The organism is Janthinobacterium sp. SUN206 (assembly GCF_030587305.1).
Taxonomy (GTDB): domain Bacteria; phylum Pseudomonadota; class Gammaproteobacteria; order Burkholderiales; family Burkholderiaceae_D; genus Janthinobacterium; species Janthinobacterium kumbetense.
In genome coordinates this window covers 401,096-457,395 of sequence record NZ_JAPWIB010000005.1, presented here as the reverse complement: position 1 = coordinate 457,395, position 56,300 = coordinate 401,096, and the positions used below count along the sequence as shown (strand labels likewise).

The 56,300-nt window shown below is 65.1% G+C and carries 52 protein-coding genes (2 of these 52 running past the window's edge); 28 read left to right on the top strand and 24 right to left on the bottom strand.

Annotated elements, in window-relative coordinates:
• The 6 genes from O3300_RS25385 to O3300_RS25360 all read right to left on the bottom strand — a co-directional run.
• A protein-coding gene (locus O3300_RS25385) for a TonB-dependent receptor (RefSeq protein WP_305054458.1) crosses the window boundary here: on the bottom strand, positions 1-1,976 show its 5' portion. The gene continues 487 nt to the left of window position 1, outside the view; 1,976 of the gene's 2,463 nt are visible here — the first part of the coding sequence; its start codon is at positions 1,974-1,976; its stop codon lies beyond the left edge, outside the window.
• A 107-nt stretch (positions 1,977-2,083) separates the two neighbouring features.
• On the bottom strand, positions 2,084-3,136 hold the full coding sequence (locus O3300_RS25380; RefSeq protein ID WP_305054457.1) for an ABC transporter ATP-binding protein: 1,053 nt from the start codon (positions 3,134-3,136) through the stop codon (positions 2,084-2,086).
• Between the two features lies 1 nt (position 3,137).
• Positions 3,138-4,511, bottom strand: coding sequence for a GH1 family beta-glucosidase (locus O3300_RS25375; protein ID WP_305054456.1), 1,374 nt, complete (start codon positions 4,509-4,511; stop codon positions 3,138-3,140).
• 28 nt (positions 4,512-4,539) lie between these two features.
• A complete protein-coding gene (locus O3300_RS25370; protein WP_305054455.1) occupies positions 4,540-5,358 on the bottom strand; it encodes a carbohydrate ABC transporter permease in 819 nt (272 codons plus the stop codon).
• Positions 5,355-6,344: a carbohydrate ABC transporter permease gene (locus tag O3300_RS25365; protein WP_305054454.1), complete on the bottom strand. Its 990-nt coding sequence runs from the start codon at positions 6,342-6,344 to the stop codon at positions 5,355-5,357. Before O3300_RS25365 ends, O3300_RS25370 begins: the two co-directional genes overlap by 4 nt.
• A 7-nt stretch (positions 6,345-6,351) precedes the next feature.
• Positions 6,352-7,641: an extracellular solute-binding protein gene (locus O3300_RS25360; RefSeq protein ID WP_305054453.1), complete on the bottom strand. Its 1,290-nt coding sequence runs from the start codon at positions 7,639-7,641 to the stop codon at positions 6,352-6,354.
• A 420-nt stretch (positions 7,642-8,061) separates the two neighbouring features.
• On the opposite strand from O3300_RS25360, the gene O3300_RS25355 reads away from it, so the two are divergent.
• The 5 genes from O3300_RS25355 to O3300_RS25335 all read left to right on the top strand — a co-directional run bounded on the left by O3300_RS25355 (position 8,062) and on the right by O3300_RS25335 (position 14,411).
• Complete coding sequence (locus O3300_RS25355) at positions 8,062-9,081, top strand: LacI family DNA-binding transcriptional regulator (RefSeq protein WP_099665108.1); 1,020 nt, start codon at positions 8,062-8,064, stop codon at positions 9,079-9,081.
• 212 nt (positions 9,082-9,293) lie between these two features.
• Positions 9,294-9,872 carry a superoxide dismutase gene (locus O3300_RS25350; RefSeq protein WP_099665109.1) on the top strand — a complete coding sequence of 193 codons (579 nt, stop codon included), beginning with the start codon at positions 9,294-9,296 and terminating at the stop codon, positions 9,870-9,872.
• A 120-nt stretch (positions 9,873-9,992) separates the two neighbouring features.
• A complete protein-coding gene (locus O3300_RS25345) occupies positions 9,993-12,965 on the top strand; it encodes a sensor histidine kinase (protein WP_305054452.1) in 2,973 nt (990 codons plus the stop codon).
• Between the two features lie 120 nt (positions 12,966-13,085).
• A complete protein-coding gene (locus tag O3300_RS25340) occupies positions 13,086-13,457 on the top strand; it encodes a lysozyme inhibitor LprI family protein (RefSeq protein ID WP_305054451.1) in 372 nt (123 codons plus the stop codon).
• Between the two features lie 78 nt (positions 13,458-13,535).
• Positions 13,536-14,411, top strand: coding sequence for a Kdo hydroxylase family protein (locus tag O3300_RS25335; protein ID WP_305054450.1), 876 nt, complete (start codon positions 13,536-13,538; stop codon positions 14,409-14,411).
• Positions 14,412-14,459: 48 nt separating this feature from the next.
• Here O3300_RS25335 and O3300_RS25330 read toward each other — a convergent pair whose 3' ends face one another.
• On the bottom strand, positions 14,460-16,040 hold the full coding sequence (locus tag O3300_RS25330) for a CYTH and CHAD domain-containing protein (RefSeq protein WP_305054449.1): 1,581 nt from the start codon (positions 16,038-16,040) through the stop codon (positions 14,460-14,462).
• Between the two features lie 121 nt (positions 16,041-16,161).
• On the opposite strand from O3300_RS25330, the gene mgrA reads away from it, so the two are divergent.
• Positions 16,162-17,202: an L-glyceraldehyde 3-phosphate reductase gene (gene mgrA / locus O3300_RS25325; RefSeq protein ID WP_305054448.1), complete on the top strand. Its 1,041-nt coding sequence runs from the start codon at positions 16,162-16,164 to the stop codon at positions 17,200-17,202.
• Between the two features lie 84 nt (positions 17,203-17,286).
• Positions 17,287-17,769 carry a hypothetical protein gene (locus O3300_RS25320; RefSeq protein ID WP_289900006.1) on the top strand — a complete coding sequence of 161 codons (483 nt, stop codon included), beginning with the start codon at positions 17,287-17,289 and terminating at the stop codon, positions 17,767-17,769.
• A gap of 13 nt (positions 17,770-17,782) precedes the next feature.
• Here O3300_RS25320 and O3300_RS25315 read toward each other — a convergent pair whose 3' ends face one another.
• The 3 genes from O3300_RS25315 to O3300_RS25305 form a co-directional block, all read right to left on the bottom strand.
• Positions 17,783-18,247, bottom strand: coding sequence for a DUF2244 domain-containing protein (locus O3300_RS25315; protein ID WP_099665116.1), 465 nt, complete (start codon positions 18,245-18,247; stop codon positions 17,783-17,785).
• A 74-nt stretch (positions 18,248-18,321) separates the two neighbouring features.
• Positions 18,322-18,639: a hypothetical protein gene (locus tag O3300_RS25310; RefSeq protein ID WP_077400845.1), complete on the bottom strand. Its 318-nt coding sequence runs from the start codon at positions 18,637-18,639 to the stop codon at positions 18,322-18,324.
• A 96-nt stretch (positions 18,640-18,735) separates the two neighbouring features.
• A complete protein-coding gene (locus tag O3300_RS25305; RefSeq protein ID WP_305054447.1) occupies positions 18,736-19,041 on the bottom strand; it encodes a hypothetical protein in 306 nt (101 codons plus the stop codon).
• Between the two features lie 284 nt (positions 19,042-19,325).
• On the opposite strand from O3300_RS25305, the gene O3300_RS25300 reads away from it, so the two are divergent.
• The 7 genes from O3300_RS25300 (at position 19,326) to O3300_RS25270 (ending at position 25,970) form a co-directional block, all read left to right on the top strand.
• Positions 19,326-19,643, top strand: coding sequence for a DUF4148 domain-containing protein (locus O3300_RS25300; RefSeq protein WP_180278609.1), 318 nt, complete (start codon positions 19,326-19,328; stop codon positions 19,641-19,643).
• A gap of 131 nt (positions 19,644-19,774) precedes the next feature.
• Positions 19,775-21,187: an efflux transporter outer membrane subunit gene (locus O3300_RS25295; RefSeq protein WP_305054446.1), complete on the top strand. Its 1,413-nt coding sequence runs from the start codon at positions 19,775-19,777 to the stop codon at positions 21,185-21,187.
• Between the two features lie 73 nt (positions 21,188-21,260).
• Entirely contained in the window at positions 21,261-21,767 is a 507-nt protein-coding gene (locus O3300_RS25290; protein ID WP_034782299.1) for a MarR family winged helix-turn-helix transcriptional regulator, read from the top strand.
• Positions 21,768-21,777: 10 nt separating this feature from the next.
• Complete coding sequence (locus tag O3300_RS25285) at positions 21,778-23,922, top strand: FUSC family protein (RefSeq protein ID WP_305054445.1); 2,145 nt, start codon at positions 21,778-21,780, stop codon at positions 23,920-23,922.
• Positions 23,912-24,112, top strand: coding sequence for a DUF1656 domain-containing protein (locus O3300_RS25280; protein ID WP_070224633.1), 201 nt, complete (start codon positions 23,912-23,914; stop codon positions 24,110-24,112). The genes O3300_RS25285 and O3300_RS25280 overlap by 11 nt, the downstream gene beginning before the upstream one ends.
• Before the next feature lie 38 nt (positions 24,113-24,150).
• Positions 24,151-25,056 (top strand): efflux RND transporter periplasmic adaptor subunit, encoded by a 906-nt coding sequence (locus O3300_RS25275; RefSeq protein ID WP_251349973.1) that lies wholly within the window; start codon positions 24,151-24,153, stop codon positions 25,054-25,056.
• Positions 25,053-25,970 (top strand): LysR substrate-binding domain-containing protein, encoded by a 918-nt coding sequence (locus O3300_RS25270; protein WP_099665122.1) that lies wholly within the window; start codon positions 25,053-25,055, stop codon positions 25,968-25,970. The genes O3300_RS25275 and O3300_RS25270 overlap by 4 nt, the downstream gene beginning before the upstream one ends.
• Positions 25,971-25,980: 10 nt before the next feature.
• Here O3300_RS25270 and O3300_RS25265 read toward each other — a convergent pair whose 3' ends face one another.
• The 5 genes from O3300_RS25265 to O3300_RS25245 form a co-directional block, all read right to left on the bottom strand.
• The gene (locus O3300_RS25265; protein WP_305054444.1) at positions 25,981-26,517 is read right to left on the bottom strand and encodes an ester cyclase; all 537 of its coding nucleotides are present in this window, start codon (positions 26,515-26,517) and stop codon (positions 25,981-25,983) included.
• A 121-nt stretch (positions 26,518-26,638) separates the two neighbouring features.
• Positions 26,639-27,385 (bottom strand): SDR family oxidoreductase, encoded by a 747-nt coding sequence (locus tag O3300_RS25260; RefSeq protein ID WP_305054443.1) that lies wholly within the window; start codon positions 27,383-27,385, stop codon positions 26,639-26,641.
• Positions 27,386-27,476: 91 nt separating this feature from the next.
• Complete coding sequence (locus O3300_RS25255; protein WP_305054442.1) at positions 27,477-27,701, bottom strand: hypothetical protein; 225 nt, start codon at positions 27,699-27,701, stop codon at positions 27,477-27,479.
• 14 nt (positions 27,702-27,715) lie between these two features.
• Positions 27,716-28,387 (bottom strand): thiol:disulfide interchange protein DsbA/DsbL, encoded by a 672-nt coding sequence (locus O3300_RS25250; RefSeq protein WP_099665126.1) that lies wholly within the window; start codon positions 28,385-28,387, stop codon positions 27,716-27,718.
• A 146-nt stretch (positions 28,388-28,533) separates the two neighbouring features.
• On the bottom strand, positions 28,534-30,069 hold the full coding sequence (locus O3300_RS25245) for a TonB-dependent receptor (protein ID WP_305054441.1): 1,536 nt from the start codon (positions 30,067-30,069) through the stop codon (positions 28,534-28,536).
• 245 nt (positions 30,070-30,314) lie between these two features.
• Here O3300_RS25245 and O3300_RS25240 point away from each other — a divergent pair, with 245 nt between their 5' ends.
• Together O3300_RS25240 and O3300_RS25235 are read left to right on the top strand one after the other, a co-directional pair.
• Positions 30,315-32,603 carry a M1 family metallopeptidase gene (locus O3300_RS25240; RefSeq protein ID WP_305054440.1) on the top strand — a complete coding sequence of 763 codons (2,289 nt, stop codon included), beginning with the start codon at positions 30,315-30,317 and terminating at the stop codon, positions 32,601-32,603.
• Complete coding sequence (locus O3300_RS25235) at positions 32,600-33,484, top strand: hypothetical protein (protein ID WP_289899995.1); 885 nt, start codon at positions 32,600-32,602, stop codon at positions 33,482-33,484. Before O3300_RS25240 ends, O3300_RS25235 begins: the two co-directional genes overlap by 4 nt.
• On the opposite strand, the gene O3300_RS25230 is transcribed toward O3300_RS25235, so the two are convergent.
• Positions 33,485-34,375: a LysR family transcriptional regulator gene (locus O3300_RS25230; protein WP_305054439.1), complete on the bottom strand. Its 891-nt coding sequence runs from the start codon at positions 34,373-34,375 to the stop codon at positions 33,485-33,487. It abuts the gene before it with no gap.
• A gap of 114 nt (positions 34,376-34,489) precedes the next feature.
• On the opposite strand from O3300_RS25230, the gene O3300_RS25225 reads away from it, so the two are divergent.
• Entirely contained in the window at positions 34,490-35,293 is an 804-nt protein-coding gene (locus O3300_RS25225; protein ID WP_305054438.1) for a class III extradiol ring-cleavage dioxygenase, read from the top strand.
• A 69-nt stretch (positions 35,294-35,362) separates the two neighbouring features.
• On the opposite strand, the gene ylqF is transcribed toward O3300_RS25225, so the two are convergent.
• Positions 35,363-36,310 carry a ribosome biogenesis GTPase YlqF gene (gene ylqF, locus O3300_RS25220; protein ID WP_083411975.1) on the bottom strand — a complete coding sequence of 316 codons (948 nt, stop codon included), beginning with the start codon at positions 36,308-36,310 and terminating at the stop codon, positions 35,363-35,365.
• 200 nt (positions 36,311-36,510) lie between these two features.
• Here ylqF and O3300_RS25215 point away from each other — a divergent pair, with 200 nt between their 5' ends.
• Together O3300_RS25215 and O3300_RS25210 are read left to right on the top strand one after the other, a co-directional pair.
• A complete protein-coding gene (locus O3300_RS25215; RefSeq protein WP_099665133.1) occupies positions 36,511-37,308 on the top strand; it encodes a hypothetical protein in 798 nt (265 codons plus the stop codon).
• 169 nt (positions 37,309-37,477) lie between these two features.
• Positions 37,478-37,864, top strand: a complete 387-nt coding sequence (locus O3300_RS25210) for a hypothetical protein (protein WP_305054437.1) — start codon at positions 37,478-37,480, stop codon at positions 37,862-37,864.
• 13 nt (positions 37,865-37,877) lie between these two features.
• Here O3300_RS25210 and O3300_RS25205 read toward each other — a convergent pair whose 3' ends face one another.
• Positions 37,878-38,804 carry a histone deacetylase family protein gene (locus O3300_RS25205; protein WP_305054436.1) on the bottom strand — a complete coding sequence of 309 codons (927 nt, stop codon included), beginning with the start codon at positions 38,802-38,804 and terminating at the stop codon, positions 37,878-37,880.
• A 244-nt stretch (positions 38,805-39,048) separates the two neighbouring features.
• Between O3300_RS25205 and O3300_RS25200 the strand changes: the two genes are divergently transcribed.
• The 5 genes from O3300_RS25200 (at position 39,049) to O3300_RS25180 (ending at position 44,931) form a co-directional block, all read left to right on the top strand.
• Positions 39,049-39,957: a MoxR family ATPase gene (locus O3300_RS25200; protein WP_251349961.1), complete on the top strand. Its 909-nt coding sequence runs from the start codon at positions 39,049-39,051 to the stop codon at positions 39,955-39,957.
• Between the two features lie 5 nt (positions 39,958-39,962).
• A complete protein-coding gene (locus O3300_RS25195) occupies positions 39,963-40,973 on the top strand; it encodes a DUF58 domain-containing protein (protein WP_305054435.1) in 1,011 nt (336 codons plus the stop codon).
• Positions 40,970-42,991: a DUF3488 and transglutaminase-like domain-containing protein gene (locus O3300_RS25190; RefSeq protein ID WP_305054434.1), complete on the top strand. Its 2,022-nt coding sequence runs from the start codon at positions 40,970-40,972 to the stop codon at positions 42,989-42,991. Before O3300_RS25195 ends, O3300_RS25190 begins: the two co-directional genes overlap by 4 nt.
• Positions 42,992-42,999: 8 nt before the next feature.
• Entirely contained in the window at positions 43,000-44,160 is a 1,161-nt protein-coding gene (gene mltB / locus O3300_RS25185) for a lytic murein transglycosylase B (protein ID WP_305054433.1), read from the top strand.
• Positions 44,161-44,598: 438 nt separating this feature from the next.
• A complete protein-coding gene (locus tag O3300_RS25180) occupies positions 44,599-44,931 on the top strand; it encodes a hypothetical protein (protein ID WP_034751784.1) in 333 nt (110 codons plus the stop codon).
• Between the two features lie 100 nt (positions 44,932-45,031).
• Here the strand turns inward: O3300_RS25180 and cysM are convergent, their stop codons facing one another.
• Complete coding sequence (gene cysM, locus O3300_RS25175; RefSeq protein ID WP_035825682.1) at positions 45,032-45,934, bottom strand: cysteine synthase CysM; 903 nt, start codon at positions 45,932-45,934, stop codon at positions 45,032-45,034.
• Positions 45,935-46,186: 252 nt separating this feature from the next.
• Here cysM and O3300_RS25170 point away from each other — a divergent pair, with 252 nt between their 5' ends.
• The 4 genes from O3300_RS25170 (at position 46,187) to O3300_RS25155 (ending at position 51,561) form a co-directional block, all read left to right on the top strand.
• Positions 46,187-47,956 carry an FAD-dependent oxidoreductase gene (locus O3300_RS25170; protein WP_305054432.1) on the top strand — a complete coding sequence of 590 codons (1,770 nt, stop codon included), beginning with the start codon at positions 46,187-46,189 and terminating at the stop codon, positions 47,954-47,956.
• A gap of 125 nt (positions 47,957-48,081) precedes the next feature.
• Positions 48,082-49,647: a phospholipase D family protein gene (locus tag O3300_RS25165; protein ID WP_305054431.1), complete on the top strand. Its 1,566-nt coding sequence runs from the start codon at positions 48,082-48,084 to the stop codon at positions 49,645-49,647.
• A 232-nt stretch (positions 49,648-49,879) separates the two neighbouring features.
• A complete protein-coding gene (locus O3300_RS25160) occupies positions 49,880-50,638 on the top strand; it encodes a PEPxxWA-CTERM sorting domain-containing protein (RefSeq protein ID WP_305054430.1) in 759 nt (252 codons plus the stop codon).
• A 77-nt stretch (positions 50,639-50,715) separates the two neighbouring features.
• Positions 50,716-51,561, top strand: a complete 846-nt coding sequence (locus O3300_RS25155; protein WP_305054429.1) for a sterol desaturase family protein — start codon at positions 50,716-50,718, stop codon at positions 51,559-51,561.
• An 86-nt stretch (positions 51,562-51,647) separates the two neighbouring features.
• On the opposite strand, the gene O3300_RS25150 is transcribed toward O3300_RS25155, so the two are convergent.
• The 5 genes from O3300_RS25150 to O3300_RS25130 all read right to left on the bottom strand — a co-directional run.
• Positions 51,648-52,358: a helix-hairpin-helix domain-containing protein gene (locus O3300_RS25150; RefSeq protein ID WP_305054428.1), complete on the bottom strand. Its 711-nt coding sequence runs from the start codon at positions 52,356-52,358 to the stop codon at positions 51,648-51,650.
• 164 nt (positions 52,359-52,522) lie between these two features.
• A complete protein-coding gene (gene rfaE1 / locus O3300_RS25145) occupies positions 52,523-53,476 on the bottom strand; it encodes a D-glycero-beta-D-manno-heptose-7-phosphate kinase (protein WP_305054427.1) in 954 nt (317 codons plus the stop codon).
• Complete coding sequence (locus O3300_RS25140) at positions 53,473-54,840, bottom strand: UDP-glucose/GDP-mannose dehydrogenase family protein (protein WP_099665144.1); 1,368 nt, start codon at positions 54,838-54,840, stop codon at positions 53,473-53,475. Before O3300_RS25140 ends, rfaE1 begins: the two co-directional genes overlap by 4 nt.
• Positions 54,841-54,942: 102 nt before the next feature.
• Complete coding sequence (gene lapB, locus O3300_RS25135) at positions 54,943-56,118, bottom strand: lipopolysaccharide assembly protein LapB (RefSeq protein WP_077400762.1); 1,176 nt, start codon at positions 56,116-56,118, stop codon at positions 54,943-54,945.
• Positions 56,119-56,164: 46 nt separating this feature from the next.
• Positions 56,165-56,300, bottom strand: partial view of a lipopolysaccharide assembly LapA domain-containing protein gene (locus O3300_RS25130; protein WP_077400759.1) — the final stretch only. The gene runs 167 nt beyond the window's last position; 136 of the gene's 303 nt are visible here — the last part of the coding sequence; its start codon lies beyond the right edge, outside the window; its stop codon occupies positions 56,165-56,167.

Here is a 56,300-nt window from a genome sequence, read left to right as displayed (position 1 = left end):
ACGGCTTTCAGCCAGGTAGCGTTGCCCGTCAGGCGGTCGACCTTCGTTGGCCGCCAGACCCATTCCGCTTCCAGGCCCTTGACGGTGGCGCCGGCCGCATTGAAGTTGGCCAGCACGCTGTTGACCACCTGCGACTCGAGCTTGTCCTTGTACTTCATCAGGAAGGCGTCAAGATTCAGGGTCAGTTCGCGGTTCAGCAAGTCCGACTTGAAGCCGATTTCATAGCTGGTCAGCTTTTCCGGCTTGGTGGTGGCGCCGCCGTCGCCGATGGCCGGCGAGTGAAAGCCCGTCGTCACGGAGCCGAACAGCAGGATATCCGGGCGCAGCTTGTACTCGATGCGGCCCAGCCAGGTGGCCTGGCCATACTTCAGGTCCGCCGTGTTGTCTCCCGGCGTATTGCCGCAGCTGGCGGCCGTGATGGCGCCGCCGGGGCCGATATTGTGCGTGTTGGCCAGGCCCGAACCGGGCGTGACCAGCTGGCGCAGCTGGTCGGCAGTAAGGACGGTGGTGCCCAGCGGCGTGTTGGCGGGCCAGTTCGGGCAAGCCCAGTTCTTGCCGCCGATATCGAATTTATGGTCTTTCGTATAGCGCGCGCCGGCCGTCAGCTTGATCTGGTCCGTCACTTGCTGACTGACCTGGCCGAATACGGCTTTCGATTTGAGCTGGCGGTCGCCCTGGATGAAGGACATGGCCGAGGCATACTGGCCCACGGTGGGCTGCACGAAAATCACGGCGCCGTTGGCGATATCCTGCTGCACGGCCGCCTGCGAAATCTGGCTGCGGTCGATATCGAAGCGCACCTTGTTCTTTTCATTGAACAGGAACAGGCCCGCCACCCACTGGAACGGCGCATCGTCGTCCGAGCGCGCCTGCAGCTCGTGCGAATAGCTGTCGAACTGCGCCCAGTCGGTACGGTTTTCCGACTTGAAGCCGGGGAACAGGCCCGCATCGGAATCGTTGCTGTTCTGGCGCTTGTAGCGGCTCCAGCTGCCCAGGTAAGTGAAGTCGAGCGCATCGGTCGGCTTGTAATTGAGCTTGCCCTTGTAGGTCAGGATCGACTGGTCCAGGGTGCCCGGCGTGTCGATCAGGGCCGAACGCAGCTTCTCTCCCGCTTTCGGCTCGGCCGCCAGGTAGACGTTGCCGGCGCCCTGGTCGAGGAAGTAATCGGCGATGAACGTGCCGCGCAGTTGCGGCGTGAACTTCCACAGCAGGGAGGCGCGCACGCCCATCTGGTCGCCGGCGCCATACTTGGCCGTGCCCGGCATGACGTTCGAGCCGCGGCGGAAGTCCACCGTGCCGTCATGGCTATCCTTGATGGCGGCGATGCGCAGCGCCACGTCGTCGGAAAACGGGATATTGAGCATGCCCTGCGTCTGCAGATGGCGCTTGTCGCCCACGGTGATGCCGGCCGAGCCCATGAACTTGGCCGTGCTCGGCGCAGCCGACACGAGATTGACGGCGCCGGCCGTCGAATTGCGGCCGTTCAGGGTGCCCTGCGGTCCGCGCGCCACCTCCACGTGGGAGAGGTCATACATCAGCGCCGTGGCGCCCTGCGGACGCGGCGAATACACGCCGTCGACATAGAAGGCGACGGCCGGGTCGCCCAGCTCCGTGTGGTTGGCCGAGCCGACGCCGCGCATGTAGACGTGCACGCCGCCGGAGTCGCCATGCTGCTCGACGACGAGGCTGGGCACCATGGTGGCCAGCGACGCCAGGTCCTTGACCTGGTTGTTTTGCAGGGTGTCCTGGTTGAAGGCGGTGACGGCCAGCGGCGTCTCCTGCACGAAGGTATTGCGGCGCGTGGCCGTGACGACGATGCGGTCCATCTGCTCGGCGGCCGGTTTTGCCGCATCGGTGGCTGCCGCAGTGCTGGCCACTTCCTGTGCCATGGCGGCGCCGCTGCCCAGCAAGATGAACTGGGCGAAGGTCGCATGCGCCAGACTGAGGGCGATGGTATTGCGTTTGAGCTGTTGCATTGTTGTTGTCTCCTGTACCGCTGGTTGAATGATGATCACATAGCTCTTTGGCTACTGCTGCACATTTTTTGGGTGTCAATCTGAAGTCATGTCGCCTCCGTGCGGGGTCAATGGGTAGCCACGGCGCGCCCGGCCGTGTCGAATAGAAAGGCATGGCCTTCTTCCGGCGCGAAGCCGATGGCGCTGCCCTGCGCCAGCGCGTGGCGCGCCTCGCCATGCAGCTTGATGGCCACCGCATGCGGGCCGCCACCGATGCGGTCGTCCAGCGTGGCGTGGATGATTTGCGCATCGCCCAGCTGCTCGATCAGGGTGACCGTGGCGCCGTAGCCTTCATTGCGCGGCACCAGCCGCAGGTGTTCGGGGCGTACGCCGACCAGCATGCCCACCTCGCCACCGAGCTGGCTGGCCAGCGCGGGAACGGCGGCGCACGGCAAAAAGTTCATGCGCAGGGCGCCGATGAAGCCGGCCACGAACTGGCTGGCCGGATGGCGGTACAGCTCCAGGGGCGCACCCACCTGCTCCAGGTGGCCGCCGTGGAAGACCGCCACGCGGTCACCGAGGGTCATGGCTTCGACCTGGTCGTGCGTGACGTAGATCATCGTGGTGCCCAGTTCCTGGTGCAGCTTGGCCAGTTCGATGCGCGTCTGCACGCGCAGCGAGGCATCGAGGTTCGACAGCGGCTCGTCGAACAGGAACACCTTGGGCTGGCGCACGATGGAGCGGCCGATGGCCACGCGCTGGCGCTCGCCGCCGGACAAGGCCTTGGGTTTGCGGTCGAGCAGATGCGTAATCTGCAAAATCTCGGCCACCTTGCCGACCGCCGCGCGCACCTCGGCTTCCCCCTTGCCCGCCAATTTGAGGGCAAAGCCCATGTTGTCGCGCGCCGTCATGTGCGGATACAAGGCGTAGCTCTGGAAGACCATGGCGATGCCCCGCTCTGCCGGTGCCACGTCATTGGCCAGCAAGTCGCCGATGCGCAGCTGGCCCGCGCTGATGTCTTCCAGTCCCGCGATCATGCGCAGCAGGGTCGACTTGCCGCAGCCGGACGGTCCGACGAAGACCATGAATTCGCCGTCATGGATATCGAGGTCCAGGCCCTTGACGATTTCCGGGCCGTCGCCGTAGGTCTTGCGGATGCCGCGCAGGGAGATGGCGGCCATGTCAGTGCTCCCCTGCCAGGACCGGTGCGTCGGCATGCGCGGCGCGCTGCGCGGCGATGAAGTCGCGGTACCACAGGGCGCTGTCCTTGAAGCTGCGCTGCTGCGTGGCGTAATCGACGTACAACATGCCGAAACGCTTGGCGTAGCCCGAATTCCACTCGAAGTTGTCCATCAGGCTCCAGTAGAAATAGCCGCGCACGTCGATGCCCTGCGCGATCACGGCGCGCAAGGCGTCCAGGTGCAGCCGCACGTATTCGATGCGCGCCTCATCGTGGATATTGCCGTCGACGGGCTTGTCGGCGACGGCCATGCCGTTTTCCGTGATGTAGACGGGCGGCAGCCGGTATTCGCGGTGCAGGCCCACGAGCAGTTCCGTCAAGCCTTGCGGATAGGTTTCCCAGCCCATGTCGTTGACGCCAAGCTTGCATTCGGGCTTGCGCGGCGGCGTCTCGGCGCTCATGAAAGCGCGAGTGTAGTAGTTCACGCCAAGGAAATCGATGGGCTGCTTGATATCTATGAAATCGTTTTCAAAGATGGACAAAGCGGAAGCGTCGGCGTGTTTCAGGGCCAGGGCCGGGTAGCGGCCCTTGAAGATGGCGTCCATATACCACTGCACCGATCGCGCATATTCCAGTTCGGCCAGTTCGCGGTCCTGGGCGCTGTCGGTGGCCGGCGTGGCCGTCCACTGATTGAGCACGATGCCCAGTTTCGCAGGCGGATTGACGGCGCGCATGGCTTGCATGGCCAGGCCGTGCGACAGCAGCAGATGGTGCGACACCTGCACGGCGGCGGCCGGATCGGCCATGCCGGGCGCGAACTGGCCCGTGCCGTGGCCCAGCACGGCCGTGCACCACGGTTCGTTATGGGTGGCGATGCTGGCGACCTTGTGGCCGAAGCGGCGCGCCACCTCGGCCGCATAGGCGGCGAAGTGGTAGCAGGTGGCGCGATTGAGCCAGCCGCCCTCGTCCTGCAAGGCTTGCGGCAAGTCCCAGTGGTACAGGGTCAGGTGGGCATCGAGGCCCTTGGCGGCCAGGGCGTCGAGCAGGCGCGCATAGAAGTCGAAGCCTGCCTCGTTCCAGGCGCCGGAACCCGTGGGCTGCACCCGCGACCAGGACATGGAAAAGCGGTAGGCGTTCACGCCCAGGTTGGCGATCAGCTCCACGTCCTCGGCATAGCGGTGATAGTGGTCGCAGGCCACGTCGCCATTGCTGCCGTCGATGATCTTGCCATCCGTGTGGCTGAAGGTATCCCAGATGGATGGGCCGCGGCCGTCGATGGTGGCGGCGCCCTCGATCTGGTAGGCGCTGGTGGCCACGCCCCAGGTGAAAGTGGCGGGAAAGTTGATATCAATGTCGTCGTTATGCATGGTGGTCATGTCAGTGTGAGTGGATTAAAAGAGAGTGCTAGCCTTTGACGGCGCCCTGGGTCAGGCCCTCGATCAGGCGCTTCGAGGCGACAAAGAACATCAGCAGCAGCGGCAGCACGGCAATGGCGGCGCCCGTCATCAGCGCGCCCCACTCCGTGTTGTTCGGCGCCTGCATGCTGCGCAGGGCCAGCGGGATCGTGTAGTTCTCGACCGAACGCATGACGACCAGCGGCGTGATGAAATTGTTCCACGAGTTGATGAAGGTGATCAAGCCCAGGGTCCCCATGGCGGGGCCGATCAGCGGCAGCACGACGCGCCAGTAGATGGCGAATTCGCCGCAGCCGTCGATGCGCGCCGCCTCGATCAGGTCCTTCGGGATGGCCGTGCCGATGTACTGGCGCATGAGGAAAATCCCCAGCGCGCCGGCCGCTCCCGGCACGTACAGGGCGCGCGGCTGGTCCAGCCATCCGAGGAAATCCATCAGCATGAAGGTGGGAATCATGTTCATGAAGGACGGGATGATCATCGACGCCATCACCAGCGTAAACAGGGGCCGCTTGAAGCGGAATTCGTACATGGCGAAGGCATAGCCGCCCAGCGAGCAAAAGAACAAAGTCAGCGCTGTGGTCATCAGGGCCACGTACAGGCTGATGCCGATATTGCGCCAGAACGGCAGGCGCTCCTGCAGCAATTCCAGGTTGTTGAGCAGGGCCGTGCCGAACCAGCGTGGCGGCGGCAGGCTGTAGATCTCGGCGCTCGTGTGCGTGGCGAAGACGAACATGAAGTAGAACGGCGCGACCATGATCAGGGCGCCGGTGGCCACCATGGCGTAGGCCGTCCAGCGGGTGGTTTTCATCGGACCTCCTTGCGTTCATTGCGGCTGAAGATGCGGTTGTTGACCCAGGTGGTGCTGGCGATGATGAGGAACAGCAGCCAGGAAATGGCCGACGCCGTGCCGAAGTCGCCCGAGGAAAACGCCGTCTTGTAGACGAAGATGGCCGTCGTCATCACGGACTGGCTCACGCCGCTCGATTCGGCCACCAGCACGAACGGTTCCTCGAACAGCTGCAGATTACCCATGATGGTCAAGGTGACGGCCAGGTAGATCATGGGGCGCAGCTGCGGCAGGGTGATGTACCAGAATTGCTGGCGTTTCGAGGCGCCGTCGATGGTGGCCGCTTCATACAAATCCTTCGGAATCACCTGCAGCGCGGACAGGTACAGCACCAGGTTCCAGCCCAGGTAGCGCCAGAAAATGACGAAGGCGACGGCCGGCTTGATGAACGGCGAGCTGCCCAGCCAGTCGATCGACTCCGCAGGGAACAAGCCACCGACCAGCGGCAGGCTGGCGCACCATCCGATCAATACATTGATCTGCCCATAGTCGCGCGAAAACAGGGTGTTGAACACCATGGCGATGGCCACGCTGGAGGTGATGAACGGTAAAAAATAAATGCCGATCACCAGGTTGCGCGAGCGCTTGAAGCTGTTGTGGATGAAGGCCGCCAGCGGAATGGCCACCAGGTGCTGCGGCACGCCCGAAGCCAGCGCCAGCCACACCGTATTGCCCAGCGAGCGCAAGAACCACGGGTCGCTCAAGGCGTACTTGTAGTTATCCAGCCCCACCCACTGCATGGCTTCCACGCCGCTGGCCGCTTCCCACTGGTTGAACGACAAATAGATGGAAAACAGCAGCGGGAACAGGCTGAAGACGGCGAACAGGATGAAGAAGGGGCTGATGAAGATGTACGGCGCCCACTTCTTCATGTTGAAGCGTTTCCTGGCGGGCCGCGCTGCAGCAGCAGCGGGCGCGCCGTCGGTACAAGGCATGGAGGTAGTCATGCTGCTCCTAGCGCCGCGCGCGGTGGGTGATCAGGGCCTTGGCGTCGGCCAGCGCCGTCTTGATATCCTTGTTTTGCGCCAGCACGCTTTCCAGTTCCATGTTGACGATGTCGCGCGCCACGGCGTCGAACTTGTCGACGCGGATGACGGGGATCTTCGCCGCCGTGTCGCGCGCCAGCAAGCGCGTCTTCTGGCCGCCGAAGTACGGCTGCGGCTCGTCCATCATGGGGTCCGCATAGGCTGCCTTCAGGGCCGGGAAGGCACCGATCTCTTTCAGCGAATGCAGCTGGATATCCTTGTTGACGGTCATGAACTTGATGAATTCCCAGGCTTGGGTTTTATTCGCCGCCTTTTTCGGGATGCCGTAGAAGGAGCCGCCGTACGACGCCAGCGCACCGGCCGGCAGGTTCGCCGCGCGCCACTGGCCTTTCGAATCGGGCGCCAGCCACTTGGCCAGGTGGCCGCTGAGCCAGGAACCCATCATCTGGCTGGCCACCTTGTCGCGTTTGAAACCTTCGGCCCACTCGCCAGTCCAGGCCACGGTGCGCGCATCGATGCCGGCTACCCGCGCCGCCTTGGCCAGCTCGAACGCCTTCACGAAGCGGGGCGAATCGACCAGCACCTGGCCCTTGTCGCCAAAGTAAATGCCTTCGCCATCTTTCAAATTGGCGCGGATGACGATGTCGGCCAGGTCGCTGGCGCCGGCCAGCAGGTAGGTGCCGGTGGCGGCCTTGAGCTTCTTGCCGGCGGCGATGTAGGATTCCCACGATTGCGTCAGGTCGGCTTCCTTGATGCCCGCCTTGTCCATCAGGTCCTTGCGGTAGAACAAGGTGCCCGGTCCCAGGTCGGCCGGCATGGCGCCCAGGGTGCCGCGCGAACTGGTGGCTTGCACGAAGGTGAACGGCACGAACTGGGCGCGGTACTGCCCTGCCCCGTAAGGCTGCTGCAAGAGGTCTTCCATGCCCTTCGATTCGGCGAAGCTGCCGACATAGCGGAAGTCGATGGCCATCACGTCGGGCAGGCGCGCACCGGCCGCCAGCGCCGTCGTCATCGAGTTATGGTGGTCGTCGATCTGCAGGCTGACCAGCTTGACCTTCACTTGCGGGTACAGTTTTTCCCACAGGGGCAAGGCCGTCTTGACGGCGCGATCCAGGTCGGGGAACGAGGCGACGGTGATCGTGGCGGGGGCCAGCGTGGGCAACGGCGCCGCCGGCGGGACGACTGCGGGCGCGGCGGCCACGCCACAGGCCAGGGTCAGCGCTGCCAGCGGTGCGGCGCCAAGGATGCATGACTTCATTATTTCATCTCCGATTATTGAGCGTCTTCTATCTTGAAAACGTTTTCACAACATGTGTCCATTTAACACCGCAAAGAAAATCAAGTCAACCGAAAAAGTTGTCATTTTTATTGAGGGAAGCGTGGCAAGCGGCATGCCGCGGCGCCTGTTCCCCTATGACAGAGGCGAAAATACGGGTTGTCTCGGCCGCTGTTGTTTTTTGTGAAAACGTTTTCAAGCAATGTACTATCAGCAGGCCCGCCCAGGTGCGCCGGCATCATCCGACGTGCACGGCCCAGAATCTGTCGGCTTGCGCCCTGCGGGCCAAGCTGCGCTGCGCCCGACCCGCTGCGCTATCAGATATGGCCATTTATGGTAATCTTTCGATGAAAAGGTTTTCAGAGCACTGAAAACCAGCCATCTTGATACCCAGGAATCACCTTGAACGATAGCGCCCACGCTGCTCCCCCTTCCACCCTGCTCGACGTGGCCCGCCAGGCCGGCGTGTCGCCCAGCACCGTCTCGCGCATCCTGAACGGCACGGCCAGGGTCTCCGACGACAAGCGCGACGCCGTGCTGGCGGCGATTGCGCAGATGAAATTCGCGCCCAACCAGATGGCGCAGGGCTTGAAGAAAGGCCGTTCGATGACCATCGGCATCGTGGTGCAGGATATTTCCAGTCCCTTCTTCGACGAAAGCCTGCGCGGCGTGGACGATGGCTTGAAGGACACGGGCTATGCCTCCGTCATCGTCAGCGGGCACTGGAATGCGCAGGAAGAGGCGGATCGCATCCGCCTGCTGCTGGCAAGAAAGGTTGACGGCATCATTTTGCTGTCGGGGCGCATCTCGGACGAGAGCGTGCTTGATTTCTCGCAGCAGCGGCCCATCGTCTCGACGGGCCGCCTGCTCGCCACGAAAAGCGCCATCGGCTTCAAGCTCGACAATGAATACGGCGCATACCTGGCCGTGCGCCACCTGGTGGAACTGGGCCACCGGCGCATCGCCTTCGTGGCCGGCCCCGCCAACAACACGGATGCGGCCGAACGCCTGACGGGCTACCAGCGCGCGCTGCGCGAAGCGGACATACCCATCGACCCGAAGCTGATGGTGGAAGGTGATTTCCACGAAGCAAGCGGGATGCTGGCCATGAACCATTTGTTCGATACGCAGCAGCAATTCAGCGCCGTCTTCGCCGCCAACGACCTGTCCGCCTACGGCGTGCGCCTGTGCCTCTACCGCAAGGGGATCCGCGTGCCCGACGATATCTCGCTCGTCGGCTTCGATGACTTGCCCGGCTCGTCCTACACGACGCCGCCGCTGACCACCATCCACCAGCCCCTGTACGACATCGGCCGCATCGCCACCGAAGCGCTGCTGGGGCTGATCAATGGCGAAGCCGTGCAAGCGGCCATTCCGCCTTTGGAACTGATCGTCAGGGAAACCACCCGACGCATCCGCTGAGGCTTGCGGCTGGGAACTTTTCCGCCCGATTTAGGCTGAACGAGAATCACTACGCAAACGGCATTCGTGACGCGTGCCGGAATCTGCAGCAATGGCGCATCCGCTTTACAATAGTGGCTCGTTCAGCAAGAATGCCTGCTTCAAGCAAGCTTGGCTCAACCCTCCGGCCGCAGGCTGGAAGACTCCGAACACTCACCACAAAGGGACATCACATGGAACATACTCTGCCACCACTGCCGTATGAAATGGACGCTCTGGCGCCGCATATTTCGAAAGAAACCCTGGAATACCACTATGCCAAGCATCACCAGGCGTATGTCACCAACTTGAACAACCTGATCAAGGGTACCGAGTTCGAGAACCTGTCGCTGGAAGACATCATCAAGAAATCGTCGGGCGGCATCTTCAACAATGCAGCGCAAGTATGGAACCACACCTTCTACTGGAACGGCATGAAGCCGGCCGGCGGCGGCGCGCCTGCGGGTGCCGTGGCTGACGCGATCAACGCCAAATGGTCGTCGTTCGACAAGTTCAAGGAAGAATTCACCAAGTCGTGCGTGGGCAACTTCGGTTCGGGCTGGACCTGGCTGGTGCAAAAAGCCGACGGCTCCGTCGACATCGTCAACACCTCGAACGCCGGCTGCCCGCTGACCACCGGCGACAAGCCGCTGCTGACCTGCGACGTGTGGGAACACGCCTACTACATCGACTACCGCAACCTGCGCGCCAAGTACGTGGAAACGTTCTGGGGCCTGGTCAACTGGGACTTCGTTGCCAAGAACTTCGCGTAAGCGATTCTTGTCAACGTAGGGCGAAAAGAAGCCTGCGCCACCCCGCGCAGGCTTTTTTTTGTCCGCAGCACGGCAAGGCGCTGCGCTACAATCAGCATCCCGCCACCCCACCCTGCCCCGATGTCCGCTCGCCTGCTGCGCCGCCTGTCGATTTTGCCCCTGCTGGCGCTGCACCTGCACGCATACGCGGCCTCCCCCTCTCCCCTGCTGTCCGACTACACGCATAATGCCTGGGGCGCCCTGCAAGGCGCGCCCGTCGACGTACTGAAATTCGCCCAGGGCCAGGATGGCTGGCTGTGGATCGCCACGGCCACCGGCTTGTACCGCTACGATGGCGTGCGCTTCGACCGCGTCGACAGCGTGTACGGCTACCGTCTGCCGTCGAGCAATGTGCTGGGCCTGGCCACGCCGCCGGATGGCGCCGTGTGGGTCGGCTACCGCCTGGGCGGCGTCACCGTCTTTCGCCAGGGTGGCGCGCGCACCTATGGCGAAGCCGATGGCTTGCCCACGGGCGCCGTATTTCACATCGAGGCAGCGCCCGACGGCAGCATCTGGGTCGGCACGCGCGATGGCGCGGCGCGCCTGGCGCCGGGCGCGGACCGCTTCGAAGCGCAAGCCGCCAACGTGGGCCTGCCCGACAAGCGCGTGTACCAGATCCTGTTCGGGCGCGATGGCACGCAGTGGATGGGGACCATGCATGGCGTGTTCTTCCGCAAGCCGGGCCAGACGCGCTTTTCCCATGCCTGGCCGCGCACCATGCTCACCAGTATGGATGAAGCACCCGATGGCGCCATCTGGGCCGTCGACAACCAGAGCAATTACTACCGCGTGCGCACCAGCGCGCCGCACGGCGATGCGCCCATCCGTCCCGACGCCACGGGCAACGGCATCCGCTTCGACCGCGCCGGCACCATGTGGCTGATGCAGCCCGATGGCCTTGAGCGCAAGTTCAACCCTTCCGGCCCCAGCCTGCCGGCCCAGCGCCTGACGCGCCAGAACGGCATCAGCGGCCCGCTGCCGCAATCGTCGTTCCAGGACCGCGAAGGCAATCTGTGGTTCGGCACGTCGACGGGCCTGGACCGGCTGCGGCCGAACCGCCTGCAGACCCTGCCCGTCGCCGTGCCCTTCGACCATCCCGGCATGCTGCCGGGACCCGATGGCGACGTGTGGATCGGCGACTATGTGGGCGACGTGCGCAGCTTTACCGCCGACGGGGTGAAAAAGGTGGAATTGAAAGGAGCGCTGGCGGCCAGCCACTGGGCGCCCGACGGCACGCTGTGGCTGGGCAACGAGCAGGAACTGCACCACCGCGCGCGCAACGGCGCCATGACGCGCGTGGTGCCGCCCGTACTGGGACTCGATCCGCAGGCGCTGCAGCAAGACCGCTCCGGCGCCCTGTGGGCCTCGTTTTCCGGCGGCGGCCTGTTTCGCCTGAGCGAAGGGGAATGGATCGCCAATGGCGGCCTGTCCGGCCTGCCGGCGGTGCTGACCACGGCCATGGCGATCGATGGCGCCGGCACCGTCTGGCTCGGCCATGCCGACAATACAGTCAGCCTGGTGGCCGATGGCCAGCGCGCGGGCGCCGTCAGGCGGCTCGGCGCACCCGAGGGCCTGCAGGTGGGCACGGTGCTGCAGCTGTACCGCGATGGCGACATGATGTGGGCCGGCGGCGAAAACGGCGTGGCCCTGTACCGCGCCGGCCGCTTCCACACCTTGCGCGGTGCGCAAGGCGCGGCGTTTCGCGGCGTGTCGGGCATCGTGCGCCTGCCGGACGGCGACCTGTGGCTGCATGGCGCGGACGGCATCGAGCATATCGCCGCCGCCAGCCTGGTCGCGTGGATGCGCGACGGCAGCGCCGTCGTCTCGGAACGCTTCGACGCGCTCGACGGCTTGCAGGGCCATGCCTCGCAGCTGCGCCCCGTGCCGTCGCTGATCCATGCGCCCGATGGCAAGCTGTGGTTCTCCACCTCGGCCACCATCGCCATGCTCGACCCGCTGCATATCCGCCGCAATCGCCTGCCGCCGCCCGTGCAAATCCACAGCTTGCTGGCCGATGGCGTGCGTTACACGCTGGACGACGGCAAGCCGCTGCACCTGCCGCAGGGCAGCCGGAACCTGCAGATCGGCTTCACGGCCCTGAGCCTGTCGATGCCGGAACGCGTGCGCCTGCGCTACCGGCTGGCGGGCGTGGACGCCGGCTGGCAGGAGGCGGTGGGGCGCCGCGAAGCGTACTACACCAACCTGGCGCCCAGCAGCTACCGCTTCGACGTCACGGCCGCCAACGAAGACGGCGTGTGGAACACGCAGGGGACAGGGCTCGACATCGTCATCGCGCCCGCCTTCGTGCAAACGCCATGGTTCGTGCTGCTGCTGGCGCTGGGCGCCGCGCTGCTGCTGTATGGCGGCTATGTGCTGCGCATCCGCCACCTGACGCGCAATATGCAGGAACGGCTGCAGGAACGCTTGCAGGAGCGCCTGGCCGAACGCTCGCGCATCGCCCGTTCGCTGCACGACACCCTGCTGCAAAGCGTGCAGGGCCTGATCCTGTCGTTCCATGCGCATGCGGACATGCTGCCCAAGGGCACGCGCGAACGGGCGCGCCTCGATGGCACGCTCAACCTGGCCGACCAGTTGCTGATCGAAGGCCGCGACCAGATCATGGACTTGCGCGCCTCGGCCGAACCCGACGAACTGCGGCTGGCGCTGCAGCAATTCGGCAAAGGCCTGGCCGAACACCGCGCGCACGCCTTCACGGTGCATGTCAGCGGCATCTGCCGGCGCCTGCAACCGCGCGTGCATGACGAAATCTACGCCATCGCGCGCGAAGCGCTGTTCAACGCCTCGCGCTATGCCGAGGCGGCAAACATCGTGCTGGAACTCGACTATGCGGAGCAGGCCTTCACCCTGCGCGTGCGCGACGACGGCTGCGGCCTCGATGACGCCGTGGCGCAAACGGGCCAGCGGCCCGGCCACTGGGGCCTGGTCGGCATGCGCGAGCGCGCCGCCGCCATCGATGCCAGCCTGCGCATCGACAGCCGCCCCGGCGCCGGCACGCAGATCGAAGTGAGCGTGCCGGGCCGCCTGGCATACTGACGGCACGGTGCCGGCGGGCGGGCTGGCAAGCGTCTGCGGCCTCGATGAAAAATGTTGTACGATACGCAAGAGCGCTGCTTGGCTCGCCTATCCCGCCACACCACTTCCTGAAAGCACTCCATGAAAAAATGCCTGCTCGCCCTGCTGCTCTGCGCCTCCGCTTCCGCCTTCGCCAACTCGGCCTGCGACACGCCGCGCAACGACTTCGACGGCCTGTATTGCCTCAACAAGGTGTACCAGGAAGCGGACAAGGAACTCAACGCCAACTACAAGAAACTCGCAGCACAGCTCGACGCCGGCGGCAAGCAAAAGCTGAAAGCGGGCCAGCTGGCGTGGATCAGCGCACGCAACCAGAACTGTTCGAAACGCGAATCCTCGGGCTTCTATGTGAACCTCGATTGCGCCACCCAGACCACCATCGAACGCGCGCAATTTTTGCAGGACCGCGTGCGCGAATGCGTGAGCGCCGGCTGCCAGAACAGCAAACTGTGAGCTGAAGCTGCGCCAGCGCAAACGCGAGCGGGCGGTAATCCCCCATACTGGCCACTCGGAGGTCTTTCCGTTTATGCCATGAGCAAACTCATCGATATTTCCCTGGATCAATGGGACGCCAGCGGCAGCGCCACGCAGCAGGCGGCGGCGCTGCAAGCCCTCGAAGACGGGCAAGTACTGCTGCTGCCCCGCCTGGGATTCTCGCTGCACCCGGAAGAGCATGGGCTGCTGAACGGCGCGGCGGGTAACGCCAGCGGCGCCAAGAACATCAGCTGGGAACCGGTACGCGGCGTGCGCGGCCAGGGCGACGCCTGCGATGCGGCCCTGCTGGCGGCGCTGATGCAGCGTTATGCGCGGCACACGCGCAGCTTGCTGGCCGGCTTGCTGCCCAGCTACCAGGCGCATCTGCAGCAAGGCAAGGGCAGCTTTCGCCCCGTGGAAATCGCCGGCAGGGTAACGTCCTGGCGCAAGGACGATACGCGCCTGCATATCGACAGTTTCCCCTCCTCGCCCACGCAGGGCCGGCGCATCCTGCGCGTCTTCACCAACATCCATCCGCGCGACGCGCCCCGCGTGTGGAAACTGGGCCCGCCCTTCGAGCAGGTGGCGCAGCATTTTTTACCCGTCGCGCAGCGTCCGCAACCCGTGCTGGCGGCCCTGCTGCAGTGGCTGCACGTCACCAAGTCGCGGCGCACAGCCTACGATCACTACATGCTGCAGCTGCACGACGCCATGAAGGCCGACCTGGCCTACCAGGCGCAGGTGGAACAGCACACGCATGCCTTCGCGCCGGGCCAGACGTGGATCATCTTCAGCGACGCCGTATCGCACGCGGCCCTGCGGGGACAGCATGCGCTGGAGCAAACCTGGCTGCTGCCCGTGCGCGCCATGGCCGCCCCCGACAAGTCGCCGCTGGCCATCCTCGAGCGCCAGTTGCAACGCCCGCTGGCCTAGCCTGGCCAGGCACTGCGCCCCGGCAAAGCCAGGCTCAGGCAAACCGGCTCAGGCAGGCAAACGGGCCGCCTTGAAGCGCCGCCAGGCCTTGTGCATGCGGCCATCGCTGCCCTGCGCCTGCGCGCGCGCCGCCAGGTAGCCGCGCACGAAGGCCGCGTGCTGCCGCAACCCGTCCTGGGCGGACTGGTCAGCCTGGCCAGTCTGAACATCGGGCAATTGCTGCAACAGCCGGTCAGCCACCTGCACATCGTTGAGCCAGCCCAGTTCATCCTGCAGCACCGACAGCCGCCCCACATATGGTTGCACGGCGCGCGCGGCAAACAGCGAGGCAAAAAATTCCGTCGCATAGCGCGTCTTCTTGGCCGCGATGCGCACCCGGTGGCGCTGCAGCGGCGTGGCATGCAGCAGGCGCTTGCCGCGCTTTACCAGGCGCCGCTGATCCTTGCGCAGGGTGGCGCGGGCAAACGGCGAGACGTGCGCGTCCAGGCGCCGCACCTGGCGCGCGGAACAGCTGTCGCGCCAGGCGCGCGCCTGCAGCCAGCGCTGCAAGCCCAGCATGCAAGCCGTGTAGCGCGCCGATGTGACGGCCTGGGCCGCTTGCGCATGCTTGAGGCGCGCCTGCGCGTGCGCCGCCTCTGCCAGCGCCGCCGCATCCGCCTGCGCCTCGCCATCGAGCTGCGCCAGGGTATTGCCAGCCAACACATCCCAGTCGCGCGCCTCGCCCAGCGCGCCGCCCAGCCAGTCGAGTTCGGCCTTCAAGGCGTCCGGCAGCGCCAGCAGGGACTTGAACATGCCCAGCGCCGAGCGCAGACGGCGCAGGCCCACGCGCATCTGGTGCACGCTTTCCACGTCCTCGCCCGCCGCCACGCCATCCTGGTTGCCGCTGACTTGCTCCAGGCAATTGCCGGCGATGGCCAGGAACACTTGCTCCACCGACATCGCCGCGTCCAGCGCCAGGGGCTGCGCCTTGACCGCCTGCAGAGGCTGTGACGCCGCGAGGCGGTAGCCGCGTTCCGCCTTGCTCATGTGGCCCAGCTGCAGCGGCACGTCCTGCAGCAGGGCCAGCGCCACGTCGAACAGGCTGGCCGCTTGCCCCTGCTTCAATTCCAGTTCGATCTCGCTGACGGGCACGCTGCGGACGGCGCCATTCGCCCCATCCGCACCGCTTTCGATGACACCCTGGTCCAGCACGCATTCGATCTCGTCGCCCTGCGGCGTGCGCAGCTGCCATACGGTGCGCTCCATGCGCGTGGTAAACACGGGCTGCAAGGCGTCGCGGACGGCGTCCTGGCGCAACAGCGCGCGGATGGGCTGCTTGCGGCCGATGGCCGAGTCCAGCGCAGCGAGGTCCGGTTGCGGCCCGGAAACTTCGCCCTCCCACTCGTGGCGGCTGTGCAAGCCGCTGTTGACGGTGCCACCGGCCTTCAGGGTTTGCACCCAGCGCCCGTCCACCTGGCGCACGCGCAAGCCCGCCTGGTGGCGGCACAGCTGCAAATCGGGCGTATCGACATAGATATCGTGCATCTGCAGCAGCTGCACCTCTCCTTGCGCCTGTTGCGCCAGCAACGGGTGCGCGCGCAGGCGCGCTACATCTTGCTGCGCCAGCAACAATTTCAATTCGATTTCCATGACCGCTCCTCGCGAGACTCCTGAACGCCCATTGTAAGGCGCGTCCAGCCACATACAAGGAGCACGCGCACCGACCTTGATTTTGCGCGAAAATAGGCGCTTCATTCAACCAGGAGATGCCATGACCTACCACGCCGCCGAAAACCGCTACGACACCATGCAATACCGCACGTGCGGGCGCAGCGGGCTGAAACTGCCGCTGTTGTCCCTGGGACTGTGGCACAATTTTGGCGACAGCAACAGCCTGGCCTCGCAGCGCGACATGCTGCGCACGGCCTTCGACCTGGGCATCACGCATTTCGACCTGGCAAACAACTACGGCCCGCCGTATGGCAGCGCGGAAAGCAATTTCGGCAAGCTGCTGCGCGACGATTTCTTACCGTACCGCGATGAACTGATCATTTCCACCAAGGCAGGCTGGGACATGTGGCCGGGCCCGTACGGCCAGGGCGGCGGCTCGCGCAAATACGTGCTGGCCAGCCTGGACCAGAGCTTGCAGCGCCTGGGCCTCGACTACGTGGACATCTTTTACTCGCACCGCTACGACGCCGACACGCCGCTGGAAGAAACCATGGGCGCGCTGGCCACCGCCGTGCAGCAGGGCAAGGCGCTGTACGTGGGCCTGTCGTCGTATTCGCCGCAAAAGACGGCTGAGGCGGCCAAACTGCTGAAAGAGTGGAAAGTGCCGTGTCTGATCCACCAGCCTGCCTACAATATGCTCAACCGCTGGATCGAGGAAGACGGCTTGCTCGATACCCTGCAGCAAGAAGGCATGGGCTGCATCACGTTCACGGCGCTGGCGCAGGGCTTGCTCAGCGACAAATACCTCGATGGCGTGCCGCAGGATGCCCGCGTCAACCGCCCCGGCGGCGGCTCGCTGCTGCAAAAACACCTGAGCGCGGAAAACCTGGCCCGCGTGCGCGCGCTGAACCAGATCGCCGCGCAGCGGGGGCAAACCCTGGCGCAGATGGCGCTGGCCTGGGTGCTGCGCGATCCGCGCGTCACCTCGACCCTGATCGGCGCCAGCAGCAGCGCGCAAATCCGCGAAAACGTGGCCGCGCTGCAGCAATTGTCGTTCACGGCCGACGAGCTGGCCGCCATCGACGTGCAGGCGCGCGAAGGCCATATCAATCTGTGGGAAGGTCCGTCGCGGGCCGTCTGAACACGCGCTCCCCGGTGCTTGTGAAGCCGGTGGTCTGGCGCTAGACTGCCGGCTTCACAACATCCCTGCCAACGACCAGACACCATGAAGACCATCACTGCCACGACCCTTTGCCTGCTGCTGTGCGCGGCCAACGCCGGCGCGGCCAATTATTGCGACGCGCCGTCGTGGTCGATTACGCATGGCAAGAGCTACGACGAGGTCATGCAGATCGCCACGAAGCGCGACAAGATCCGCGACGCCGAATGCAGCTTTACGGATGTGATCCTCAGGATCCAGAACGAGGAGGCGGGCATCAGCCGCTATCCGGGCATCCTGCTCATCGCCGACGAGCGCGATGAACGCTTCGTCGTCACCAGCCGCGTCGGCGCCTACACCATCTTCAGCTACCGCTACAACGACAAGCGCCTGCTGCAGTTTGCCATGAAGGATCACAGCTGGGAGGAAGGCGAAGCGTTCCAGGCCGGCGCCTACAAGATCACGGGCGCGAAGGAATTCAAGACGCTCACCGGCTTTCCCACCACCTTGCTGGTGGTACAAACGTTCCAGTTTTACGGCCCGAAGTAAAGGCCAGCTTCCCTCACGGTTCCAGCGGCGGCAGCCAGGCCAGCAACTCCTGCGCCACCTGCCGCCGCCGTTCCGGCGTGGCAAAGGCCCCCACCTCCACATGCGTGCTGCCGCAGCTGATGCATATCAGCTGGCGCGGCCCCTCCGGCACGACAATATGCGTGCACCAGGGACGAAAGCTGCTGCGCTGGCGCCGGCCGGCGCTCACCTGCTCGACGACCAGCACGCCGTCGCGCAGGGCCAGATGCTCGTAGTCGCGGGCATGGCGCAGGTAATACAGCAGGGAAATGGCCACCAAGACCAGTTCGGCAAATGAAAAGACGGGGATGTACCAGTAGCCGCGCAGCGCAAAGGCGGCGGCGATGGCGGTGGAAAACAGGCACAGCACACCATAGGCGCGCAGCAACTGGCGCACCGTCAAGGCACTGTGGCGCGTAAACAGCCATTGCGGCTGTTCCCGTGCAGTATCGCGTGGCATCTCGCCTCCCGCAACAGGAAGGGCGCCGGCGTCATCGCTGCAGCGGCGCGTCCTTCAGGATATGCTTGCGCCGCTCAGGCGCCCATCCGCACCAGCGCATGGCCCACGTGCTGCCACCAGTGATCGCGCGACTTGACCTGTTTCAGGCAAGACGTGTCGATTTCCGCGGGGAAGACGCGATCCTGGCACACCTTCGTTTCCAGCGCGTAACGCTGATTCTCCGCCGCCGCCAGGGCCACGACGAGCCAGAACGCCAGCGCCAGCAAGACCACCAGCGAACTCCAGGCCAGGTGATTGGTGTTACTTTTTTCGCCAAAAAACTCGCGCGGCCGCGTCTCGCGATACATCGACATCAAGTCTTTTTCTTTCTCTTCCGACATCTGCGTTTGCATCCTCTGACATCCTATCCTGTACCGGCCGGCTGGCCATGGCGGCGCGCACGCCGCCTTGCCTGCATTTTACGCCGATGGCGCAAGAGGGGCGGTAATTCATGGAGGCAATTCACTACCATCACCCTGCGCCGGCTGCACGGGCGCCACGCTTTCCACATGATCGACGTCGATGTCGCCGCCAGCAGGCGCCGTATTGCGCGGCTCCACGCCGGCCCGCTCGCCCGTGCCGGCCGCATCGCTGTCGTTCTCCAGCGCTTCCGCATCCTGACCCGGCACGCCCTGCATGTCGCTGCCGCTGTCGGAACTGTCGCTGGGACCGAGCGCCCCCTTGCCATGGCCGCTGCCCAGGACGCGGTCAGGCGTGACGGGCAAATTGTCCGGATCGAGTGTGCTGCTGCTCATGGCGGCCTCCCGTTCATAAAAAATCAGCTTACTCCGCTGGCCTGACCTGCGGCGCACGCCTGCACGGCATTTCCGTGGGAAAAATGCGGCGGCGCACAACTATTTTCAGAAATTACTTCACAAATGTACTATTCATTGCTATAGTTAATTCAAGTAAGCATCTTCTCATCCAGAAACTGCTTCATCGGCGGCACGGCGCCCACCAGCGCCATGCCGCCGAACCGACCGGTACGTGGCGAGCCGGCCCATCCACCCAGCCATCATGCACATATTGGAGTCTTATCATGCAAGCCAAATCACTCATCGCAGCATTGTTTGCCATCACCGCCGCCACGTCGGCTTTCGCCCAGAGCGCCGCGCCTGCCGCTGCCAGCCAGCAACTTACGCGCGCTGACGTCACGGCCGAATACATCCGTGCCCGCAACGCCGGCGAAATCGCCACCAGCGAAGTCGACTACCCGAAAACGCCGGCCACCGCCGCCAGCAAAGTGACGCGCGAAGAAGTCATGGCCGAGTTCTACGCCGCCCGCAAGGCTGGCCTGATCCCGCAAACGGAAGCGGACTTTGACGTCGCGCAAACGACCAAGCACGTCGTGAAATAAGAAACCAGTCAGCCGGTTTCAGTCAGTCAGTAACACACCTCAGTTGCGGCGCAGCACTCGGGCCACTCCCGAAGCTCACCGCGGCGAGCTGTCAGCAACACCCCCAACACGATCTTTCCCGGAGTCCCTGCATGTCCCTGCACCGCCGTTTGCTTGCCGCCAGCCTGATCCTTGCCTTGAGCGCTTGCGCAGACATGGGCCATATCGCGCCGCAATCGGCCATGCTCGACGCCAACAAGCTGCAGGCGAGCCAGGCCATGGATGCCGCCGCCAGCGCCGCCATACAATGGCCGCGCACGCAATGGTGGCAAGACTTGCACGACCCCCAATTGAACCGCCTGATGGAGCAGGCGCTGGCCGACAGCCCCACCCTGCGCGGAGCCCAGGCGCGCGTGCGCCAGGCCGAGGCGCTGGCCGGCGCGGCGGAAGACAAGACCCGCCCGCAGGCCGACGCGAATGTCTCCATCAACCGCGAACTGTATTCGCAGCACGGCAGCACGCCGGCGCCCCTGGCCGGCAATTACGCCTGGCGCAACCAGGCCACCGTCACGGCTTCGTACGACCTGGACCTGTGGGGCCGCAACCGCGCCGCCCTGTCCGCCGCGCTGGGCGACGTGCAGATGGCGTCGGCCGAATCGCAGATGGCCCGCCTGGCCCTGGAAACGGCGCTGGTGCGCACCTACATCCAGCTGTCGTATGAATTCCAGTTACAGGACGTGATCGAACGCAGCCTGGCGCAGCGCGCCCGCATCCTCGACATCACGCGCCAGCGCAAGCAAGCCGGCATCGGCACCGACATTGACGTAGCGCAAATAGAAACCACCTTGCCCGCCGGCCGGCGCCAGCTGGAACAGTCGGCTGAGTCGCTGGCCCTGCTGCGCAACCAGCTGGCGGCCCTGTCGGGCAAGGGCCCCGCAGCCGGTGCGGCGCTCACGCGTCCCGTGCTGCGCCTGGACCAGCCGCTGGCCATTCCCGCCGCCCTGCCGGCCGACCTGATCGGCCGCCGCCCCGACATCGCCGCCCAGCGCTGGCGCGTGGAAGCGGCGGCGCAGCGCATCGACGCCGCCAAGGCCGAGTTCTACCCGAACGTCAACCTGGTGGCCTTTGCCGGCTTCCAGGCCTTCGGTTTCAGCCACTTTCTCGATGCCAACTCGGACATCCGCGGCGCCTCGCCCGCGCTGAGCCTGCCCATCTTCGCCGGCGCCCGCCTGCGCGCGCAGCTGGGCAGCCAGACAGCCGTGTACGACGGCGCCGTGGAGCAATACAACGCCACCGTCATCAACGCCATGTCGGACGTGGCCAACGCCGTCACGAAGGCCCAGTCGCTGGCCAAACAGCACCAGCTGACCGTGCAGGCGCTGGCCACGGCGCAGCGCGCGCGCGACCTGGCGGAAAAGGCCTACAAGGCGGGCATGAGCGACGCCATCAACATGCTCAACACGCAAGTGGCGCTGCTGGCAGAAGAACAGCAGCAGGCGCAAAATGGGGCGCGCGAGCTCGATCTGTACGTTTCCTTGATGAATGCACTGGGAGGCGGCATCTGAGCTTGCAATCCTGGCATTGCCCTAGCCCAACAAGATACAATCGGAACTTTATTCACACATGAAGGAATATGACATGACCGCTTTTGACGCCACCTCCAAGCGGCTGCAAAACATCCGCACGCGCATGCCAGGCTTCCCCATGGAACTGATGCGCCTGTTGCGCATGACGTACCACATTCAAAAAGGCATGAAGGATCTGACCAATGCCGCGCTGAAAAAGCACGACCTGGTCGATGCCAGCTACATGGTGCTGGCCGTGCTGTACGGCACGGACGACGAAACCTCGAACGCCTGCACCCTGGGCATGGCGTGCCATGAAAAGCCGGCCAACCTGACGCGCGTGTGCAACGACCTGGAAACGCGCGGACTGATCCACCGCGGCACGCGCCCCGGCGACCGCCGCTCCGTGATGATCTCGCTGACGGACAAGGGCCGCGCCCTGATCGAAACGGCGCTGCCGGACGTGTACCAGGAAACCTCGGCCCTGTACGAAGGCTTCACGGACGAAGAGCTGCAAGTGCTCGACAAGCTGTACATGCGCCAGTTGCGCAACCTCAACAATCTCAACAACCAGAACTGATAGCCTATCGATGACGCCAGCCACAGCAACAAAACCTATATACGGCCCCCTGACCCGGGCGGCCCACTGGCTGGCGCTGGCGCTGCAGGACTGGCGCTCGACGGAAGGCGAACGCTGGATCTACGTCGGCAAGACCCTCATCGCCTCGTTCTGCGCGCTGTGGCTGGCCTACCGCCTAGGCCTCGATTCGCCCAGCACGGCGATGACCACCACCATCATCCTGGCCCTGCCCAGCAGCGGCATGGTGCTGGAAAAAAGCTTTTACCGCCTGTGCGGCACCCTGCTCGGATGCACGGCCGCGCTGACCCTGATCGGCCTGTTCCCGCAGCAACCCGTGCTGCTGTTCGCCGGCCTGGCCCTGTGGGTGGGACTGTGCACGAGCGGCTCGGCCCTGCACCGCAACGCCCAATCGTATGTGTACGTGCTGGCCGGCTACACGGCCTGCATGATCGTGCTGCCCGCCATCGAGCAGCCGATGCAGGTGTTCGCGCTGGCCGTCACGCGCGTGGCCGAGGTCAGCCTGGGCATCATCTGCTCGGCGGCCGTGTCCAGCGTGCTGCTGCCGCGCCACCAGGGCACGCAGGTGATGCGCACGGTGCAAGCGCGCTACGGCAAATTCCTCGCCTTTTGCCAGGACGTGCTGCAGCAAAAACTCACGCCGGCGCAGGTGGAACTGACGCATTTGCAGTTTGCCGCCGACGTGGCGGCGCTGGAGCTGGGCCGCTCGGCCGCCCTGTTCGAAGTCACCAGCAAAGTGAGCCACGTGCGCGCGCAAAACCGCAAGCTGCACGCCTTCAACGCTACCTTCATGACGGCGCTGACCACCTTCTATACCTTCCACCGCCTGTTCGACCGCCTGCAGCGCGACGACGAGACGCAAGTCATGCAGGCTTGCGCGCCCCTGTACGCCATCGTCGCCGAAGCGCTGCAAACGACGCCGTCGCAAGACTCGCTCGACACCATGCAGCAGCACCTGCAAACGGCGCTGGCGCAGGCCCGCGCGGACATCGACGGCGCCCCCATCGCGCATGCGCAGCGCATCGATTTCGACACCGTGTGCGAGCTGCTCGAGCGCTTCGCGCGCGACATGAGCCGCTTTCACGAAGTGTATTTCAGCCTGGCGCACGACACGCCGCTGGAAATCAGCACGCCGCAGGCCTATGCGCCGAAGACGCCGCCCGCGCTGGTGATCGCCAGCGGCGCGCGTGCGGCCATCAGCCTGGCCCTGCTGGCGCTGGGCGCCTACTTCCTCGCCTGGCCCTATGCCAGCACGGCGATGCTGATGGCGGCCGTGTTCTGCGCGCTGGCCTCGTCCTCGCCGCGCCCCATCCTGATGGTCCGGCAAGTGCTGGCGGGATTTTTGATCGCCATGCCGCTGTCGCTCGTCTGCGTGTACTTCGTGCTGGTGCACGGCGACGGCTTCCCCATGCTGGTACTCAGTTTTGCACCCTTCCTCGCCGTGGGCCTGTATCTGATGACGAATCCGGCCAAGCTGGGCGTGGGCCTGGGCGTGTCGACCTTCATCACGCAGATGGCGCCGACGAATCTGATGCATGTCGACGGCGCTGCTTTTCTCAACACGGGCATGGCGCTGATCGTCGGCCTGATGCTGGCCGCCCTCGTGTTTGCCGTGCTGCTGCCCGAACACACGATGGGCCACAAGGACCATATCGGCCGCGCCCTGTGGCGCGAAGCGCTGCATGCGTGCACGGCGCCGGCGCGGCGCGTGAAACACCGTTTCGACAACCGCGTGCGCGACCTGCTCAGCCAGCTCAACGCGGCGGCCGGCCCGGCGCCTGGCGAGGCCACGCGCGCCGTCGTGCGCCAGGCATTGACCCTGCTGGAAATCGGCCACTCGGTGATCGAATTGCGCGAACTGATCGCGACCGCCCGGCCAGGCGCCACGCGCCACGCGCTGCAGCAATGCGTCGACCACATCGCCGGTTGGCTGCGCACGCGCGGCGACACGGCACTGCAGGCGGCCCTGGCGGCCACCCTGCAGGCGGGCGCCGTGGTGCGCGCGGCGCAGAACGAAGCCGGCGTCACGCCCGAGCGCAGCGCGCGCCTGCAGACGGCGCTGGCCGACCTGCATTCGATCTACACCTCTTTACTCGACCACATGGCGCCTGGCGCCGGAGACCACCATGCCGCGTGAATTCGCCCTGTTCGGAATTCTGATTCCTACCCTGCTGCCCCTGTTCATCCTCAGCATCGGCCTGCAAACCCTGCTCGACCGCGTGCTGGGCTGGCTGGGCGTGTACCGCATGGTGTGGCACCCGTCGCTGGCGCGACTGTGCATCTTCATCGCCATCTTCGGCGCGCTGGCCTTATCGCTTTACAAATAAAAAAAACTGTTCAACCCAATCAAGGAAAGGCTGCCGACATGGTAAGCAAACTGACCCGCTATGCAATCACCCTGCTGCTATTGGCCGCAGCCCTGTGGATAGGCAAGACCGTCTGGGACCGCTACATGGAGTCGCCGTGGACGCGCGACGGCCGCATCAAGGCCGACATCGTCAACATCAGCGCCGACGTGGCCGGCACCGTCACGGACGTACTGGTGCGCGACAACCAGGTGGTGCAAAAGGGCGACGTGCTGTTCGTCGTCGACAAGGAACGCTACACGAGCGCGCTGGCGCAGGCCGACGCCGTGCTGGCAGCGCAAAAAACGGAGATGGGCCGCCGCGGCAAGGAGGCCCAGCGCCGCGCAGGCCTCGACGCCAGCATCATCTCGACGGAAAGCCGCGAAAGCGCGGCCTTTGCCGCCAGCTCGGCCTCGTCGCAAGTGCAGGCCGCCGTGGCCGCCCGCGCGCTGGCGCAATTGAACCTGGAGCGCACCACCGTGCGCGCCCCCGTCAGCGGCTACGTGACCAACCTGAACGTGCACAAGGGCGATTTCGCCGCCGTCGGCGCGGCCAAGCTGGCCGTCATCGACAGCGCCTCGTACTACGTCGTCGGCTACTTCGAAGAGACCAAGCTGGGCATGCTGGCGCAGGACGACAAGGCGGAAATGAATCTGATGAGCGGCGGCACCCTGCATGGCCACATCGAGAGCATCGCGCGCGGCATCACCGACCGCGACGCCGCCACGGGCCGCGAATTGCTGGCCGACGTCAATCCCACCTTCAACTGGGTGCGCCTGGCGCAGCGCGTGCCCGTGCGCATCCACATCGACGAGCAGCCGAAGGGGCAATTGCTGGTGGCCGGCACCACTTGCACCGTGGTGATCACGCCCCACTCGGCGCATTCCGCACCGGCGCCGAAGCCAGCGGCCGCGCACCCGGCATGAGCCGCGGCGGCGCCGGACGCCTGGCGGAAATCGCCCTGTTCCTCGACGCCGCGGCGCTGGGCAGCTTTTCCGCGGCCGGCCGCAAGCACGGCCTGTCGCCGGCCGCCGCCAGCGCCGCCATCGCGCGCCTGGAAACGGCGCTGGGCGTCACCCTGTTCGAGCGCACCACGCGCCAGCTGCGCCTGACGGAAGAAGGTGTGCACTACCGCCACTACAGCGAACAGGCGCTGGACTTGCTGGCGCAGGCGGAAGACGGCTTGCCTGCAGGCGGCGCTGCCGTGCGCGGCGTGGTGCGCATCTCGGCGCCGTCCGACATCGGCCGCCAGTTGCTGCTGCCCATGCTCGACCGCTTTGCCGCGCTGCACCCGCAGGTGCGCCATGCGCTGACCCTGACGGACGCCACGGCCAGGCTGGTGCAGGACGATATCGACCTGGCCATCCGCTACGGCGAGCTACCCGACAGCGACATGGTGGCGCGCCTGCTGCACCCGGGCCGGCGCGTCGTGTGCGTGGCGCCCGCGCTGGCCGCCAAAGTGGGCGTGCCGGCCACGCCGCGCGACCTGGCGCTGCTGCCGACGCTCGTGCTCACGGCGGGCGACGGCGCGCCGCAGGAGTGGCGCTACCGCGAGGACGGCAAGCGCCACAGCCTGCGCCCGCAAGGCGCCTGGCACAGCAACGATGGCGAAATCATCCGCCGCTGGGCTGTGGCCGGCCATGGCTATGCCTACAAATCCCTGCTCGACATCGGTGACGACCTGCGCGCGGGGCGCTTGCACACGGTGCTCGACGATTACTTTGCCGACAGCGTCCCCCTGAACCTGCTGTACCGGCGCAGCCGCTTCCAGCCGCCGCGCGTGGCCCTGCTGGCCGACTTCCTGCTGCAGCAATTCGCCGCCCTGCCGGCGCAGCGCTAGCGGGCCACGGTCAGGGCGCCAGCACGCCCAGCTGGCGCAGCAGGGTCAGATTGTCTTCCAGGTGCCAGTTGTCGCTGATGCGCCCCTGCGCATTCACCCGGTACAAATCGAACGCGTAAAAGTCGATGGCCTGGCCCTGCCCCTGCAAGGGGCCCTGCGGCGTGGGGAAGACGCCCGTGAAGCGGCCCGTGAAATGCAGGCGCAAGGAGACACGGTCGCCCGCCACCAGCATGTCTTCGATGGCCACCTGCAAATCCGGCACGGCCGCATGAAAGACTTGCGAGGCCTGCAGCGGACCGGCCAATCCCTGCGGACGCCCGGCGGGCAAGCTGCGGTCGGTGAAATCGTCGGCCAGCGCCAGGCGCGCCAGGGCCGGATCGCCGCTCTGCCAGAACGCGGCGTAGCGGCGCGCGGCCAGCACCACCTTGTCGGTGGCGGCGGCGCCGGACAGGTGGGCCGGCATGGGCAGGAGCGTGGCGGATTGGGCGGGCGCGGCGGCCAGCAGAGAAAGGGCCAGGATGGCGGGGGCAAGAACAGGTGCGGGCATAATGAATCCAGATGGGTTGATCGGCGTGCCTGCTGCATAGGGCACCCCGTCATTCTGGACTCGCTTGCCTTATTTGATAATTGGCCCCGCGCTTGAATCACTTGCTTGCAGTAGTTGAAAATCAGCGGCCGCCTGCCACGTCGAGGATGCTGCCCGTCACATACGTGGCGCCCGGCCCCAGCAGGTACAGGATGGCGTCGGCGATTTCTTCCGGCTGGCCGCCCCGCTGCATGGGCACGCCGGACGCCAGGCGCGCCACCCGTCCCGGTTCGCCGCCTGACGCGTGGATGTCCGTGTAGATGATGCCGGGGCGCACGCCGTTGACGCGGATGCCCTCGGCCGCCACTTCCTTCGCCAGGCCCAGGGTCAAGGTATCGACGGCGCCTTTCGAGGCCGCGTAATCGATGTATTCGCCCGGGGAACCGAGGCGCGCGGCTGCCGACGAGACGTTCACGATGCGCCCGCCCTGCCCGCCATTGGCCGTCGACATGCGCCGCACGGCTTGCTGGCAGCAGAGGAAATAACTGATCACATTGGTGCGCAGCACGCGTTCGAGGCGCTGCACGGAAATGTCGGCCAGCCGGCATTTCTGCTCCAGCACGCCCACATTGTTGACCAGCGCCGTCAAGGTCCCCAGGCGGGCGTCGACTTCGCCAAACAAGCGTTCCACGTCCGCTTCATCGCTGACGTCAGCCTGCACGGCGATGGCCTCGCCCCCGCCGGCAACGATACGCGCGCACAGCGCCTCGGCCGCCTGCGCATCGCGCACATAGTTGACGCAGACGGCATAGCCCTGGCGCGCCGCCAGCTGCGCCGTCGCCGCGCCGATGCCGCGGCTGCTGCCGGTAATCAAGATCACTTCCTTCATCGCCCCTCCTGAATTGTTGTGGCTGCTTGTGGCTGCATCATACGCGGACGAAAAAAAACCCGCGCATGGCGGGTTCTGTATGCAAAGACCTTCAGTTCCTGAAGTGCGTCATGGCGTACGTCAAGTGCTGCCACCAGTGCTCGCGCGACTGCACGGACGCCAGGCATTTTGCGTCGACCTCGTTCTTGAACGCGGGGTCCACGCACGCCTTGGTGGCCAGCGCATTGCGCTGGTTTTCCACATTGACGACGGCAATCGCCAGCCAGGCCACGAGGGCGAGGGCCAATACGCACAAGGTCCAGGGCAGCTGTTTCATGACGTTCTCCAGTATTACTTCTTCGCAGGCGCCGGGGCGCGCTCTTTCAGCACGCGCGCCACCAGTTCATCCATCACGCGCAGGGTCGCTGTCTGGGTCTGCGGCTCGGACTGCCCCGGACGCGACAGCTGCGCCGGCGACGTCACGAAGCGGCCATCGATGACGATGGTCGGCGCGCTGTCGATCTTGCTGGCGGTGATCAGCTGTTCATTGCGTTTCAGCTTGGTCTGCACGCCGAAGGAATTGAACATGTCCAGGTATTTCGCCTTGTCGATGCCGTTCTTGACCAGCAGGTCGAGGATGGCGTCATCGCGGTTCAGGCGGTTGCGCTCGACGTGGATGGCGCGGAAGATCTTGTCGTGGAACTGGTCCAGCTGGCCCATCGCTTCCAGCGTGGCGTAGGCGTGCGCCTGCGCATCTTTCGGGCCATTGAAGGCCAGGTGGATGCGGCGGAAGGCGATCTTGTCGCCCTGCTTCTTGACCCAGTCGTGCATCAGCGGATCGAGCGCGTAGCAATGCGGGCAGGAATACATGAAGTACTCCACCACTTCCACCTTCTTGCCCGTGTCCGTGCGCACTGGCGTCGGGAGCGTGGTAAAGCCGGTATCGGCCGCCATGGCGCCGCCGGTGGCCGCCACCAGGGTGACGGCGGCAAGCAGGGGACGCAAGAAACGCAGAAAACGCATAATAATCCTTCATCATAAGTGGTCGAGAACGGGGCGAGATTACCACTTTTTGCGCCGGGCGATGAGGCCCGGGCGGAAAAAAGCCATGTTTATCGCCCCGGTTTGCGCCAGCTTAAGCCGTATTTAAGCCCCGCTGCACCCGCGCCTCAAAAATGGTAGCGCGCCGACACGCGCAGCTGGCGCGCATCCTTGAGGTAAATGCTGGAACGGCAGCCGGGCGCATCGCCGTAATGGCGGCGGTTGGCCAGGTTGCTGCCGGCCAGCTCCAGCTCCCAGGCGCCCAGCTTGTGCGCGTAGCGCCCGTCCACGGTGGCAAACGCGGGCACCTGAGCCAGGCAGCTGCCGGCGAAATCGGGGCCATAGCGCAGCGCGCGCAGCCATTGCACGCCCACGTCGGCACTGGCGCCGCCCTGCCCCGTCCAGTACAGGCGCAGGCTGGCCAGGGTTTTCGGCACGAGGGCGATATCCGGGCCGTCATAGGCGTAATCGTCGTAGCGCGCATGCACTTGCCGCAGTTGCCCGTCGAGGCGCCAGTCGCGCACCAGCGCCATGCTGGCCTCGATGGCGATGCCGTCGCGGCGCGAGGGGTCGAGGTTGCCCGCAAAGCCCAGCTGGCCCAGGCTTTGGTCGAAAACGATCTGGTTGCTCAGGCGCTCGCTGAATACGCGCACGGAAGCGCTGCGCGCCGCGTCGCCGACGGTGGCGCCCACTTCCATTTCGCGCCGCAACTGGCCCGCCAGGGGGCGGTAGCCGGCGCGGGTATAGCCATCGTCGTCGATGCGGTAGCTGCGCGCGGCCTTGGCGTACACGCTCAGTTGCGGGCGCAATTGCAGGCTGCCCTGCAAATCCCAGGCATTCTGGTTTTCCCAGTCGCTGCCGCCGGCGGGCAGGTCGGCCGGATCGAGCTGGAACTGCTCATGCCGCAGCCCCAGCAGCAGGCGCGGCGCATACGGGCCGCCGAAGGCCAGCTCTTCGCGCAGCAGCAGCGCGCGCGAATACTGGCGGCGCTGCCCGTCGCCATCGCGGTCCGAGCGCCGCTGCCACTGCATCAGGTCCAGGCCCACTTCCGTATCCGTGCCCACGCCGCCCACCTTGCCGTAATGGCGCAGGCGGGGCGCCAGCTGCCGGCGGCGGCTGCTGTACCTCGATTCGCTGCTGCCGTCCTCGCCCGCATAGTGGGCCGTGGCGCGCTTTTCCCGCTGCGACAGTTCCACGCCCAGCTCGAAACTGCCCACATAGCGCTGCACGAAGGCGCTGGCGCGCCGCACCTCATAGCGGTACAGGTCTTCCGGGCGCGCCGCCAGCAAGGCCAGGAACGGCGCCTCGGGCGCGGGATAGCGGGTCTCCTGGTTCAGCTGGTCGGCGCTGAAGCCGAAGCGGCCCTGGCGCGCCTTCCATTCCGCGCCGCCGTTGATGCCGCGCTGGTGAAACACGCTGCCATCGCGGTAATTGCCATTGCGCAGCCCGTCCATAGCCACATCGAGCGTCATGCCGTCCTGCTCGCGCGACAGGGCGCCGCGCACGCTGTGCTGGCCGCCCTGCGCCAGCTCGGCGGACACGTCGCCATGCGTGACGCCGGCCGCGCCGGCATCCACGCCTTCCTGCGCGCACGCCGGCATGGCCAGGGCGCACAGCAGCAAGGCGCGCGTGGCGATGGTCAGGACGGGAGGGGCAGGCATCATGGCGGCAGGCTGGAGGCGTCACCGCGGCGCAGACGCGCGCTGGTGGAACGGAAGGATGGCAAAAGCGAATCATTATACGCACGGCGCACGGCGCCGCAAGCGCCAGCCCGGCGGTACTTTCCTTATGCCAATATTTTATTGGTGATTTGGCATTTTTGTAGGTATATTAAGGTGCGCCCGGCGATCCTGGGCGCAGCCGACTGCATTTAAAAATCAACAATAAGAAGTCACTGTGGGAGTCACGCATGGAAAGTCGTAGCACAACGCGCCGGGGGCCGCCAAGTCCCCGCGGCACGCGCCGCAGCATTGGTTTTTTCCCCATCTCGGGCAAGCTCAAAGCCCTTTCCATCACCGCCATGCTGCTGGCCGGCCTTGCTTTGCAGGCCGACCTGTTCGCCCAGCCGGGCCAAGGCAAGCCGGCCGGCGCGCCCGCGCCGCTGGCGCCATCCGCCGACGGCATCGCCCTGGCGTCGCCGCATGCGTCGGCCGTCAGCACGCCCAGCGCCAGCAATGCCTGGGGCGGTGCGCGCACGGGCGCGCAAGCGACCCTGTCGGACCGCGTCGTCGATTACCAGATCGAAGCGACGCTCGATCCCGTCAAGCACACGATAGACGGCCAGCAGAAACTGCGCTGGCGCAACCGCAGCGCGCAAGCCGTCAGAAGCGTGTACCTGCACCTGTACCTGAATGCCTTCGAAGGCGAACATTCGACCTTCTTCACCGAAAAGCGCAAGCTCGACACGGGCTTCCGCTCGGGCGTCGACACGCGCGACGGCGAGTGGGGCTACATCGAACTGCGCAGCATGACGCAGAACGGCGCCAAGGCGCCCTGGCATTTCGTCCAGCCGGACAACGGCCCGGCCACCGACCGCACGGTCGTGCGCGTCGATTTGCCGCAGGCCGTCGCGCCGGGCGCCGAGACGACGCTCGACATCCGCTTCTTCGACCAGTTGCCGCGCGTCATCGCGCGCACCGGCTATTTCGGCAGCTTCCACCTGGTGGGCCAGTGGTTCCCCAAGATCGCCGTGCTGGAACTGCCCGGCGAACGGGGCGCCACCGCGCCGCGCTGGAACGCGCATGAATTCCACCTCAATTCGGAGTTCTACGCCGATTTCGGCAACTACGACGTAAAGCTGACCGTGCCCAAGGAGTACACGGTGGGCGCCACGGGCGAACTGCAGGGCGCGCCGCAGGAAAAGAACGGCATGCTCACGCATCACTATGTGCAGGGCGACGTGCACGATTTCGCCTGGACGGCCGACAAGCGCAGCGCGCAGCCGTTGACGGGCAGCTGGAGCGGTCCTGGCAGCCCGCCGGTGGCCATCAAGGTGCTGTACCCGCCCGAATACGCGTCGAACGCGGCGCCCGCGCTGCAGGCGGCCAAGGATTCGCTCACGTATTTCTCGCGCACCCTGGGCCCGTATCCGTACAAGACGCTGACGGTGGTGATTCCGCCGTTTAACGCGGCCGAAGCAGGCGGCATGGAATACCCGACCTTCATCACGGCCTCGAGCTACGCCAACCTGCAGCCGAAGACCATTCCCGAATTCGGCCTCGATTTCGTCACCATCCATGAATTCGGCCATGGCTATTTCTATGGCATCCTGGCGTCGAACGAGTTCGAGGAACCCCTTCTCGACGAAGGCTTGAACGAATACTGGGACCAGCGCATGCTGCGCGCGCGCGGCCAGGATATTCACGCCACCACGCCCCTGCTCAAGCGCCTGGGCTTCGATCCCGTCTTCAAGGTCTTCGAATTCGAGCGCATGGCCGCGCCGCGCCAGGATGCGGCCGACCCGCTGGGCCAGAACGCGTGGAACCGCCTGCAGGGCGTGGGCCCCGTCTACAGCCGCACGGCCATCACCATGCGCGACCTGGAAGCGCGCATCGGCAGCGAAGCCATGGAACGGGGCTTCAAGGCCTATTACGAACAGTGGAAATTCCGCCACCCGAGCGTGGCCGACCTGCGCGAAACGCTGGCCGAGGCGACGGGCCAGCGCCGCATCGTGGAACAGGTCTTCGCGCAGCAGGTCTATGCCAGCGCAAATATCGACGACCGCATCGGCACCTTCACCAGCGAAGAGCAGACGCCGCTGGCCGGCATGGCGGTGGTGAACGGCAAGCGCGTGGAACATACGGCCGAAGCGCTGGAAAAAGAGGAGAAAAAGGTACGCGAGGCGTGGGACAAGGCGCATCCGGACGCCAAGCCCGGCACGGGACCGTATCCTTATCTCACCAGCGTGGTCTTGCGCCGCCGCGGCGCGCCCGTGCCGCAGGTGCTGCTGGTGAAATTCGCCGACGGCAGCTCCGAACGCGTGGTGTGGGATAACGAGCAGCTGTGGCAGCGCTACACTTGGAGCAAGCCCGTGAAGGCCGTCTCGGCCGAACTCGATCCCGACCGCGTGCACTACCTCGACGTCAACAAGCTCGATGACAGCCGCACCCTGAAAACCGACACCTCGGCCGCGCGGCGCTGGAGCTTCGACCTTGCCGCCGTCTTCCAATACCTCCTTTCCCTGATTGCCACCGTATGAGCGCCACTTCCACGACACGGGCCAGCGGCCTGACCCTGACCACGCGCGCCAGCCGCGCCGCCCTGCAATGGCGCTTGCTGCTGCTGTGGGCGGGCCTGCTACTGATCCCCGCCATCCTTGCCGTCATTCCCCTCTGGCGCACCTTGAGCGCCAGCCTCGATAACGCCGTGCATGCAGCGGCCCTGGCGCACAAGCTCGACCTGATGACCCTGGCCGACCTGGTGGCCAACACGGGACGCAACGGCGCCGCCATCAGCCAGGCCGCCATCACCGGCGTCGTGCTGGCCCTGCTGCTGTCGCCGCTGCTGAGCGGCCTGGTGGTGACGGCCGCGCGCGCGCCTGCGCCACCCGGCTTCGGCCCCCTGCTGACGGGTGCCTTCAGCGAATACGGCCGCATGCTGCGCATGTTGCTGTGGAGCATCGTGCCGCTGGGCGTGGCGCTGGCGATCGGCGCCGGCGCACTGAAACTGGCCGACAAGCACGCGGCGAAAGCCATCCTGGAAGCGGATGCCGACCTGGCCCGCCACCTGGCCTTGCTGCTTACGGGTTTGCTGTTCCTGCTGGCCTGCGCCACGCTCGACGCGGGCCGCGCGGCGCTGGCCGTCGACCGCCGCCGCACATCGGCCGTCAAGGCCTGGTGGCGGGGACTGGGCATGCTGCGCCGGCGTCCGCTGGCCAGCCTGGCCATCTACCTCGTCATCACCGTGCTGGGACTGGCGCTGTATGCGCTGCTGGGCGTGGCGCGCCTGAACCTGGCCGCGCCCGGCCCGCTGGCCATCGTGGCCGGCTTGCTGGTGACGCAGCTGGCGGCGCTGGTGCTGGCGTGGATGCGCAGCGCGCGCCTGTTCGCCTTGATCGACGTCAAGCGCTCGCTCGCGTAATCAAGCCCCCAGGCGCCCTTCATCGGCCAGGAAGTCGATGAAGGTGCGCACTTTCGACGACAGGTAGCGGCGGCTCGTGTACACGGCGTACACCTTGCCGCCCGCCAGCTTGAAATCGTCGAAGAGGCGCACCAGCCGCCCCGCCGCCAGGTCCGCATCCGTTTGCCACGACGGCAGCAGCGCGATGCCCATGCCGTCGAGCGCGGCCGCGTGCAGCAGGCTTTCGTTATTGCATTGCAGGACGGGCGAAAACTTCACCGTCTCGCGCCCCTGTGCCCCGTCGAAGGCCAGTTCATTGCCGTTCGCCAGCAAGGAATAGCTGATCATGGCGTGCTGCGCCAGGTCTTGCGGCAGGTGCGGGTGGCCCGCGCGCGCCAGATAGGCGGGCGCGGCCACCAGGTGGAATTCGATGCTGCCGATGGGCCGCGCGATCAGGGCCGGCGATGGGGCCTGGCTCACGCGCAGGGCCAGGTCGAAACCCTCTTCCACCAGGTTCACCACACGGCCGCTGAGGTCGATGTCGAAGGTCACTTCCGGAAAGCGCTCGCGGTAGGCGGCCAGGGTGCGCGTAAAGATGGCGTTGGCGAACCAGACGGGCGCGCTCAGGCGCAGCATGCCGCGCGGCACCACCGTCGTGCGGCCGACGGTCGCTTCCACCTCGTCAAGATTGTCGAGCATGTCGCGGCACTGTTCGAAATACACCTTGCCGATTTCCGTCAGGCTCAGGTGGCGGCTGCTGCGGTTCAGCAGGCGTGCGCCCAGGTGGCGCTCCAGGTGCATCACGTGTTTGCTGACCATGGCCGGCGACAGGTCCAGGCGCTCGCTGGCGCGCACAAAACTGTCCAGCTCCACCACGGCGCGAAACACGCGCATGCTGCGCAAGGTATCCATACCCATCCAATCATCAACAAAATGGAAATGATATATCAATAATAGCGATCTTGATCAACTGACTGCGCATGACTATCATGGTTCCATCGTTAGCCATTCCCCTCAGGAGCCGCCATGCAAGAGCACACCTTCCCCACGTATTTCCTGTCGCACGGCGGCGGCCCGTGGCCGTTCATGAAAGACCAGTTCGGCGGCCGCTACGACGTGCTGGAAGCGTCGCTGCAAGATATCCCGCGCCAGGTCGGCGCGCGTCCCAAGGCCGTGCTGGTCGTCACGGCGCACTGGGAAGGGCCGCAATTCCTCGTTTCGGCCAGCCCCCGTCCGGGCATGATCTACGACTATTCTGGCTTTCCGCCGCATACGTACCAGATCCAGTACCCGGCGCCGGGCGCGCCGGAACTGGCGGCGCAGGTGAAACAGTTGCTCGATGCGGCAGGCCATCCGGCGCGCCTGGACCACGAGCGGGGTTTCGACCACGGCACCTTCAGCGCCCTGTTCCCCATCTACCCGCAGGCGGACATGCCGCTGGTGCAACTGTCGCTGAAACACGGCTACGACCCGCTCACGCACGTCGAAGTGGGCCGCGCGCTGGCCAGCCTGCGCCGCCAGGGCGTGCTGATACTCGGCAGCGGCCTGTCCTATCACAACCTGCGCCAGTTCGGCCAGGCAGGCGCCGTCGCCTCGCACCAGTTCGACGCCTGGCTGCGCCAGGCCATGGCCCTGCCGCCAGAACAAAGGCTGGAGCAATTGCTGGCCTGGGACCAGGCGCCGGGCGCGCGCCAGGCCCATCCGCAGGAAGACCATCTGCTGCCGCTGATGGTGGCGCTGGGCGCGGCCGAGCGTGAAGCGGCGCACGTCGTGTACCACGAGGAGGATTTCTTTGGCGCGCTGGCCGTGACCAGCTTCAAATTCGGCTAATCGGCCAGCGCATGAAAAAAGCGCCGCGACATTGCTGTCGCGGCGCTTTTTTCATGGTGGAGCGGTAACTTACGTGCCGCGCTTGCCGCGCGCCGCATTCCTGGCCTTCTCGGCGGCGATTTCCGCCGCCTTGGCCGCTTTTTCCGCCATCTCGGCCGCGTGCTGGGCCAGCAGGGCCGCGCGCGTGTCCGGCGTTTCCAGCGAAATGCGTCCCAGGATGCCGCTGCGGTAGTCGAGCAGCAGGGTATGCGAGGCTTTCTCGAAATCGTAGTCGCCGCCCTTGATGCGGAAGCCGCGCTTGGCGGCGATGCCTTCGACCACGCCGATGGCGTCGACTTCATCGACCTTGGTGCCGTAGCGGGCCGCCAGCAAGTCCGGATAGCGCTTGAGCAATTCCTCGGCCAGGAACACGGCCACTTCCTCTTCGATCAGCGCGTTCGAGCCGATGGCGTGGCTGGCCGCCAGCATCAGGCCGTCGCTGGGGATGGCGATCTTCGGCCACAGCATGCCGGGCGTGTCGACCAAAATCGTGTTCTTGTCCAGGTACAACTTTTGCTGCATCTTGGTGACGGCCGGCTCGTCGCCCACCTTGGCCACGCGCTTTTTCAGCAGCGCGTTCATCAGGGTCGACTTGCCCACGTTGGGAATGCCCATGATCATGATGCGCAGCGGCTTCGTCGGCACGCCGCGGTGCGGCGCCAGCGATTTCGCCAGTTCCGGAATGCGCGCCACGTCGCCCGGCTTCTTGGTCGTCATCGCATACGCGGTCACGCCTTCCTGGGCGTTGAAATAGGCCACCCAGGCAGCCGTGGCGGCAGGATCGGCCAGGTCGGTCTTGTTGAGGATTTTCAGGCAAGGGCGCTGGCGGAACAGGCGCAGCTCGTCCACCATGGGATTGCAGCTGGCTGCCGGCAGGCGCGCGTCCACCACTTCAATCACCAGATCGGTGTTTTCCATGGTCTCGGCCGCTTTCTTGCGGGCCGCGTTCATGTGTCCTGGGTACCATTGTATCGCCATGCTCTTGCTTTCAAAATCGTTCGGTCAATCCGCTATTTTACGTGGTTGCCGCCACGACGTCCCATTTTCCGCCGCCAACGCCAGCCGTGCGACACGAACGAGACAATTGGTGATAATTTGGCAGTTACATGAATGATAAGATTCGCAGTCCGTCCAGCCTGGACGGTTTCCCATCGCAAGCTTAACCTGGCACGCAATCCATGCACTTTCCCCGCTTTTGCCTCCTCGCCTCCCTTTATGCCAGCCTGCTGCCCGCCATGGCCCAGGAACAAGCGGCGGCGCCGGGCGACGCGGCAAGCCAGGAAATGCAGCAGATTGTCGACGTGCAAAGCACGCGCGATCCCGACCTGCGCCCCTACCGCACCATGCTCAAGGGACTCGATGCGTATGCCGACCACCAGCGCCTGGCGCCGGGCGCGCCGCTGCGCTTCATGCTGATTCCCGCCACGCCGCAGGCCAGGCTCGATGGCGTGACCCTGCACTTGTCAGCCGACAACCTGTCCATCCCCGTGCCGCTGGCGGCGGACGGCGGCTTCACCTTGTCGCGCGACAAGACCGCCTACGATGCGAATGCCGACCTGGTCAGCAACAAGAAGCGCGACACCCTGCGCTGGCGCGCCGACATCCATACGCCGGGCTTGCCCCAGAACGTGCGCCGCCTGGGCGACCTGCGCCTGGAATGCGAAATCCGCTGGGCCGTCGAGCAGGATGAGTTGTCCTTTGTCCGGCGCAACCTGTTCCGCCTGGCAGGCGGGCCGTGCCACTCGTCGCTGATCCACGTGCCGTTTCCCGTGGTGCACAAGCTGCTTGCCGTGCAGGCGCGCTCGGGCGAGCGCACGCTGGACATCCGCGTCACGCAAGACCGGCAACGCTTCGTGCCGCCGCTGCATGACCTGAACTGGGACGACAATACCCTGCTGACCCTGACCTACGCCGACGACGGGAAAATGGCGGGAGCCGCCCCGGCAGCGCCCTCGCAGGCAGCGCAGCGCCAATAAGGCGCCGCCCGCGCAGCCAGGTCAAATATTTCCACGTGGATTCTTATATTTACTGAAAGAAATAAAGAAGTATGTTCTAATATCGCCTCTTAAATGAAAAGCAATTATTTTCCAGGCTGGCTAGCGCCGGGTGCAGGGAGATAGGCGATAGGGATGGCTCGATATGGTGATGGAACACACTGGCAAGGCGCCAGCGGCACACGTGGAATGCGAACGTGGCAGCGCGCGCCCGGCCAAGGCGGCGGCCAAGCGCGTGCCGCGCAATGGCAGCCTGTTGCAGTGGAAGAAGGAATGCCGGCAATTGCAGGGGCAAGTGGCGCAGCTGGAAGAGCGCCTGAAGCGCCAGAGCGCCGACAGCTATGGCTTGCAAGTGCTGTATGACCAATTGGTCAATGAAATCAAGCACCACCGCGACATGTTGCAGCTCAACAGTTTTGACGCGGATAAATCATCGCTCGTCTACACGCAAGCCTGGCGCCGCTTCATGGCTGGCGACGCGCTCGACTACCAGACGCACCGCCACACGAATTCCCGCAGCCGCCCCAGCCTGCTGTAGTTCAAGCTCCCCCTTACAGCTCCGCCAGCGCCTTCACGTGCGCGGCCACGCTGCGGCCCAGTGACGACAGGTTGTAGCCCCCTTCGAGGCAGCTGACGATGCGGCCCTTGCCATACTGATTGGCCACGGCCATCATTTGCTGCGTCATCCACGTGTAATCGGCCTCCACCAAGCCCATGCCGCCCACGTCGTCTTCGCGGTGGGCGTCGAAACCGGCGGAAATGAAAATCATCTGCGGCTGCTGCCGGTGCAGCGCGGGCAGCCAGTGGTCGAGCACTAGCTGGCGCACGGCGTCGCCTTTCGATCGGGCCGGCACGGGCACGTTGACGCGCGTGTCCGTGTACGATTCCACGTCGCTGTACGGATAGAAGGGGTGCTGGAAAAAGCTGACCATCAGGATGCGCGGATCGTGCGCCACGGATTCGGCCGTGCCATTGCCATGATGTACGTCAAAGTCGACGATGGCGACCCGTTCGAGCCCGCGCACGTCGAGCGCATGCTTGGCGGCGATGGCGACGTTATTGAACAGGCAAAAGCCCATGGGCTCGCTGGGCCGCGCGTGGTGGCCGGGCGGGCGGATCGCGCAAAAGGCGTTGCTGATCTCGCCGTCGATGACGGCGTCCGTGGCTGCCACGGCCGAGCCAGCGGCGGCCAGCGCCGCATCGTAGCTGTGCGCGTTGAGCAAGGTGTCGCCGTCGAGCGGGTAATAGTCGCCCGCGGGCGGCACGTTGTCGCGCACGAGGCCGATGGCCGTGGCGCTGTGGTTGCGCTCGATATCGGACAATTGCGCGCGCACGCCTTCGCGGTGCTCGACCAGGTCGCTGATGTGCGCCAGGATCAATTGATCGTTGATGGCCTGCAAGCGGGCCGGCGATTCGGGATGCCAGTCGCCCATTTCGTGGCGCTGGCAATCGGGATGGGTATAAATGGCTGTGCTCATGCGCTGTACTGGTTACCTCTGTCTCTGCTCTCTATCCATACCGGGAACGCGTGCCGGAATCACTGCAGAGCATTCCTGCCTGCCTGGCCCGTTCTCGCATAAAATCACTGGCTGGTCTGTGCCGCCCTTGCCGCCTTTGCTGTCACGCTAATCTACCACGAGCGCGCAGGCGGCGGGCGGCGCGGTTTGACCTGGCCAAAGCGATTGTAAATTAAATAATCCGTCTTACTGTGATAGAAATAGCATGTTTTCGAAAATACACCAGGCCGCACAGCAGATCGGCGAAGTTCTCGTCGGCAAACAGTTACAGATCCGCCAGACCCTCGCCTGCGTGCTGGCCGGCGGCCACCTGCTGATCGAGGACGTGCCCGGCGTGGGCAAGACGACCCTGGCGCATGCGCTGGCCATCTCGCTGGGCCTGCAATGGAAGCGCCAGCAATTTACCAGCGACCTGCTGCCCGCCGACGTGGCCGGCATGAGCGTGTATGACCGTGGCAGTGGCAGTTTCATCTTTCATCCAGGCCCCCTGTTTACCCAGGTGCTGCTGGCCGACGAGATCAACCGCGCCACGCCGAAGACGCAATCGGGCTTGCTGGAAGCGATGGAAGAGCGGCAAGTGACGCTCGATGGCGTCACGCGCGCGCTGCCGCAGCCGTTTTTCGTCATCGCCACGCAAAACTGCGCGCACCAGCTGGGCACCTTCCCCCTGCCCGAATCGCAGCTGGACCGTTTTCTCATGTGCGTCACCCTGGGCTACCCCGATGCGGCCGCCGAACGGGAACTGCTGCTGGGCGCAGACCGCCGCGCCATGCTGCAAACCTTGCCAGCCGTCATGAACGCGGAAGAATTGCTGCAGGCGCAAGCAGGCCTGCGCGCCATCCACGCCTCACCTGCCGTCGTCGACTACGTGCTGTCCCTCGTGCATGCCACCCGCGTGCCGGGCGTGTTTGCCGATGGCCTGAGTCCGCGCGCCGCGCTGGCCTTGCTGCAGGCGGCGCGCGCCTGGGCCGCCCTGGCCGGACGCGACCACGTCACGCCCGACGATGTGCAAGCCGTACTCATTCCCGTCTGCGCCCACCGCCTGCACGCCGCGCAAGGGGTCACGGACAGCCGCATGCTGCTGCAGCAATTGCTGCTGGCGACACCCGTCTGACAGCCGTGCGCCTGCGCACCATCCGCTGGCTGCCGGCGCGCCCCTGGCTGGGCGCGCAGCGCGTGCACATCCGTCCCTCGCGCGCGGGGCTGGCGTTTGCCGCGCTGCTGCTGGCGCTGTGGATCGCGGCCGTCAACTACCGCCTGGGCCTTGGCTACGCGCTGACCTGTTTCGCGGCCGCCTGCGCCATCGCCGACATGTTGTTTGCCAGCCGTAACCTGGCGGGCCTGGCGTTGGCCGCCACGCCGGGCAATCCCGTGTTCGCGGGCAGTCAGGCCACGTTCACCTTGCGCCTGATCAACCGCAGCGCCCGCCCGCGCCATGCGATCCACCTGGCCATGCGCGATTCGGCGGCGGCGCCCGGCCCGGTCGACATCGCCGCCCACGGGGAAACGGCCGTCACCATCGTCGTGGCGGCGCGGCAACGTGGATGGGTGATTGCCCCGCCGGTGCGCCTGTCCGGCAGTTTCCCGCTGGGCCTGTTTATCGCCTGGTGCCATTGGCAGCCCGAGGCGCGCGTGCTCGTGTATCCGCAACCCGAGCACAACGCGCCGCCGCTGCCCTTGCCGGCAGGCACGGTACAGCAGACACGGCAACAAACACGACCACGCACGTCCGATGGCGCCCTGGAACTGGCAGTGGAACTGGCGGGCGTGCGCGCCTACCAAGCGGGCGACCCCTTGCGGCGCCTGGCCTGGCGCCAGATCGCCCGCCATGACGGCGAGCATTTATTCAGCAAGCAATTCCAGCCAGCCGCCGACGCGCCAACGGGAGCCGTCCCTGACAGCATCGTGCTCGAGCACGCCGCCCTGCACGCGCTGGCGCCGGAAGCGCGGTTGTCGCGCCTGGCCGCCTGGGTGTTGCAGGCGGAACGCACGGGCCTGCCATACGGCTTGCGCCTGGGCACGCTGACCGTGGCGCCGGCCTTGGGCGCCCGCCAGCGCGACGCCTGCCTGCGCGCGCTGGCCCTGCACGATTTGCCGCACGATTTGCCACAGGATGAGGCCTTGGCATGAGGCAATGGCTAGCCAACTTGCCGCGCGACAAGGCCGACATCCTGCTGCTGTTGCTGGCCGCCGCCATGGTGCTGGCGCCGCACGCGCTGCACCTGCCCCCATGGCTGTCGGCCGCCGCCGCCGCGCCCCTGCTGTGGCGCGCCTTCATCACCGTACGGGGCCGGCGCCAGCCGCGGCTGGCCGTGCTCGCGCCGCTGGCCTTGCTCGGCATCGCCGCCGTCTATGTCAGCTACGGCACTGTGCTGGGACGCGATGCGGGCGTAGCCATGCTGGCCTTGCTGCTGGCCTTGAAATCGCTGGAAATGCATGGCCGGCGCGACATCTTCGTGTTCGTCTTCCTCAGTTTTTTCCTCCTGTTGGCGAACTTCTTTCATGCGCAAGGCATCGTCAGCGCCGCCTGGATGCTGGCCACCGTCATCGTCCTGCTGGCCGGCCTGCTGTCGTCCCAGTATGGCGCCGTGCAACCGCGCCTGGCGCACAGACTGGGCTTGCTGGGGCACATGCTGGCGCTGGCCCTTCCCCTGTCGGCCGTGATGTTTCTTGCCGTGCCACGCGTCGACGGCCCCCTGTGGGGCGCGGCACCAGAAGGCACGCAGGCGCGCACGGGCTTGTCCGACAGCATGCAGCCGGGCGCCATCGCCTCGCTGGCCCTGTCAAGCGACCCCGTCTTCACAGCCCGTTTCAGCACGCCGCTCCCGCCGCAAGACCAGCTGTATTGGCGCGGCGTGGTGCTGGGCGACTTCGACGGCACCACCTGGACGCGCAGGGGCGCTGGCCAGCGCACGCCTGCCGCCGACAGCCGGATAGACATCGCCCTGGAAGGCCAGCCCAGCCAATACGAAGTGACGTTGCAAGCGAGCGGCCAGCGGCGCATCTTCGCGCTCGACGTGCCGCGCAGCATCGAACGCTTGCCCGGCAATCCGTACGTCGTGTCGTCCGCGCTGGAAGTGCTGACCATACAGCCCATTACTTCGACCGTACGTTACCGCGTCAGTTCCCAACCCCGCTACCGCTTGCAGGCCAGCCTGTCTTTTGCCCAGCAGCAGCCCTGGCTAGCCTTGCCTGCCGGTAGCAATCCGCGCAGCGTGGCCTGGGCCCGCGCATTGCGCGGCCATGGCGCGCAGGCGCTGGCGCCCGCCGACGCCATCGCCGCCGTGCTCGAACACTTCCGCCGCGCCCCCTTCCGCTACACCCTGCAGCCGCCGCTGCTGGGCAAGCATGGCGTCGACGACTTCCTGTTTGTCACGCAAGCGGGCTTTTGCGAACATTACGCGGGCAGCTTTGTCGTGCTGATGCGCGCCATGGGGATTCCCGCGCGCGTCGTCACCGGTTACCAGGGCGGCCTGCATGGCGCGGCAGACAACAGCCTGAGCGTGCGCCAGTCCGACGCCCATGCGTGGAGCGAAGTGTGGCTGGCGGGCCGGGGCTGGGTGCGCGTCGATCCCACCAGCGCCGTCGCGCCCCTGCGCACGGAGCGCAACCTCGATGCCGCCCTGCCGCCGGCCCCGTCGCCGCTGACGGCATGGCGCGCCTTGGCCGGCCTCGACGGCGGCGCGCACGGAGCGCTGGCCGCGTGGCGCCAGCAATGGCAGCAAGCCGAGCAAGCCTGGAGCCACTGGGTGCTCGACACCACGCCACAACGCCGGCGCGCCATGCTCGATGGCTTGAAAAACCTGCCGGCAAAAAAGCTGGCAGCCGCTTGCGCCTTGCTGGCCCTGCTGTCCGCCCTGGCCGGCGCACTGGTCTGGTGGCGGCAGACGCGGCAAGGCGATCCGCTCGACGCCCTGTACGCGCAGTTTTGCCACCGGCAGGCGCGGCGCGACTACAGCCGTGCGCCGCATGAAGGCCCGCACGGTTATGCTGCCCGGTTGGCCGCAGGCAAGGCCACGCCCGAAGCGCACGCCGCCATCGCACAGTTTCTGGCAATCTATGCCGCGATGAAGTATGGTAATGCCAACCCAGACGAACAACTCCGCGCGCGGCGCAGCTTGCGCCGCCTGTTAACCCAATGCCGATGAGACGCTCCTTGTTACCGATCAAAACCTCCGCCCTGTCCCTGCTCCTCTCCCTTCCCCTGTGCCTGTCCACCGTGCACGCTGGCGAAAACAGCAATATTTCCGACGCCGACCGCGCCCGTGCCGTGCGCGCGGCCAAGGCCCAGCCCGTCAAGAAGGTTGCCGGCAAGCCGGCGGCGAAGAAAGTACCGGCGAAATTCGACTTCGAAGGTGAATTTGTCGACTATGCCAACTGGAAAGAAGTACGCGCCTTCCTCGACGACATGTCCGCCAAGCATGGCTTTAACCGCGCCGAACTCGATACCCTGATCGGCAAGGTGCGCTATGTCGAATCGACCGTGCAACTGATGAAGCCGGCCCCGCCGGGCAAGCCGAAGAACTGGCAAGCGTACAGCGCCCGCTTCATCGAGCCGGTGCGCATCAATGCGGGCGTGAAATTCTGGGAAGAAAATGCGGAAGCGCTGGCGCGTGCCGAACGCGAGTATGGTGTGCCGGCCGAAATCATCGTCGGCATCATCGGCGTGGAAACGGTGTATGGACGCAACACGGGCCGCTTCCGCGTGCTCGACGCGCTGACCACCCTGGCGTTTTCCTATCCGGAAAGCCCGACCCGCGCCGCGCGCATGGAGTTTTTCAAGGGGGAACTGGAAAACGCGCTGCTGTATGCGCGCAAGGATGGCATCGATCCCTTGACCCTGCTCGGCTCGTATGCGGGCGCCATCGGCCTGCCCCAGTTCATGCCTAGCAGCATCATGAAATATGCGGTGGACTTCGATGGCGATAGTCACATCGACCTGCGCAATTCCACGGCCGACGCCATCGGCAGCGTCGCGCATTTCCTCGTCGAGCACGGCTGGCGGCGCGACGATCCGGCCATCAGCACCTATCCCGTCACCGTCTCTGCCAGCCGCGCCTGGGAAAAATTCATCGGCCAGGGCTTGCAAGCCAAGTACCGGCTGGCGGAATTGCAGGAGGCCGGCGTGAGCGCCGCCCCGTCCACGCCGCAGAACATGTTGTTCGGCCTGATCGATCTGCAAAATGGTTCAGAAGCAACTGAGTATCACTTGGCAACCAATAACTTCTTTGCTATAACTCAGTACAACAGAAGTTATTTTTATGCCATGTCAGTGATCGACTTGGGCAAGGCCATCAGTCAAGTGCGCGCACGCTAACTGAAAGTCGGTGTAAAGTTATAATATTACTTGTAAGAAAGCGTAAGGGATGTTGAAGCGACCAGAAAACAAGTCTATGGTAGGGCCGATAACATGTGCCAGCCTTGCTCGCCAGCCTTTGTGCGGCACGGAATACGGAAATGGTTTTATACTTAACTTTTGTCAAAGTACAATTTTTGTTCTATCATAGAGCATAATAAAGAATAAATAGGTGTTGCAACAAGACAACACCTATTTTGTACAAAGCAAGATTACTGGGCTTTCCGGCCTGAAATTGAATCCTGTTGTACAATTGTGTATATATTACGAAAAACTGTATCCCGGATCGTACCGTGTGTGAATTCGTTCCTTTTAGTAAAGAATGAACATGAACGCAGCAAGAGCGAGCTCCGAGTGTTTTTTACTTTGCAGTGCAACTACAGAAGGAACAATAACATCATGACAAACCAAGTCGGCATTGATATGAACAGCGATTCGGACTCCGACGATCTGCTTCAATACAACCCAAACAGATTGCTCGATACCCTGATCGAAAACCTGCGCCTGAAAAACGACGCAGCCCTGTCCCGCGCGCTGGAAGTAGCGCCACCAGTCATCAGCAAAATCCGCCACCACCGCCTGCCGGTCGGCGCATCGCTGCTGATCCGCATGCACGAAGTCAGCGACCTGAGCATCCGCGACCTGCGTTACCTGATGGGTGACCGTCGCAACAAATTCCGCATCAGCGACAAGCAATTCAAGCCAAAAGAAGGCGAAACGCCACAAGGCTGATCCTGCCAGTTGCGCAGGTTTTCCCTCCCCGCCATGGGGAGGGGGTATTTCCAGCAGTTCTCAGGCCGTTCTGGCCGATATTATTTTCCCGTATCAACTATCAAGCAGGAAACACGCCGGTCGACAGATAGCGGTCGCCACGGTCGCAGACGACGAACACGATCGTCGCGTTTTCCACCGTTTGCGAGATGCGCAGCGCGATTTCGCACGCGCCGGCGGCCGAGATGCCGCAGAACAAGCCCTCTTCCGCCGCCAGGCTGCGCGCCATGCGTTCGGCCACGCCCTGGCTCACGTATTCCACCTGGTCCACGCGCGACTTGTCATAGATTTTCGGCAAGTATGCTTCCGGCCACTTGCGGATGCCGGGAATCTGCGAACCTTCCTCGGGCTGGGCGCCGATGATCTGGATGGCGGGATTCTGCTCTTTCAAATAGCGCGACACGCCCATGATGGTGCCCGTCGTGCCCATGGCGCTGACGAAATGCGTGACCTGGCCATTGGTATCGCGCCAGATTTCCGGCCCCGTGCTTTCATAGTGGGCGCGCGAATTGTCTTCGTTGGCGAACTGGTCGAGGATCACGCCACGGCCATCCTTCTGCATCTGCTCGGCCAGGTCGCGCGCATATTCCATGCCGCCCGTCTTCGGCGTCAACAGGATGTCGGCGCCGTAGGCGGCCATGCTCTGGCGGCGCTCCACGCTGAGATTGTCCGGCATCAGGAGCAGCATCTTGTAGCCGCGCAAGGCGGCGGCCATGGCCAGCGCGATGCCCGTATTGCCGCTGGTCGCCTCGATCAGGGTATCGCCCGGCTTGATGACGCCGCGCTCTTCTGCGCGCTTGAGCATGGACATGGCGGCGCGATCCTTCACGGAGCCGGCCGGATTATTGCCCTCCAGCTTGCCAAGGATGACGTTGTTGCGCGCAAGCGCATCGGCACCCGGCAAGCGCGTCAGCTGCACCAGCGGGGTATTGCCTATCGTATCTTCAAGTGTCTTGTAAGCCATCGTGTCTGTTTGAGTAGATTCAACAAAGACCCATTCTAATATGAGATGCTGGGCGGCGTATCGCTCATCGGCGCCTGCATCCGGGCCAGAGCGCGCGTCCGGATGCGCCGCCGCATGCCCCACGGCGCCTGCCGCGCTGCCGTTTCCGGGCGTGTACAAGGGTGATTGCGGCAGGCGCGCGCCGCATGCGCTAGACTCGCCACTGTTAGTTATTTTTGTTATTTGCTTATTCAGCCTCCGAACGGACTCGCCATGGCCAGCAACACACCCGAATTCATTCCCGAAACGACGCAGGACGATCCCGTCCAGTTTGCCACGCTCGACTTGCAGGGCCGCAGCCACCATATCTCGCCCGTCTTCACCCCGCTCGAACTGCAGCGCTTGCAGCGCTATGGCACGCGGCGGCGCTTTGCCGATGGCGATACGCTGTTCGAGGCGGGCAGCAGCAGCTTCGGCATGCTGGTGATATTGTCCGGGCGGGTCAGCATCAAGCGTCACGAAGTGCTGGGGCAGGCGTCGCAGCTGCGCGAAGTGGGCGTCGGCCACTTCATTGCCGAAGTGGCGCAATTGTCCGGCCGCCCCACCCTCGTCAACGGCAGCGCCGTGGGCGCCGTGGAATTGCTCGACATCAGCTCGGAATCCTTGCGCGCGCTGATCGTGGCCGAGGCGGAGATGGGTGAACGCATCGTGCGCGCCCTGATCCTGCGCCGCGTGGCGCTGATCGAATCGAATTCGGGCGGCCCCGTGCTGGTGGGGCCGCGCGGCAACGGCAATCTGTTCCACCTGCAAAGTTTTCTGTCTAGCAATGGCCATCCGCACACGGTGCTCGATCCGGCCACGGATGCGGCCGCCGCCGCGCTGGCCGGGCGTTACCAGCCCACGCCGCAGGAATGGCCGCTGGTGGTCTGTCCGGACGGCAAGATCATGAAGAATCCCGGCAATGCGGAACTGGGGCGCTGTCTGGGCATGCTGCCCGATTTGTCCGGCGACAAGATTTTTGACGTGCTGGTGGTGGGCGCCGGCCCGGCCGGCCTGGCCACGGCCGTGTATGCGGCGTCCGAAGGTCTCACCGTGCTGGCGCTGGAGCAGCGCGCGTATGGCGGCCAGGCAGGCGCCAGCGCGCGCATCGAAAATTACCTGGGTTTTCCCACCGGCATCTCTGGCCGCGCCTTGGCGGGGCGCGCCTATGTGCAGGCGCAAAAATTTGGCGTCGAAATCGCCACGCCGGCCAGCGCCGCCAACTTGCTGTGCGACACCTGGCCCCTGCGCGTCAACCTGTGCGACGGCACGCAGGTGCGGGCCCGCACGGTGGTGCTGTCGTGCGGCGCGCGCTATCGCCGCCCCTCGCTGGCGAACCTGAAAACGTATGAAGGACGGGGCGTGTATTACTGGGCTTCGCCCATCGAAGCCAAGCTGTGCCGGCAGGAAGAGATCATCCTGGTCGGTGGCGGCAATTCGGCCGGCCAGGCGGCCGTGTTTCTCTCCGGCCATGCCGCCAAGGTCCACATGGTGATCCGCGGCGAAGGGCTGGCGGCCAGCATGTCGAGCTATTTGATCGAGCGCATCGCCGCCACGCCCAACATCACCTTGCACACGCACACGGAAATCATCGCCCTCGAAGGCGACGACGATGGATTGACGGAGGTGCGCTGGCGCAACAACCGCACGGGCGAGGAAGCCGCTTGCGCCGTGCGCCGCGTGTTTCTCTTCGTCGGCGCCGATCCGAACACGGACTGGCTGCACGACTGCGCCGTGGCCGTCGATGAACAGGGCTTCATCCGCACGGGCTTCGACGTCACGCGCGCCGAATGCCGCGCGCACGGCCACACAGCGCATTTAGCCTACCCGCCGCCGGACTTGCCGGAGCGGGCCGCCCTGGAAACGAGCGTGCCGGGCGTGTTCGCCATCGGCGACGTGCGGGCCGGTTCCACCAAGCGCGTGGCCGCCGCCGTCGGCGAAGGGGCGGCCGTGGTGTCGCAGATTCACGGCTTCCTGGCGCGGCTGCCGGCTGGCTCCGCCTGAAAATCGTGCATTGTAGAAACTGCTACAATCGGCTGTTGCCATCCAGCTGAAAGAGTCCGCATGTCCCACACCGCCAAGCTTTCCTCGCGCCACAACATGCCCGCGGTCCGCTGACGGTGCGCCGCATGCTCGTCAAACTGTTGCTGCTGGCCACCTTGTTTACCGTGCTCAGCATCGCTGCCCTGTACAGCTACGGACGTTTCGCCGAGCGGTCGCTGGGTGCGCCAGGGATGGCCTTGCCCGTGGCGGCGGACGCCACCCTGCTCGACCGCGTGCTGGCGCCGCAACTGGCGCAACGCCCGGGCCACAGCGGCACGGCGCTGATTGACGACAACCTGGAAGCGTTCGCCCTGCGCGCCCTGAGCGCGCGCGAAGCGGGCCGCAGCATCGACCTGCAATACTACATCTGGCATAACGACGTCACGGGACGCCTGCTCGTGCGCGAACTGCTGCGCGCGGCCGACCGTGGCGTGCGCGTGCGCGTGTTGCTCGACGATATCAACGCGCGGGGCCAGGACGCCGCCATCCTGGCGCTCGACAGCCACCCGCTGATCGACGTGCGCATCTTCAATCCGGGCCGCAACCGCGACGGCATCTGGTTGCGCGCCATGGAAATGGCCTTGCGCGCCGTCAGCCTGAACCGGCGCATGCACAACAAGGCCTGGATCGTCGACGGCAGGGTCGCCCTCGTCGGCGGGCGCAATATCGGCGATGAATACTTTGATGCCGCAGAACAAGTCAATTTCCAGGATGCGGACTTGCTGCTGGTGGGCCCCGCCGTGCAGCAGACGAGCGACATCTTCGACCGTTTCTGGAACAGCCGCGCCGTCATTCCCATCAGCGCCTTGCACGCTGGCAAGAACATGGGCGCATCGGAGCTACAGACCGTGCGCGCCCGCCTCGACGCGCTGACCGGAGAACTGGGCGCCTCGCCCTACCTGCGCCAGCTGACCGATGCGGGCCAACTGCAAGCCCACCTCGATGGCCGCCTGCGCCTGCACTGGAGCACGCACGTGCAAGTATTGTCGGACCCGCCGGAAAAAGCCGCGCCCGTGGCCAGTTTGCAGCGCAGCGAGCACTGGCTCATGCACAACTTGCTGCCCCTGCTGACGGACGCGCGCGAGGAAGCGCTGCTGACCTCGCCATACTTCGTGCCCGGCGCGGAACTGACGCAGACTCTGGGTAAAAAAGTTGCCGCCGGCGTCCAGGTCCGGGTGCTGACCAACTCGCTGGCCGCCACCGACGTTGCCCTCGTGCATGCAGGCTATGCGCGCTACCGCCAGGCGCTGCTGGGCGGCGGCATCGAGCTGTATGAATTGAAGACCCTGCACCGCAAGCGCATCAGCCTGATGGGGTCGAGCCGCGCCAGCCTGCATACCAAGGCCGTCGTGGTGGATAGCCAGCGGGGTTTCGTCGGCTCCTTCAACCTCGATCCCCGCTCGGCCCAGCTGAATACGGAGATGGGCGTGCTGTTCGACGATGCCGCACTGGCGGCCGACATGCGCGCGCTGTTCCAGCATTCGACGGCCAGCGACACCAGCTACCGCGTATTCCTCGACAAGGGCGCCCTGCGCTGGTCCGACGCTACCGAGGAGCCCGCCAAGGTGTGGACGCACGATCCCGAAGCTGGCTTCTGGCGCCGCACGCTGGTGTCCGTGATGCGCTGGCTGCCGATCGAATCGCAGCTGTAGGTGTGCGCGGCATGCAAAAACTTTTTAATCCTGGCAAAATTGCCATCTAAAAATATTTGTTGTTTTCGAGACATGTTAGATGCCGTTTTGGCAAACGCTGCTATAATCGTTGCAACGGGACACCACCGCTGTCCCTGAAGTACCCTTCTCGCCCCTTCCGCGATTGAATAAACGTTGGCCAAAAGCTCGCCGACAGACTGCAACACTACCCTGTCACTTTTGGAGCTTTATCATGCGTAAAACATCTACCTTGCTGGTGCTGGCCGCCGCTTCCCTGTGCGTCACCACCGCCCAGGCCGCCACGACCAACCTGGTCAAGAATGGCGATTTCGAACTGACCAGCAACGGCACCTCGAAACAGCTGAACGAAGGCACGTACGCGCGCGCGGACCGCACCTACCTGAGCGACTGGTCCAGCAAAGGCTATAACTTCGTCTTGAACGGCAACAACATCGACGACACCAACGCCGCGACGGCGCTGGCCTTGTGGGGTCCGAATTCGTACAGCGGCCACGGCCCGCAAAACGGCCTGGGCGCCAGCCCTACGGGCGGCAACGTACTGGCGGCCGACTGGGATTACTTTCCCGGCCCCGTCACGCAGCAAGTCAGCGGCCTGATCCCCGGCCAGGCCTACACCCTGAGCTTTTCCTACGGCGCGGCCCAGCAAGTGGGCTTCCGTGGCGATAACCTGGTCAATTACTGGGATGTGTCGCTGGGCAACAGCAAACAGCAGACCGCATCCCTGGCCAACGTCAGCCAGGGTTTCACGGGCTGGCACCAGGCCAGCATGACCTTCACGGCCACGGACAGCAGCGAATTGCTGTCGTTCATGGCCAAGGGCAGCCCGTCCGGCGCGCCGCCATTCATGCTGCTCGACGGCGTCTCGCTGGTGTCGGCCGTGCCGGAACCGTCGACCTGGGGCATGCTGATCGGCGGCCTGGGCCTTCTGGGGTTCATGGCACGCCGCCGCAAGGCTGCTGTAGCAGTCTGAGCCGCCAGCGCGCGTGACAGAATCCGGACCAGCCCAGCCTTGTCCGGATTTTTTTGCTTCTTACCTGACGGAATGAAATGAGCCTGCTACACACCCTGCAAACCCACCTGCCCGGCATCGCCATCGATGTGCTGCGCCTGAGCCTGTGGCTGGTGCTGCTGGCCGTGATCTTCGTGCCGCTCGAGCGCTTGTTTGGCGAACGCCACGCGGGACGTTCCCGCACGGAACTGTTCAGCGACCTGGGCTTTTATTTCATCAGCAGCCTGCTGCCGGCCGCCTTGCTGGCCGCGCCGCTGGCCCTGCTCGCCGTCGCCGGCCAGCACCTGCTGCCGGACGCCATCCCCGCCACCATGTCTACCCTGCCCCTGTGGGGCAAGCTTCTGCTGGGCTTGCTGATCGGCGAAGTCGGCACTTACTGGGGGCATAGGCTCAGCCATGAAATTCCATGGCTGTGGCGCTACCATGCCGTGCACCACAGCACGGAACAGCTGTATTTCCTCGCCAATACGCGCACCCATCCCGTCGACATGGTCGTCACGCGCCTGTTCGGCCTGACGCCGCTGTATCTGCTGGGCCTGGCCGGCCCCGGCGCGGCAGGCAGCGCGGCGCCCGTGCTCTTGCTGCTGATCGGCACCGTCTGGGGTTTCTTCATCCACGCCAACCTGCGTTGGCGCTTCGGCCCGCTGGAATGGCTGGTGGCCACGCCCGCCTTCCACCACTGGCACCACAGCAAATTCGAACACATCAACCGCAACTATGCGTCGACCCTGCCCGTGCTGGACCGGGTGTTCGGCACCCATCACTTGCCGCGCACATGGCCCGATGCCTGCGGCATCGAGGCGCACATGCCGAAGACGCTGGCCGGGCAACTGGCTGCGCCATTCCGGCCCACCGGCAAGCGGGAAATTCCGGCCGCGGAATAAAAAAAACCCCGCGCGGCCGGTACCACGCGGGGTTTTCTTCTCGTGCTGCGCGGCACCACCACGCAACACGCTTTACAGCAACACGCTTACTTTTTCTCGGCTTCTGCCTTCTTCGCGTCGGCAGCAGCCAGTTTAGCTTCCTTCTTCGCAGCCGCTTCCGCAGCCTTGGCTTCTTTCTTGGCCGCCGTTGCCGCTTTCTTCGCGGCAGCGGCTTCCTTCTTCGTCTCGGCAGCCGTTTTCACAGGGGCGGCATCGGCCGCGGCAGCAGCGGGAGCCGGCGCGGCAGCAGGCACTGCCTTGGCGGCGGCGGCTTCCTTCTTGGCGGCAGCGGCGGCGGCCTTGGCTTCTTTCTTGGCTGCAGCAGCTTCCTTCTTCGCTTCAGCGGCCGACTTGGCTGGTGCCGCAGCGGTGTCGGTCGCAGCAGCTGGCTTCGGTGCGGCTTCTTTCGCTGCAACTTCCTTCACTGCAGCATCCTTTTTTGCCGGGGCAGCTTTCGCCGCCGGAGCGGGTGCCGCTGGCGCGCCGGACTTGGCCTGGCCATTCACTTGCAAGCCCGCTTCCGACAGTTTCACGGAACTTTTCGGGCCGATACCTTTTACGCGGCTTTCGAAATCGGCCCAATCCTTGAAGGCGCCGCCCTTGGCGCGTTCATCGACGATGGCTTTCGACGTGACGGGGCCGATGCCCTTGACGCTGTCGAGTGCCGCCTGGTCCGCCTTGTTAACATCGACCTGGGCAAAGGCAAAGCCCATCGTCGCGATCAGGGTGGCGATGGCCAGCAGTATTTTTTTGAACATGGGTATCTCTCCGTGATGTGGTTTCAAGATGACTCGAACGCAAGGGAGGAACAGCGCCTTAACGGCTTAACGGCTGTAGCGTGATACGGTTGACAAGATGGGACTGCGGAACTGCGGGAAAACCTGCGCCAGATCAAACGGTCCGGCGCAGGCGATACAACATATTACTGCGAAAACAGCTCGTCGCGGGTGACGGTGGCAGTGCCCAGCTTGCCGACGACGATGCCGCCGGCGCGGTTGGCCGTGCGCACGGCGTCGCCCAGGGCCATGCCGGCCCCCAGCATGGCTGCCATGGTGGCGATCACCGTGTCGCCGGCGCCCGAGACGTCGAACACTTCGCGCGCATCGGTCGGCATGTGCAGCACCTCATCGGCCGTGTACAAGCTCATGCCTTCTTCGGAACGGGTCAGCAGCAAGGCGTCCAGCCCCAGTTGCGCGCGCATCTGCTGCGCGCGCTCCGTGAGTTGCTCCTCCGTATTCCAGCTGCCGATCACGCGGCGCAGTTCGGACTTGTTCGGAGTGAGCACTGACGCACCTGAATAGCGGCTGAAATCATCGCCTTTCGGGTCGACCATGACGATCTTGCCGGCGGCCCGGGCCGCCTTGATCATCTCTGCCACGTTCACCAGGCTGCCCTTGGCGTAGTCGGACAGGATCACCACGTCATAATGGGGCAGCAGCGCGTTGAACTGCGCCAGCTTGTCGCGCAGCACCGTATCGCTGGGCGCATCCTCGAAGTCGATGCGCAGCATCTGCTGCTGGCGGCCGATCACGCGCAGCTTGATGATGGTGGAAATGGCTGCGTCGCGCTGCAGATAGCTGTGGATGCCGCCGCCTTCGAGCAGGCGCTCGACCTGGCTGCCGGCCTCGTCATTGCCCACCACGCCGAGCAAGCTCGTCTTCGCGCCCAGCGCGGCCGCGTTGCGCGCCACGTTGGCCGCACCGCCCAGGCGTTCCTCGCGCTTTTCGATGCGCACGATGGGCACGGGCGCTTCCGGCGAAATACGGCTGACGTCGCCGAACCAGTAGCGGTCCAGCATCACATCGCCCACCACCAGCAGGCGTACCTGGGCCAACGCGGCCGGCGCCGTCAAGGCGACCACCTCGTGGGCGCTCATGCGCGCGTCAGGATCGAGCGGCCGATCCCGTGGTATTCGATGCCATTCTCGGCCATGACGGCCGGCTCGAACAGGTTGCGCCCGTCAAAGACGACGGCCTGCTTCAGGCGCGCCTTGACCTGCTCGAAGTCGGGGCTGCGGAAGGCTTTCCATTCCGTCACGATGACCAGCGCATCGGCATCCTGCAGCGCATCCTTCGGGCTGTCGGCAAAGCGCACCTTGGCCAATTGCTCAGGCGTCAAGTCCAGTTGCAGCACGCGGCGCGCCTCGGCCATGGCGACGGGGTCATACACGGCCACCGTGGCGCCGCGCCCCAGCAAGTCGGCCAGCAGCACGCGGGCCGACGCTTCGCGCATGTCGTCCGTATTCGGCTTGAAGGCCAGGCCCCACACCGCAAAATGCCGGCCCGTCAAGTCCTCGCCGAAGCGAGCGACCACTTTGCGGCCCAGCACCTGCTTTTGCTGGTCGTTGACGGCTTCGACGGCGCGCAGGATCAGCAATTCCTGGCCGTGGCCGCGCGCCGTGCGCTCGAGCGCCTGCACGTCTTTCGGGAAGCAGGAACCGCCGTAGCCGCAACCGGCATACAGGAAGCTGTGGCCGATACGCGGGTCGGAACCGATGCCGTGGCGCACGGCTTCGATATCGACGCCCACCTTGTCGGCCAGGTTCGCCAGCTCATTCATGAACGAGATGCGCGTGGCCAGCATGGCGTTGGCCGCATATTTCGTGAATTCGGCCGAGCGCACGTCCATCCAGTAGGTGCGCTCGTGGTTGCGGTTGAACGGCGCGTACAGGCTTTTCAGCAATTCGCGCGCGCGTTCGCCGTCCGGCGTGGCGTCGACGCCGATGACGATGCGGTCAGGGCGCATGAAGTCTTCGACAGCCGCGCCTTCCTTGAGGAATTCCGGATTCGACGCCACCGAGAACGTGGCGGCCACGCCGCGCGCATCGAGTTCGCCCTGGATGGCGGCGCGCACTTTTTCGGCCGTGCCGACGGGCACGGTGGACTTGTCGACGATGACCTTGAAGTCCGTCATGTACTTGCCGATGCCGCGCGCGGCGGCCAGCACGTATTGCAGGTCGGCCGAACCGTCTTCATCGGGCGGCGTGCCGACGGCGATGAATTGCATCACGCCATGTGCGGCGGCAGCCTCGACGTCGGTGGAAAAGGTCATGCGCCCGGCGGCGCGGTTGCGCGCCACGACTTCTTCCAGGCCCGGTTCATGGATGGGGATGCCGCCGCTGTTGAGCAAGGCGACCTTCTGTACATCGAGGTCGAGGCAAAAGACGTCATTGCCCAGCTCCGCCAGGCAGGCGCCCGTCACGAGGCCCACATAGCCCGTGCCGATAATGGTGATTTTCATGGTTGTGCCGTATTTGTAATATGGGTTCTGACCTGCAAGTGCACAGCACAGGGTTCAGGGCAAGGCGCTGCAACGCAGCCATGAGCCCTGTGCTGGGCACGACTAATTCATGACGTTGAGTTCTTCCGTGCGTCGTGGCGGATAGGTTTCCCACTTGTTGCAGCCCGGGCAATGCCAATAGAACTGGCGCGCCTTGAAGCCGCAGTGGCTGCACTGGTAGCGGGCCAGCTTCTGCGTATAGCCGTGCACGAGGTTTTTCACCATCGACAGCTCCGACCAGATGGCGGCCGGCGCATCCATCATGCGCGCTTCCAGCAGTTTATCCAGGCCCAGCAGGGTCGGCGTGCGGCGCAGCTCGGCGCTGACCAGCTGTTTCGCCGCTTCCACGCCGTCGAGCTCGATGACGGCCTTGAAGACGACTTCGATCAGGTCGATCGACGACGCCTCTTCCAGGTAGGAGCGCAGCAGGTTGACGCCTTCCTGTGGACGGCCCAGCTTGGTATAACCGTCCATCAGACGCTGCGCCACCAGGGCCACATGCGGCACGCTTTGCTGCTCCACGCGGCGCCAGGTGGTCAGCGCGCCTTCCACGTCGCCGCGCGCCAGCAGCACGTCGCCCGTCAGGATGGTGGCGCGCACGCTCTTGCGGTCCGTCTGCAAGGCTTTTTCCAGCAGCGGCATGGCTTCGTCCGGCTTCATGTGCACCAGCGCGTCATGCGCCAGTTCGCAATAGAACTGGGCGATTTCCTTCTGGCGCGCGCCGGCGCCCGATTCCTGCAAGCCCACGGCCGCTTCGATGGCGCGTGGCCACTCCTTTTCGCGCTGGTAGATTTCCAGCAGCGCGCGGCGCGCCTGGGCCGCATATTGCGTGTCGACCAGGCTGTTGAAGGTTTCTTCGGCGCGGTCCAGCAGACCCGCCTTCAGGTAATCCATGCCCAGCTCATAGGCGGCATGGCCCTGCTGCTCCAGCGGCAAGTCCGGGCGCGCCAGCAAATTCTGGTGCACGCGGATGGCGCGCTCCGTCTCGCCGCGGCGGCGGAACAGGTTACCCAGGGCAAAGTGCATATCGGCCGATTCCGGGTCCAGCTTGACGACTTCGATGAAGGCATCGATGGCCTTGTCATGCTGCTCATTCAGCAGGAAATTCAAGCCCTTGAAGTAATTGCGCGGCAGGCTGCGCGATTCGGACACCAGTTGATGAATGTCAACACGCGCGGCAATCCAGCCCAGCGCGAAAAACACGGGGATACCCAAGAGCCACCAGAGTTCAAAATCCATGCGATTGTTTTTATTCGAGTAAGAGAGATAGGAGCGATGGCGCCGCTTACTGCGCGCTCACGCTGTCCGGTTGCGGCTGGACATTGCTGGCCACGCCAACGGTCTGCAGCGCGGCAATGGTGGTTTTTTGCTTGCTCGCTTCGCGGCGGTGACGGAACACGGTCGGCGTCAAGGCCAGTACG

What these genes read in the sequence shown, in the direction of transcription:
- O3300_RS25225 (WP_305054438.1), top strand. Translation starts at nt 34,490, where the DNA reads ATGCAAGAGCACACCTTCCCCACGTATTTCCTGTCGCACGGCGGCGGC.
- O3300_RS25205 (WP_305054436.1), bottom strand. Translation starts at nt 38,804, where the DNA reads ATGAGCACAGCCATTTATACCCATCCCGATTGCCAGCGCCACGAAATG.
- O3300_RS25305 (WP_305054447.1), bottom strand. Translation starts at nt 19,041, where the DNA reads ATGAGCAGCAGCACACTCGATCCGGACAATTTGCCCGTCACGCCTGAC.
- mgrA (WP_305054448.1), top strand. Translation starts at nt 16,162, where the DNA reads ATGACCTACCACGCCGCCGAAAACCGCTACGACACCATGCAATACCGC.
- O3300_RS25345 (WP_305054452.1), top strand. Translation starts at nt 9,993, where the DNA reads ATGTCCGCTCGCCTGCTGCGCCGCCTGTCGATTTTGCCCCTGCTGGCG.
- O3300_RS25330 (WP_305054449.1), bottom strand. Translation starts at nt 16,040, where the DNA reads ATGGAAATCGAATTGAAATTGTTGCTGGCGCAGCAAGATGTAGCGCGC.
- O3300_RS25315 (WP_099665116.1), bottom strand. Translation starts at nt 18,247, where the DNA reads ATGCCACGCGATACTGCACGGGAACAGCCGCAATGGCTGTTTACGCGC.
- O3300_RS25230 (WP_305054439.1), bottom strand. Translation starts at nt 34,375, where the DNA reads ATGGATACCTTGCGCAGCATGCGCGTGTTTCGCGCCGTGGTGGAGCTG.
- O3300_RS25250 (WP_099665126.1), bottom strand. Translation starts at nt 28,387, where the DNA reads ATGCGTTTTCTGCGTTTCTTGCGTCCCCTGCTTGCCGCCGTCACCCTG.
- O3300_RS25180 (WP_034751784.1), top strand. Translation starts at nt 44,599, where the DNA reads ATGACAAACCAAGTCGGCATTGATATGAACAGCGATTCGGACTCCGAC.
- O3300_RS25300 (WP_180278609.1), top strand. Translation starts at nt 19,326, where the DNA reads ATGCAAGCCAAATCACTCATCGCAGCATTGTTTGCCATCACCGCCGCC.
- O3300_RS25210 (WP_305054437.1), top strand. Translation starts at nt 37,478, where the DNA reads ATGGAACACACTGGCAAGGCGCCAGCGGCACACGTGGAATGCGAACGT.
- O3300_RS25190 (WP_305054434.1), top strand. Translation starts at nt 40,970, where the DNA reads ATGAGGCAATGGCTAGCCAACTTGCCGCGCGACAAGGCCGACATCCTG.
- cysM (WP_035825682.1), bottom strand. Translation starts at nt 45,934, where the DNA reads ATGGCTTACAAGACACTTGAAGATACGATAGGCAATACCCCGCTGGTG.
- O3300_RS25275 (WP_251349973.1), top strand. Translation starts at nt 24,151, where the DNA reads ATGGTAAGCAAACTGACCCGCTATGCAATCACCCTGCTGCTATTGGCC.
- O3300_RS25140 (WP_099665144.1), bottom strand. Translation starts at nt 54,840, where the DNA reads ATGAAAATCACCATTATCGGCACGGGCTATGTGGGCCTCGTGACGGGC.
- O3300_RS25285 (WP_305054445.1), top strand. Translation starts at nt 21,778, where the DNA reads ATGACGCCAGCCACAGCAACAAAACCTATATACGGCCCCCTGACCCGG.
- O3300_RS25235 (WP_289899995.1), top strand. Translation starts at nt 32,600, where the DNA reads ATGAGCGCCACTTCCACGACACGGGCCAGCGGCCTGACCCTGACCACG.
- O3300_RS25160 (WP_305054430.1), top strand. Translation starts at nt 49,880, where the DNA reads ATGCGTAAAACATCTACCTTGCTGGTGCTGGCCGCCGCTTCCCTGTGC.
- O3300_RS25310 (WP_077400845.1), bottom strand. Translation starts at nt 18,639, where the DNA reads ATGCAAACGCAGATGTCGGAAGAGAAAGAAAAAGACTTGATGTCGATG.
- O3300_RS25165 (WP_305054431.1), top strand. Translation starts at nt 48,082, where the DNA reads ATGCTCGTCAAACTGTTGCTGCTGGCCACCTTGTTTACCGTGCTCAGC.
- O3300_RS25265 (WP_305054444.1), bottom strand. Translation starts at nt 26,517, where the DNA reads ATGCCCGCACCTGTTCTTGCCCCCGCCATCCTGGCCCTTTCTCTGCTG.
- O3300_RS25280 (WP_070224633.1), top strand. Translation starts at nt 23,912, where the DNA reads ATGCCGCGTGAATTCGCCCTGTTCGGAATTCTGATTCCTACCCTGCTG.
- O3300_RS25340 (WP_305054451.1), top strand. Translation starts at nt 13,086, where the DNA reads ATGAAAAAATGCCTGCTCGCCCTGCTGCTCTGCGCCTCCGCTTCCGCC.
- lapB (WP_077400762.1), bottom strand. Translation starts at nt 56,118, where the DNA reads ATGGATTTTGAACTCTGGTGGCTCTTGGGTATCCCCGTGTTTTTCGCG.
- O3300_RS25375 (WP_305054456.1), bottom strand. Translation starts at nt 4,511, where the DNA reads ATGACCACCATGCATAACGACGACATTGATATCAACTTTCCCGCCACT.
- O3300_RS25335 (WP_305054450.1), top strand. Translation starts at nt 13,536, where the DNA reads ATGAGCAAACTCATCGATATTTCCCTGGATCAATGGGACGCCAGCGGC.
- O3300_RS25290 (WP_034782299.1), top strand. Translation starts at nt 21,261, where the DNA reads ATGACCGCTTTTGACGCCACCTCCAAGCGGCTGCAAAACATCCGCACG.
- rfaE1 (WP_305054427.1), bottom strand. Translation starts at nt 53,476, where the DNA reads ATGAGCGCCCACGAGGTGGTCGCCTTGACGGCGCCGGCCGCGTTGGCC.
- O3300_RS25200 (WP_251349961.1), top strand. Translation starts at nt 39,049, where the DNA reads ATGTTTTCGAAAATACACCAGGCCGCACAGCAGATCGGCGAAGTTCTC.
- O3300_RS25360 (WP_305054453.1), bottom strand. Translation starts at nt 7,641, where the DNA reads ATGAAGTCATGCATCCTTGGCGCCGCACCGCTGGCAGCGCTGACCCTG.
- O3300_RS25155 (WP_305054429.1), top strand. Translation starts at nt 50,716, where the DNA reads ATGAGCCTGCTACACACCCTGCAAACCCACCTGCCCGGCATCGCCATC.
- O3300_RS25380 (WP_305054457.1), bottom strand. Translation starts at nt 3,136, where the DNA reads ATGGCCGCCATCTCCCTGCGCGGCATCCGCAAGACCTACGGCGACGGC.
- O3300_RS25255 (WP_305054442.1), bottom strand. Translation starts at nt 27,701, where the DNA reads ATGAAACAGCTGCCCTGGACCTTGTGCGTATTGGCCCTCGCCCTCGTG.
- O3300_RS25240 (WP_305054440.1), top strand. Translation starts at nt 30,315, where the DNA reads ATGGAAAGTCGTAGCACAACGCGCCGGGGGCCGCCAAGTCCCCGCGGC.
- O3300_RS25320 (WP_289900006.1), top strand. Translation starts at nt 17,287, where the DNA reads ATGAAGACCATCACTGCCACGACCCTTTGCCTGCTGCTGTGCGCGGCC.
- O3300_RS25370 (WP_305054455.1), bottom strand. Translation starts at nt 5,358, where the DNA reads ATGAAAACCACCCGCTGGACGGCCTACGCCATGGTGGCCACCGGCGCC.
- O3300_RS25150 (WP_305054428.1), bottom strand. Translation starts at nt 52,358, where the DNA reads ATGTTCAAAAAAATACTGCTGGCCATCGCCACCCTGATCGCGACGATG.
- O3300_RS25215 (WP_099665133.1), top strand. Translation starts at nt 36,511, where the DNA reads ATGCACTTTCCCCGCTTTTGCCTCCTCGCCTCCCTTTATGCCAGCCTG.
- ylqF (WP_083411975.1), bottom strand. Translation starts at nt 36,310, where the DNA reads ATGGCGATACAATGGTACCCAGGACACATGAACGCGGCCCGCAAGAAA.
- O3300_RS25245 (WP_305054441.1), bottom strand. Translation starts at nt 30,069, where the DNA reads ATGATGCCTGCCCCTCCCGTCCTGACCATCGCCACGCGCGCCTTGCTG.
- O3300_RS25260 (WP_305054443.1), bottom strand. Translation starts at nt 27,385, where the DNA reads ATGAAGGAAGTGATCTTGATTACCGGCAGCAGCCGCGGCATCGGCGCG.
- O3300_RS25270 (WP_099665122.1), top strand. Translation starts at nt 25,053, where the DNA reads ATGAGCCGCGGCGGCGCCGGACGCCTGGCGGAAATCGCCCTGTTCCTC.
- O3300_RS25170 (WP_305054432.1), top strand. Translation starts at nt 46,187, where the DNA reads ATGGCCAGCAACACACCCGAATTCATTCCCGAAACGACGCAGGACGAT.
- O3300_RS25365 (WP_305054454.1), bottom strand. Translation starts at nt 6,344, where the DNA reads ATGACTACCTCCATGCCTTGTACCGACGGCGCGCCCGCTGCTGCTGCA.
- O3300_RS25350 (WP_099665109.1), top strand. Translation starts at nt 9,294, where the DNA reads ATGGAACATACTCTGCCACCACTGCCGTATGAAATGGACGCTCTGGCG.
- O3300_RS25295 (WP_305054446.1), top strand. Translation starts at nt 19,775, where the DNA reads ATGTCCCTGCACCGCCGTTTGCTTGCCGCCAGCCTGATCCTTGCCTTG.